The following is a 57,671-nucleotide window of genomic DNA, read 5'->3' on the forward strand; positions in this document are numbered from 1 at the left end:
ACCACCCGAAAGCCCTGCACCGCAGAACCCCCGACCTGGGGCATCTCGTCCAACACACCCAGCGCTCCCGCGCCAGGCACTTTTACTACGTTACCCGGTGATATCCGCCGTGTCAAACCGCTCTGTAGCGATCCACACCACTTCCACCACATTTTCCACACACCACGAACATCCCGGCTCACACCGGAATCCCTCGTGATTTCCGTCAGGCCGGCCGCAGGCGGTGAACCGCCACTTCGTCCGTTTCCCTGCCGGGCCTTCACTCTACTCGGTCGGTTTCGCCTCCCCTCATCGACCCCTAGGGGCCGATCCGGAGGGCACCACCCGGGATCGAGTGCCGCGCTCGGCCTTGGGGCTTTCGCCCTGCTTCGTCCGTTCCGCGCTGGCAGAGAGAAAGTTACGCGGCCGTTCAGCCGGCCGTCAAATCCGGACCACGCGCCCACTGTCACACCGGCCACGACAGCCGGAGAAACGCGCCGGATCCGCCCGCGAGAGGCCACCGGAGACCGGGAACGAGCTGCGGAAAGACTACTGGGGGGACACCCGGATGGGCCGAACGGCCAGAACCCGCGATCGCGGTTGGAGATCACTTAAGTTATACGTAGCGTTACGGCCACACCGCAGTGCAGCGGCCCTCACCCCCTCTCAACTGCGTGCCAGGCGGCCCGAGCCACCGGCGCTCCCGTGTACGTGGTGTCGGACGCCTCGACCGGGCGGTGGCGATCCTCGACGACGACGTCCTGGTGGAGGCGGACTTCGTCACCGCCGCGCTGGCCCAACTCGCCGACGAGGTCGCCATCGTTGTCGGGCACAACGTCACCTGGTGGCCGGCAGAGCACCGGTGGAACCCGTGGCTGGCCAAGCGGGCCTACAGCTACTGGAACCACCAGGCCCTCGTACGCCGGATCCACGGCCACTTCAACGTGATGAACTGCATCTCCGGTTCGAACTCGGTCTACCGCACCGAACTGTTGGACGTGTTGCTGCCCCAGCGGCCGCCGTACATCGTCGACGACACCTACTGGGTGTTGGAGACGCACCGCCGCCGGCTCGGGAAGGTCGTATACGCCCCCGTGCCGTCGCACAGCTCCAGGACCCGACCACCGGCCGGGACTGGTACCGACAGAACCTCCGCTGGTTGTGGGGCACCTTCCAGGGCGTCATCGGGCACCGGGTGGGCCGGCACAACAGCCGGTTCGACCATGCGTACCTGCTGCTGATGCTGCACTGGCTGCTCTGGGTTGTCCAGGTACACGCCTTGGTCAAGGCGATCCGGCAACCCACAGTGGACCGCTGTGTCTGGTCTTCGCCGGGGCGGATCGCCCGCCCCGGCGCCGGTCCGGCCGTCCCGCTCGGCACCGAGGCCTGAGGAGGTGAACATGTCTGCGACTTCGGAACGGTCGACCCCGCAGGGACGGGGTCATCCAGCAGACTGACGGGTACGCCGATCCGGACCGGGCGGGACGACCGCCGGCGGGTCGGATCGGTGGGTGGACCCCACCCGGGGCCCGGTCACCCGGAACACCGGTCGCCGGTAGTGTTTCGCCCCATCGTGACCCGGGGGCGCCCACGCGGACCTGGGACCGCCGAGGAGTACGGAGGCTGGTTATGTCCACCGGGGAGGAGTCGTACGCGTCGCGCGACGACGGGACGTCACGGCCGAGGTTCGAGCTCGCGCTGCGTGGCTACGACAAACGGCAGGTGGACCGGTACGTCGAGCAGATGGACGGCGCGCTGTCGACGCTGACCGCCGACCGGGCCCAGGCTGCGGGGCAGATCCAGGGCCTGACCACGCACATCCAGCGGTTGCAGGCGGAGCTGACCGAACTGCGCCAACGTCCGGCACAGGTGGACCGGGCGTCCTTCCGTGACCTCGGCCCGATGGTGGACCAGATCCTCGCGCTGGCCGAGAAGCAGGCTGCGGTGATCACCGACTCGGCCACCCAGCGGGCGAACCAGCTCCAGGGCGAGGCGGAGAAGACGCTGCTCGACGCCCGGGACCGGACCGCCCAGGCACTGCGGGACCTCGACGAGGAGTTGTCCGCCCGCCGCGACGAGCAGGAGAAGGCGTACGAGGAGCGCCGGTCGGTGGTCGACGCCGAGCTGGCCGAGATCCGGGAGCGCGCCGAGAAGCTCCGGGCCGAGGGAGAGGCCACCCACGAGCGGGCCCAGCAGGAGGCGAAGCGGATCAGCGAGCAGACCGCGAAGCAGATCACCCAGACCCGGGCCGCCGCCGAGGCGTTGACCAAGGCCGCGCGTACCCAGATCCAGCAGGAGATCCAGGCGGCCCGGACGCAGAGCCAGCAGGAGCTGGCCCAGTGGCAGGCCACCGTGGAGCGGGAGGTCGGCGAGCGGCGGGCCGCGGCCGAGCAGGAGCTGGCCGAGCAGCGGGCCGCCGCGGAGCGGGAGCTGACCAACCAGCACAGCGCCGCCGAGCAGCAGATCGCCGCGCTGATCGCCGAGGCGCAGCAGTACGCCACGGAGGTGCGCCAGCGGGCCGACGAGCAGACCAGCGGCCACCAGGAGCAGCTGAGCACGGTGCAGCGGGAGATCGCCGAGCGGCAGAAGGCCCTCGCCGAGGTGCAGGGCGAGTTGGAGACCGCCCGCGCCCAGCTGGCCGAGATCCAGCAGGAGGGTGACGGTACCGAGCGGGAGTTGGTGCGTGCCCGGCAGCGGCTGGAGGAGGTCCGTCGCGACCTGACCGCCGAGACCCGGCGCCTGGACGAGGCCCGGCAGGCCGCCGAGAGTGTGGAGCGGCACGCCAAGGACGTCCGGGCCCGGGTGCAGCGGGAGGCGAAGCGGGTCGCCGACCTGGCCGCCGCCGCCGTGATGGCGGCGGCCGCCGGTGGCGGGGAGACCGCAGAGTATCCGACGTTGGCGGCCCGGCCGGCCGCCGAACCGCGGGTCGACGCGGCCACCGAACCGCCCGGCGGCAAGGTGCCGACCAACGCCTGACGCGCGTCGGACGGCCCTCGGGCAGTATCGCCGGGGGCCGTCGGGTCGCGGGTCCGACCGGCCATCCCACGGGCACCGGTGCGGGACCGTCGCTGTCAGTCGGCGGCGATCTCGTCCAGCACCCGCTGCTGGAAGGCGCGGGCCGCAGCGGCGGCCGGCGGCGGCCCGCCACTGCGGGCGTCGACACAGCGCGCCACCAGTTCCGGGTCCCGGCCGAGGGCGATCGTCCGGCGGCCGGCGGCGACCTTCGACAACCAGTCGCCGTCGCGGATCCGGACCAGCGCGCGACAGGCGCCCAGCACCGCGTCCACCGCTGCGGGGGCGGGGCCGTCCCCGGGCGGGACGGGCCGGTCCAGCCACCAGCGCAGCGCGGTCACCAGCAGGTTCCGTAGGTCGCCCGGGGACAGGTCGGCGAAGACCTCGCCGGCTGGCGGCCCGTACAGCTGTCGTCCCCGCTGGTGCAGGATGCTGCGGTCCAGGCCGTACCAGAAGTGGCCGTCGGCGGCGGGCCGCTCGGCCGGGGCGAAGGTGGCCCGGAACGGCATCCGTGGCCCGGTGTTGAGCTCCACCTCGAAACCCGGTTCGGGGGTGCCCGAGCCGGCCACCGTCCGCGAGTAGGTGACCAGTTCCAGTCCGCGCGCCGGGCAGGGCAGGGTCTCGTGCCGCAGCCGGGCCACCAGGTCCTCCCGGGTCCGCCGGGCCGGCGTGTCCCGGCAGACCAGGGCCACGTCCACGTCGCTGCGGCCCGGTTGGTAGGCGTCCAGCGCCACCGAGCCGGTGGCGTAGGCGCCGACCAGCTCCGGCCCGAGCACGTCCCGGGCGGTGGTGACCAGGTCGGCGAGGTAGCGGCGTACGGCGGCGTCCATGGCTGTCATCCTGCCGCTGCCGGCGGGGCGGGCTCGAGAGCGGGGCGACGCCCGGCGGGTCCGGTCGGCGGCCCCCCTGGCGCGGAAGCCGTCGGTGGGACAGACTTGAGGCCCGACACCGAGGACGGGGGCATGGGCAGCTCCACACAGGACGATGCGGCAGCGGAATTCGTGCGGGAACTGACCCACTGGCGACACCAGCGGGGAATGTCCAAGAAGGAGCTGGCCGAACGCACCGGCTTCGACCCGTCGTACGTCAGCCACATCGAGAACGGGCGGCACCAGCCCACCGAGGAGTTCGCTCGCCGGGTCGAGCTGGTGCTGGACAGCGGCAACCGGATCTGGCAGCAGTACGTCGTCTTCGCCGACAGCCGGGGGCCCGGCGGACGCCGTTCACCGCTCGGTCCGACCGCGGTCCCGCCACCCATCGGCTCGCACCTGGTGATCGAGGACGAACAGGCCGCCCTGTCCCTGGTCGACGGGGTGTACGAGTGCCGGTTCCGGCGGGTCTTGCACAGCGTGGGCACCGAGCCGATCACCCGGCACACCGTGCAGATCGACATCGACCGGTTCCCCGACGATCCGGCCCGGTCCGCCGCCTTCCACAGCCGCCATCCGCTCTCCATCGACGAGGTCGACTTCCGGGCCACCATCGGGGCCGAGCAGCCGGAACCGATGAGGTGGCGGGTCGGTCGCAGCCGGGACGCCTTCCTGAAGATCGTGCTGTTGCTGGACGGCGGGGGCACCCCGGTGCCGCTCTACCCCGGGCAGCGCACCGTCGTGGACTACTCCTACCGGGTGCCGGCGTGGAAGTTCGGCGACTGGCTGCAACGCGACATCCGGCTGCCCACCCGGAACCTGGTGATCCGGCTCGACTTTCCGGCCGACAGCGGGCCCACCGTCTGGGGCAGGGAGACCTCGTTCACCTCGGAGACCACCGTCGAGGTGCACCCGGACCGCCGGGAACAGCAGGGTCGGGTCGGGTACGAGTGGGTGGTGCCCCGGCCCCGGCTGCGCGCCCAGTACCGGGTGGACTGGCGCTATGCCGACCCGCGTGCCGCACTTGTCGACGCTCCGACGGACATCCGGCCGTTGGCCTGCTGAGCGCCCTCGCAGATCCGGGCCGGGTGCCCTCGTCGAGCCGGCCGGAAGTTCCAGCCGGACGGGCCCACAGGTGTCGTTTCCGACAGATCCGGCCGGTTGTCCGGGCGCGGCATAGCGGTGTGGCAGGCCCGACCGTTAGGCTCGTAAGGCTGAGCGGGGCCGATTAAGCAATCGCCCTCGATCAATGCGGGTTGCGAGTATTGGCTGGTAGTGGCATCGGAAGGCAGGCTGGAGTGACCCGAGAAGGTGAGCCTGGGCCGCGATACGCCCACCGCGCGGACAACAAGCGGGTGGCGTACGAGGAGACCGGTGCTCCCGACGGGTTCCCCGTCTTCCTGATGCACGGCACACCCGGTAGCCGCCGGGGCCCGAAGCCCCGGGGAATCGTGCTCTACCGGTTGGGCATCCGGTTGATCGCCTACGACCGCCCCGGCTACGGCGACTCCGACCGGTTCGAGGGTCGGGACGTGGCCGACGCCGCGCGGGACGTGGAGGCCATCGCCGACCAGCTCGAGCTGGACCGGTTCGCGGTCGCCGGACGCTCCGGAGGTGGGCCGCACGCGCTGGCCTGCGCCGCCGACGAACGCCTGCGCCCCCGGGTGAGCCGGGCGGCGGTGCTTGTGAGTTTCGCGCCGTCGGAGGCCATCGGCCTGGACTGGTTCGACGGTATGAACCGCGACAACCAGCGCGGTTTCGGCGACGGCCGACCGGACACCGAGATCGTGGTCGAGGAGATCCGGCAACGGGCCGCGCGGGCCGCCGAGGACCCCCGCTTCCTGCTGCGGGACCTGATGACGCAGATGGGCCCACCGGACCGCCGGGCCATCAACGACGCGGCGCTTCGGGGGATCATCTTCGACACCTACCAGGAGGCGCTGCGGGCCGGGCCGTACGGCTGGATCGACGATGTGCTGGCGCTGCGTCGTGACTGGAAGTTCGATCTCGACGCGATCGACACCACGACCACCCCGGTGCGGCTGTGGCACGGCGCGGACGACACCTTCGCCCCGGCCAGTCACGGCCGCTGGCTCGCCGCCCGGATCCCCGGCGCCGAGATCGAGGTGCAGCCCGACGCCGCCCACTTCGACGCCATGCAGCAGCTCCCACGCATCCTGCGCTGGCTCGCCGACGGGCAGACCCCGGCGGGCGCCGACGTGCTCATCGGCGCCCGGCCCGGTCAGTAGGGGTGCGGGTCGAGAACCCGACGCACGTACCGTCCCGCGCGCAGCACCACCACGCTCGGATGCTCCTGCCCGATCCGGTCGGCGAGCCGGTCGGCCAGCCGCACCCGGCCGATGCTGACCGCTCCCCCGCTCGCCGCCTGCCGGGCCGTCTCCACGTTGCCGAGGGTGCGCAGCGTGTCCGGGTGGTCGGCGCCCAGCACCGCCGTCAACCGGGCCGCCACCGCCTGCAACCGGGCGTACCCCTCCTCGGGCTGGCCGCCGAGGAGGACGAACACGGCGGCGTTGTTGTCCGCGCCCATGCTGAACGGGTGCTCGGCCCCCAGCACCTGCCGCAGCCCGTCCGCCGTGGCCTGGCTGAGCGCGTACGCCTCGTCCTGCTCGCCGACGTCCGCCAGCGCCACCGCCCGGTTGACCCCGCACACCAACGTGTACGGATGCTGCACCCCGAACACCTGGGTGAGCGTCTGCTGCACGTCGTCCAGTTCCGTGCGGGCCCGCGCCCCCTCGCCCTGGAGCATCAGGTTGGCCGTCCGGCTCAACCAGCAGAGCAGGGTGTCCGGGTTGGTCGGCCCGATGGTGGCCCGCAGCCGGGCGTAGGCGTCGTCGAGCAGCCGGCCCGCCTCGGCGATCCGACCGGTGCTGCGCAGCGACGCCGCCAGGTTGGCCTGGTTGGTCAGCAGTTCCCGGAACTGTTCGCCGAAGACCCGGCGGTATCCCTCGATCACGTCCTCCAACACCGCCACCGAACCCGGGTAGTCGCCGGTCTCCCGGAGGTCGCGCGCGTAGTTGCTGGCCGAGAGCAGGGTGCGCGGATGATCGGGGCCGAGGACGACCCGCAGCCGGCGGTAGGTGGACTCGTCGGTGTCGAGCGCCCGGACGAAGTCGCCGGACAGCCGGTAGGAGGTGGCCAGGTTGTTGGCCGCGTTGAGGGTGCGCCGGTGGTCCTCCCCGAAAACCTCCACGCACGCCCCGTGCGTGCGCAGGTCGCGCTCCAACGCCGGCCGGTAGCGGCCGAGGGCCCGCAGGTCCGCCGCGAACCCCCCGGCGGTCATCAGCGTGTACGGGTGGCTCACGCCGATCAGCGCCTCCTGCTCCCGCAGGGTGTCCTCGTCGAGCGCCAGAGCCTGGTCGAACAGGCCGAGGCTGCGCAGCAGGTTGGCCCGGTTGAAGCGCAGGTTGAGCAGCTGGACCCGGAGCGACCGGTGGGCGGAGGTGTCCGAGGAGAACCCCTCGAGCATCGTCGTCCAGGTCTTGTCCGCCTCCCGGGCGTACTGCGCGCCCTGCTCGAAGCCGCCGTTGAGGAAGATGTAGCGGACCCGGTCGATGACCAGCTGCCGTACCGTGTCGTCGTGGCAGGACACCGCCTCGGAGCCGTCCAGGTGCGGCCACAGGTGCCGGTAGCGGGGCTGGAAGGCGGGGTCGTCCACGTCACCGGAGGGTCGTGAGCCGGCCAGGATCCGGTGGACGTCGTGCTTGGCCTCCCGCAGCTCCTGCTCGGACATCCGGGACCGCAGCGCCGCCTGGAGCAGCCGGTGGATCTGCACCCGCTGGGCGTGCAGGTCCACCTTGATCAACGCGAGCCGGTTGATCCGCTGGACCAGCGCCGCCGCGATGTCCCGCTCCGAGACCCGGTCGGCGACCTGCCCGGCGACCAGCTGGTCGTGCGGGGCGATGACCTTCGCCACCTGGTCGCCGTAGAGCAGGTCGAGGGCGATGTCGGGGGCGAGGACCGAGCCGAGCTGGAGCAGGCGGTAGGCCCCGGGGGACTGCTCCCGCAGACCCTCCAGCGAGCGTCCCCACACGTCGCTCTCCGGGCCGGTGCGCGCCAGACCGGCCAGGTAGGTGGCGACCGAGTCGGGGCTCTCGGCCAGCCAGGCGCCGGCCAACGCCACCAGGATCGGCACGTCCTCCACCGCCTCGGCGACCTGCTGCGCCTCGGCGACGGTCATCCCCCGACGGCCGGTCCGACCGATCAGGTGGGTGACGCTCTCACCGCGGTGGAAGGCCTCCACGTCGACCGCCCGGGCCAGGTCGCCCCAGTCCGGGTTGCGGGTGGTCACCAACACGTGGCCCTCGCCCTGGGGGAGGTAGTCCCGGACGTGTTCGTACTGGTCGACGTTGTCGAAGACGATCAGCCAGCGCAGTGGCGGCTCGTCGGCACCCCGACCGCCGCCGTGACTGAGCCAGTCCCGCACCGCGCGGGTGTTGTCCGGCACGTTCTGCAGGTCCGGCAGGCCGAGCCGCCGGCCCAGGTCGGCGAAGCGGACGTCGACGAACTGCACCGGGTCCGCGTCCACCCACCAGACCACGTCGTACGCCCCGTGGAAACGGTAGGCGTACTCGGTGGCCAGCTGGGTCTTGCCGATGCCCGGCCCACCCCGCAACGCCACCGGGACCCGTTCCCGCGCCGCCGCCTTCAGCTCCTCGCGCAGCGCCAGCAGCAGCCGGTCCCGACCGGTGAACCGGACGTTGCGCGCCGGGGCGTAGAAGACCGTCGGCTCGACGCCCGGGTAGCGGGTGGCCGGCACCGGCCGGTCACGCCCGTCGGGGGACCTCCCGACCAGCTCCCACACCTGCTCGGCGGCGGCCGAGGCGCCCCGCTCGTGCACGGTGGCCCAACTACCGGGTGGGGTGTCCACCGACGGGGTGGTGTCGTCCAGGTGCAACGCGAGCGCTGGGGAACCGGCCTGCCGCCCGACTGCGCCGCCCATGGCCCGGCGGGCGGCGAGGTAGGAGCGGGATACCAGGTGCAGCTCGCGCGAGGCCGCGCCGGCCGGCACCGTCGCCGGGGCACCCAGCGGGGCCGCCAGCACCCTCAGGTCGACCGCGTGCAACGCGGACTGCACCCATTCCGCCCAGGCCTGGTCCTCCGGCACGGAGCGCAGCACGATCAGCTCGTCCACGATCAGCGGCCGGCGTTCGAACCGTTGGACGGTCTGCCGCCGCAGTCCGTCGTCCATCCGGGGCAGCCCGGCGACCGTGCCGCCGGTGACGTGCCGGGTCAGCGCCTCGTACGCCGACAGCAGCCCCCGGCTGCCCGGCACGTCCCCGAAGGTCGCCAGGGTCTCCTCGTACGCGTAGTACGCCCGGTAGGGCACCTCGACGGAGAGCCAGTAGTCCTGCCGTTCCAGCTCGGTCATGCCGCTGGGCAGCCCGACGAACCGTTGCATCGCCAACGCCCGGCCGGCGTCGGTCTTGGTCTTCTCCCCCTCGTCGACGCGCATCGGCACCGGCAGCACCCGACGGGCCCGCCGCCCCTCGTAGCCACGGACCCGGTCGGCGACCGTGGCAGCGCCGTCGATGCCCTGGTCGCTGAGGGTGAAGCAGTCGACGACGACGTCCGGCAGGTGGATGGTGCAGATCTCGGCGACGTCGCTGATGCCGGTGCGGCTGTCGATCAGGGTGTAGTCGTAGTGCCGCTTCATGTCCGCGCGCAGCGCGTCGAAGAACTGCGCCCCACCGAGCCGGTTGTAGAAGTTGTCCCAGTTGAGCCCGGTGACGCTCGTCGCGTAGTCGGGGTTGTGCCGGCCGGCGAGCAGCAGGTCCAGGGTCCCGCCGCCGGGAAACTCCCAGCTCACCGAGAAGGCGTACTTGTGGACCCGGGCGTACTGGCGGTGCCAGTCACCGGGGCGGGTGTCACCGCCGGCCTGCCGACGGCGGGCGTTCTCCCACTCGTACTCCAGGATCAGGTCCATCACGCCGCCGGTGGAGGCGACCTGCTCCGGGTCGAGGAACGGGGCGAAGAACCGGTGCAGCCCCGGGGATTCCAGGTCCCAGTCGGCGACGAGCACCCGGTGGCCGTTGGCGGCGAGGATCCAGGCGGTGTTCGCCAGCGCCATGGTGCGACCGGTGCCACCCTTGTACGAGTAGAAGGTGACGACCTGGCCGTCGCGGGGTGGAGTCATCGTTCTGCCTTCCCTCGCCGTACGTCGGACGATCCGGCCGGCCCCAGGCTCGGCTTCGGCTCGTGCGGGCCCTCCGGCGGATCGACCGGACCGTGCCGGAGGAACTGCTTGCGCGCCTCGGTCACCAGCAGCGGCGCGCAGCGCTCGAACTCGTCGATGGTGCGCACCGGCAGTACCCGGGGAAACCGGGCGTCCTGCAAGCTACCGGCGATCTCCTCGGGTGTCGGCTCGCCACGCGCATGGTCGGCGGCGATGACGAGCGGCACCACCCACGGCGGCAGTCCGTCGAGCGCGACGCGGGCGGCGTCCACCCCGACCCGGACGTCCACCAGCACCACCGCCGGGCTGCTGGGGGCCCGGTCCCGGGCCTCGGCCAACTCGACCACCCGGGTGGGCAGCCCCAGCCGCTCGGCGGTCGCGGCCACGTAGTCGGCGACCGCCAGCTGGTGCTGGTCGCCGTAGGGTCGCCAGCGCACCCGGTCGGCGGTGAGGGTGGTGACCACCAGCGCGGTACCCGGCCCGTCCGGGACCGGGTTGCTGGTCAGCGGCGTCGCCCGGGACCGGGCGAGCGGTTCGTGTTCGGCCACCGTGACGATCCGGTCGGCCAACGCCCCGAGGAGGCTGCGGTACTGCACACGGTAGGCGCTCAGTTTGCACAGTGCCCGCAGCCCGTTGTCGGCGTAGTCGGCGCGGTCGTCGGGGTCACGCACCAGCTCCAACGCCTGGACGGTCTCGGGACGGTCCTCCCAGGACGGCAACGGCATCCAGAGCACCGGCAGCACGTGCCGCTGCGCCCGCCCCGCCGACAGCCGGGTCAGCCGGCCACGGAAGGAGTCCCGTTCACCGAGCGCCCAGGCGTTGCGGAAGTAGTTCGGCGAGTAGAGGGGCACGAACACGTGCGCGAGGCTCAGCGCGTCGGTGAGCGTACGGCGCAGGTCCGCCCCGGGGTTGACCTGGCCGTCGAAGAATCCCACCTCGATCTCGGCGGCCCGCCGGGGATGATCCCGGACCGCTTCGGCGAGGTCCTGGAAGAACTGGCCGACCCAGTAGTCGGTGTCCGGCCGGGCGGCGTCCGACAGCGGGACGGAGTGCGCGTAGCTGAGGAAGAAGTAGGTCTCCTGGCCGGTGACCCCGGGCGAGGAGCTGTCAGACCAGGTCATGCCCGTCCTCCTCGAACCGGTCGCGCAGCTGCCGCAGGTCGGTCGGGACCACCGGCTCGACCCAGTGTGTGCGGTATGCCCGGGCGATCCGCTGGGCCAGCCGCCAGACCACCGCGTCGTAGGCGTCCTTGCCGTTGCGACCGAGGCTGAGCAGACCGTAGATGCCCTCCTCGTGGTATTGCGGAGCGATGTCCGAGGGTAACCGGGTGGGGGCGAACATCTGCCGCCGCGACACGACCTCGGGCATGCGTCGGCGCTCCACCACCGACCAGTTGACCGGGATCACCGGGGTCTCCCCCGCCGACGGCTCGGCGTCCGGGCGGGGGTGGGCCTGCCGCCGGGTGAAGGCGTCCCACTCCCGGGCACACCACTCGCTGCCCAGGTAGTGCGGTGAGACGAGCGGAATGAACACCTGGCTGTGGCCGGCGGCGAAGGCGAGGTCGTCGGTCCACAACTGCCCTCCGTCGAGCATCCGGTCCATGAAGCCGGCCGTCCGTCCCGGGCCCAGGCCGAGCAGTTCGACGACGTGGTCGGAGAGGTCGACGAAGAGCTGGAAGACCTTCTGGTTGGTGTCCCGTGGGGGCGCCGCCACCCGGTTGCGGGTGCGGGCGTAGCTGAGGAAGAACACGGGGGCGCTCTCGTCCTCCCAGAACCGTTCCTCCGCCACCTAACGCTCCCGCCCGGCGCAGCCACTCCCGGCCGACCACAGTATCGACAGGGGCCAACCTCGCGCTGTCCCGTTCACGCCGGTCGGTGCTCATCCATCCACCCGCGGGCGAGGTCGACGGCGGAGCGCAGCCGGACGCGGTGGCCTTCGGCGGAGCCGACCGGCCCGGACCGGACCGCCCCGCCGGCCACCACGGCCGCGCCGATCAGCGGGAAGTCGGCGTCGTCCAGGTGCGGGGCCAGGAAGTCCCGGTGCACGCGGCGGCCGTCCGGGTCGCGGACGTAGCAGCGGTACGACCGGTGGGGCGCGGGCCGGCGGCACCGGTACTCGGCGAGGTGGAACGCGGTGCACACCGACCAGTCGACGCCCAGCAGCAGCACCAGGGCGTCACCGGCGTACAGCGCGCCCAGCGGGGACCGGTCACCGAGGTGGCAGTCCAGGTCGTGCCGGGCGGTCAGCGCGGCGGCGGCCGGGCCGAGGGCGGCGAACGAGGTCTGCGGGTGGACGCTACGAAGGGCGCCGGCCCGCCGCCGGACGTGCTCGGCGAACACCCCCATCCCCTGTGCCGGGCTGTGCACCGGGTCGAACGGCGCGATGGCCGCCTCGACAAGGGCGGCCTGACCGGGGGTCAGCCCCGCGGTGGCGGCCCGGAACGCCGGCGAGGTGACGGAGTTGCCGGCCGTCTGTGTCGGCACGACCACGGTGCCGCCGTCGCCGAGGACGTCGCGCAGCGCGGCGAGCAGGGTGGCCGGTCCACCCGGGCCGGGCCGGACCCGGGACAGCGCGCAGTGCACCAGCACGGTCGCGCCCACCGGCACCCCGAGCGCCCGCAGGTCGGCGGCGAGGGCGGACCGGCAGGTCACCGCCAGTCGTCCAGGGTGGCGCGCAGCCGCCGGACGAAGCGTTCACCGTCGACTGTCAGACTGCCGAGGTCGAGCAGCGCGTCCACCGCCCCGTCGGTCCACTCCCGGTAGCGCCGGAAGTGTGTCGCCGCCTCGACGCCGGGCCGCTGCCGCCACACGTCGGCGACCGCCAGGTGGGCGTAGACGCCGTGCAGCGCGCCCTCCACCGGGCGGGGGTCGTCGCGCCAGGGCACCCGCAGCCGCCGGGCGTCGGCGGGATCGAACAGCTCGCAGACGTCGAGCACCGCGTCCAGCTTGAGGTGCTGGACCTCGTGGACGAGCAGCACCGCCAGCGCGGCGTCGTCGGCGACCGGGGTGACGGCCACCGCGCCGAACGCGGACCGGGCGGCGGCGCTGCGGGACCGACCGGACGGGTCGGGCCGCAGCGGCACCACGGCGCGCAGCAGGGCACGGACACCGGCGGCGTAGCCGGCGGCCTCGTCGTCGAGGCGGTCGACCGCCCGCTGCACCTGCCGGGTCCAGCGGTCGGCGACCACCGGGCTGAGCCGGGACGCCACCGGCAGGTCGAAACAGTCCCGGTACGGGTCGGTGTCCTCCAGCAGGACGGTGCCGCCGTCGGTGTGGGCCGCCCGGGTCGGCTGCCACCGGTCCGGGTTGGACCCGACGACCGGCCGGACCCGCACCCGTCGCCGGCCGGCCCGCAGCTCGACCGTGCCGCCGGAGACGACCACGGGCACGGTGTCGGTGCCGGTGTCGACCACTATCGCGCCGAGCGTCGGCAGGTGCACCGCGCCGGCCCGTACCGGCAGCAGGAGGTCGGCGTCGACGCCGGCCCGGACCGCGGCGGCGGCGGCCACGGCGGCGAGGTGGGGCAGCTCGCCGGTGGCTCCGGCCCGACAGCGCTGCGCCCACGACCGGACGAAGGGGTGACTCAGCACGGTCTGGACGGCGTCGGGCGCGCTGACGTCCAGGTCGACCAGGAGACGCCAGCCGGCCGCCGCGACCGGGTCGGTGCCGGCGGTGGGGCTGAGGGCGACCGTCAGGGCCCGGACGATGCCGTGGTGGACCGCGGCGAGCTGCCCCACCGACTCCGCGCTGCCCCGGCCGGAGCCGAGATCGTCCAGGACGGCGGGGTGCAGCGAGTCGGCCGACCGGTCCGCCGCCGGGTCGGCGGGCACCGCCGTGGCCCGGATCAACGCGGCCAGGTCGGCACAGTAGGCCGACGGGTTGTCGAAGCCGGTGCCCGTGCGGTAGCGGTGGGCGAAGAGCCCGCCGCCGCACCGGCGGACCAGTGGGCAGGACCGGCAGGTCGCGCAGAGGCCGGCCAGACCGGACTGGCGGACGGCGATGCCGGGGTGGGCCGCGGCCTCGTCGACCGGGTGGTGGAAGACGTCCAGGCCGGTGGCGGCGGCACCGTGGAAGGCGGACTTGAGCGAGTCGACCTGTTCGAAGGTGCCGTCGGTCTCGACCACGACCAGGTCGGCCGGGGCGAGCCCGACCGCCTCGGTGCCGGTGCTGCCGCCGACGGCGGTGGCGAGCAGGGACTCCAGCAACCGGATCGGCACCGGCCGGCCGTCGGCCAGCCAGCGTCGGTGGATCGTCAACAGCCAGTCCGCGTACGGCGTGGCGATCCCGTCGGGACGGGCGGGCGGGCGGTCCCAGTTGGCGTGCGGCAGCAGGAAGTCGATCCGGGGCGGCTCCTCGGCGAGCAGCGCCTGGTAGACCCGGATCGGGTCGTTGGCCAGGTCGACGGTGCACAACAGCCCCGCATAGACGCTGCGGTACGCGGGCCGGCGCAGCAGGGCCAATGCGCGCCGCACCTGGTCGTGGCTGCTCGCGCCGTTGGCGTACCGGCGGTGCCTGTCGTTCGCCGTCCGGTCGCCGTCCAGGGAGATGCCCACCTTGACGTCGTGGGCCACGAGGACGTCGGCGATCTCGGGGGTGAGCAGCACACCGTTGGACTGCATGCGCAGGTCGAGCCGGGCCACCGGGGCGATGCCCCGACGCAGGGCGGTGGCGGTGGCGGCGATCCGGTCCGCGCCGGCGAGCAGTGGTTCCCCACCGTGCAGGACCACCCGCACCGTGTCGAGCCGGTGGGTGGCGGCGTGCTCGGCGATCCGTCGCGCGGTGGCCTCGACCGTGTCGGGCGCCATCAACCGGGGCTGACGACGCCACGACTGGTCGGGGTGCTCGTAGACGTAGCAGTGGTCACAGGACAGGTCGCACCGGCTGGTCAGTTTGAGGACGTACTGGCTCAGCGGGGCGACGAGCGCGGCGACCGGGTCAGACGTGCGAGCCGAAGGATGCGACATCGACCCGGGTCGGGTGTGTTGCCCTGCGGTCGTCGACCCGGGCGACGGCGTCGGCCCGGTCGACCGGGATCTGGCCCAGTGGCGTGCGCCGGACGTCGCTCATCGGTGCCGGGAAGGGATCGGACAGGCGTTGGGTGCGGTCCACGTCGGGCCCCCATCTGTGTCGGAAGTGGACGGACGTCCGTCCATCCGACGGCCGACCACTGATATCGATGATGGTATCTGCCACGGGGCGTCATGTCACTGCTGCGCTGCGCCATCTTCCTCGACCATCTTGGCCATCCAGGCCGCGTTGGACTGGGCGATGATCCGTTCGGCCTCGGCGACGAACGCGTCGTCGTCGGTCCAGCCGAGCCCGGTCGCCCGGGTCAGCCGCAGCCGGGTCAACTGGTCGGCTGTCCGGGCGTACTCGAGGTGCTGCTGCTCGTAGCGTTGGGCCGCGCCGTAACCGACCAGGGCCGTGGTGACCACCGCGACCACCCCGACCCAGGCGGTCAGGCCCAGGCCGTCACCGAGCACCCCGGCGACGGCGGAGAGCAGGGCGGCCAGGACGGTCAGCGCGGTCGCCGCCCGACCGATCCGGGCGGCGGCCCGGCCGGCCTTGCGCGCCGCCGGCAGGTAGTAGCCGTCCACCTGCCGCTGCACCCGTTCGACGAGGTAGCTCGGCACGTCGGAGACGGCCGGCAGCGGACGGTCGGCCGGCACGATGTCGAGGGTGGGCCCGACCAGGTCGCCGCCGTAGGCCAGGAGCAGGTCGTAGCGGCGCAGCAGGACGGCGTCGGCATCGTCGTCGGCGTATGGGGTGACGCGGGCGAGGTAGCGGTGCAGCTCCGCTTTCGACGCCTCGGAGATCGCGCGGAGCCGGGTCCAGGTGGCCACCGCGTCCCGGGACGCCCAGCGGCCGACCACCGGTACCAGCAGCAGCGACGCGGCGGCGACGAGCGCCAGCGCCCGGCCGACGGTGGGCGCGGGCTCGGCCAGTCGGGCCGACGCGGTGCCGGCGACGGCGGCGGTGGCGGTGAACGCGGCGACCAGCCGTCGCCCCCGGGTGATCCGTCGCTTCGCCCGTTGGGCGGCCTGCGACCAGACGCCCTGTGCCCGCCAGACCTGGGCGGCGGCGAGGGATCCGTCGATGTCCGGCACAGCCGCATGGTAGGCGATCAGCGCTCATCCGACTCGTGCCCGCCAGGCCGAGCACGACGGACATGACGACGTTGTCGTACTGCTGGTCGACCGGGTGTATGCGCATCCGCCGCGCGTTCCGGCGAAAACAATCAACTGGGACGGCCGACCGGAAAAGATCCAGTGGGGATCACCTGTTCAGAGGGGGGTGTCCGACTACCGTTCATCGATGGGAAACAGTGGTTTCGGCATCTCTGACGGATGGTTGCCCGGGTCAACCCATTGATATGGGTGCCCGCTCGTGTGATCGTGCCTCCAGCAGTCGCCAACCCCCGGCGACTCGCGACGGAAGGTCACCCCCACCGGGCCCGCCGGCAGCCCGGAGACCGCCCGTCGCGGCCATGCCTCAGCGCTACATCGGCGCGCGACCCCACCGGGCCTCACCGCGCCGCCCGAGAACAGGAGCACACCCCCTTGAAGCTCTCCCCTCGCCTCGTCGCGCTCTCCGGCGCGGTCGCGGCCGGCCTGATCGCCGCGGGCACCACCGCGGCGGTACAGGCCGCGCCGTCGCATCCCACCCCGAACCCGGCCCAGGCCCGCGCCGCCGCCGTCGGCGCGGCCAACTCGCTGGTCGCCAGCCGCCCCGGCTACCTGCACGCCAGCGCCGGCGACGCGTTCGTGCAACGGCCGGTCATCTCCTCCGAGGGCACCCAGTACGTGCCGTACGAACGCACCTACAAGGGCCTGCCCGTGGTCGGCGGCGACTTCGTGCTGGCCACCACTGCCACCGGCGAGGTCACCTACGCCTCCGTCGCCCAGCAGCAGAGCATCGGCGAGCTGTCCACCACCCCGAAGCTCACCGCCACCGCGGCTGAGCGGACCGCCCGCGCCCAACTGCGGAAGGTCGCCGGCGTCGAGGGCACCACGCTTGTCGTGCACACCCTGGGCGCCCGGCCCGCGCTGGCCTGGGAGACCACCGTCACCGGCACCGGGGCCGACGGCCCCAGCCGGTTGACCGTCGACGTGGACGCCGTCACCGGCGTGGTGCTCGGCACCCAGGAGCACGTCGTCCGGGGCACCGGCACCGGGGCATGGAACGGCCCGGTCACCCTGAACACCACCCAGTCGGGCAGCACCTACTCGCTCAAGGACCCGACCGTCACCAACCAGAGCTGCCAGGACGCCGCGAACAACACCACGTTCTCCGGCCCGGACGACGTCTGGGGCAACGGCACCGGCACCAGCAAGGAGACCGGCTGCGTCGACGCGCTGTTCTCGGCGCAGACCGAGCACAAGATGCTGTCGCAGTGGCTGGGCCGCAACGGCGCGAACGGCAGCGGTGGCGCGTGGCCGATCCGGGTCGGCCTCAACGACCAGAACGCCTACTACGACGGTTCCCAGGTGCAGATCGGCAAGAACACCGCCGGGCAGTGGATCGGCTCGCTCGACGTGGTGGCCCACGAGATCGGCCACGGCATCGACGACACCACCCCGGGCGGCATCTCGCGGGGCAACACCCAGGAGTTCGTCGCCGACACCTTCGGCGCGGCCACCGAGTGGTTCGCCAACGAGCCGTCCACCTACGACGCACCGGACTTCCTGGTCGGCGAGAAGATCAACCTGGTCGGCAGCGGCCCGATCCGCAACATGTACAACCCGTCCGCGCTGGGCGACGCCAACTGCTACTCCAGCAGCATCCCCAGCCAGGAGGTGCACGCGGCGGCCGGCCCCGGCAACCACTGGTTCTACCTGCTGGCCATGGGCAGCAACCCGACCAACGGCCAGCCGACCAGCCCGACCTGCAACAGCAGCACCGTGACCGGTCTGGGCATCCAGAAGGCCATCAAGATCATGTACAACGCGATGCTGCTGAAGACGTCGACCTCGTCGTACCTGAAGTACCGCACCTGGACGCTGCAGGCTGCCAAGACCCTCTACCCGGGCAGCTGCACCGAGTTCAACACGGTCAAGGCCGCCTGGGACGCGGTGAGCGTGCCGGCACAGTCCGCCGACCCGACCTGCACCACCGGCACCCCGACGCCGACCCCGACCGCCACCTCGACCCCGACGCCGACCCCGACCTCGGGCGGCTGCTCGGGCCAGAAGCTGACCAACCCCGGCTTCGAGTCCGGCGCCACCGGCTGGACCGCGTCCTCGGGCGTGATCACCAGCTCGGCCAGCCAGGCCGCGCACGGTGGCTCGTACAAGGCGTGGCTGAACGGGTACGGCTCGACCCACACCGACACCGTCACCCAGTCGGTGAGCATCCCGGCCGGTTGCCGGGCCACGCTCTCCTTCTGGCTGCACATCGACACCGCCGAGTCGGGCAGCACGGCCTACGACAAGCTGACCGTCAAGGCCGGCAGCACCACCCTGGCGACGTACTCCAACGTCAACGCCGCGAGCGGGTACGTGCAGCGCAGCTTCGACGTCTCGGCGTCGGCCGGCAGCACCGTCACCATCTCGTTCAGCGGGGTGGAGGACAGCAGCCTGCAGACGTCCTTCGTGGTGGACGACACCGCGCTCACCCTGAGCTGACCCACCCCTGCCGGCAGCGGCCGGTCGTCGCCACCGCGACGGCCGGCCGTCGGCGTGTCCACTGTCGCTTCCCGGGTGGGCAGGCGCTCGTTTACCGGGTGGACCGGCGCTCCGCCCTGGCCCGGGACCGGGCAGGGTGAACGCCAGCGCCCACCCGTTGACAGCGCGACGTCAGCACGGACAGTGCGACGTCAGCACGGACAGCGCGACGTCAGCACGGGCAGCGCGAGGTCAGCACGGGCAGCTGCCCGACCGCTAAAGGTGCCCGGTGTCGTTGAAGCTGACCAGGGTGGGTGGCCGATCGGACTGCCACCGCACGACGGTGATCCCGCAGTTGGCCTGGTGGAGGCCCAGCCAACGCCACTGCGGGGCGTCGAGCACGTGCCGGACGAACCAGCCGATCACGAAGTTGTGCGTGATCAGCAGTTCGTCGCGGTCCTCCTCCCCGGTCACGCCCAGCCGGCCGACAGCGGCGCGCAGGGCCGCCGCGTCCTCGTCGCGCTCGTCGGCGGGCACCCCGTCCAGCCAGGCATGCCATCGGTCCGGGTAGCTGTCACGTCGCGCGGTGGAAGGCACCGGCGTCCGGTCCGCCACCAGGTCGCAGGCGTGTCTCGGCACCTGAGGGAGGTGACTGGCGACGATGTCCGCGGTCTGTGCGGCGCGGGCCAGCGCGCTGTGGTGGATGGTCGAGAACGGCACCGTGCGCAGCCGGTGACCCAGCCGGTCCGCCTGCTCACGACCGCGCGGCGAGAGTCCGCCGTCCGGGCCGTGATCCGAGGTCGGATCCTGTTCGCCGTGACGGACCAGGTAGAGCTGTGTCCGAGCCATTGACGTGAGACCCTACCGCGTACCGGGCAGACTGTCTCCGGCATCGGCGGGCCGCGCCGGATCCGGCGCGGAGACGGCGGGCCCGGCGTCGGCGGGCCCGGCGTCGGCGGGCCCGGCGTCGGTGGGCCGCTGCGGTTCCGGCTGGAAGACGTCCGGCACGCCGTCGCGGTCCAGGTCGACGCGTTCCGCCTCGTGCACCCGCCGGTAGACCCGGCTCCGGGCGCGCAGGATGACGCTGGCCAGCAGCGCCGACAGCAGCGACCCGGCGAGCACCGCGACCTTGGCGTGGTCGTCGCGGGCACTGCCCAGGCCGAAGGCGAGTTCCCCGATCAGCAGCGAGACGGTGAAGCCGATCCCGCCGAGCAGCGCGAGACCGAGCACGTCGAGCCAGTTGAGGCCCTCGTCGAGGTCGGCCCGGGTGAACCGGGACACCAACCAGGTCGCGGCCAGGATGCCGATCGGCTTGCCGACGACCAGGCCGACGGCGATGCCCACCGCGACCCGGTCGGTCAGCGCGGTGGCCAGTCCGGCGAGGCCGCCGATGGTGACGCCGGCGGACAGGAACGCGAAGACCGGCACGGCGATGCCGGCGGAGATCGGCCGGACCCGGTGCTCGAAGTGCTCGGCCAGGCCGGGGCCGGCGTCCGGGCCGCCGGCCGCCGCGCTGCGGACCACCGGCACGGTGAAGGCGAGCAGCACCCCGGCGACGGTGGCGTGCACCCCCGACTCGTGCACCAGCACCCAGGTGAGGGCGGCGAGCGGCAGCAACAGCCACCACGACCGGATCCGGCGCTGCACGAGGATCGCGAAGGCGGCGAGCGGCAGCAACGCGCCCAGCAGCGGGGCGACGGCCAGGTCCGAGGTGTAGAAGACCGCGATGATCATGATGGCGAGCAGGTCGTCGACCACCGCAAGGGTGAGCAGGAAGGTCCGCAACGCCGACGGCAGGAACCGGCCCACCACGGCGAGCACCGCCAGGGCGAAGGCGATGTCGGTGGCGGTCGGAATCGCCCAGCCCCGGCCCGCGCCGTCGCCCGCCCCGGCGGCGATCAGGTAGTACAGGACGGCCGGCACGACCACCCCGCCGACGGCCGCCGCCACCGGCACCGCGGCACGACGGGGGTCACGCAGGTCACCGGCGACGAACTCGCGTTTGAGCTCCAGCCCGGCGACGAAGAAGAACACGGCCAGCAGGCCGTCGGCGGCCCAGGTCGCCACGCTCAGGTCCAGGTGCCACCACGCCGGGCCGACTGTGGTGTCCCGCAGCGCCTGGTACGCCCCCGACCAGGGGGAATTGGACCAGATCAACGCGATGAGCGCGCCGCCGAGCAGGAGTGCCCCACCCACGGTCTCCCGGCGGAGGATGGCGGAGATCCGGCTGGTCTCGCCCCAGGACCGGCGGGCGAACAGGCTGGGGCGTCGCCGGGTGGCGTTGGTCACGGAAACTCCTCGTCGACAGGGATGGCGTCGTCCATCGCCGACCAGACTTCCCGGCACACCTCCGACCACCCTATCCGGCGCGGCGGCCGACCGCCCGACGAGTCACCCCATACCCGGCCGCCGTCGGTCCCGGCCGGGTGCGTGCCCAGCCGGGACCGTGGGCGGATCAGAGGGTACGGGCCAGCCGGTCGGCGAGCAGCCGGGCGAACCGGGCCGGGTCGGCCAGGTCGCCGCCCTCGGCGAGCAGCGCCGTGCCGTACAACAGCTCGGCGGTCTCGGTCAGCGCGGACGTGTCGTCACCCCGCTGGTGGGCGACGCGCAGGGCGGTGACCAGCGGGTGGGTCGGGTTGAGCTCCAGGATCCGCTTCACCGGGGGGATTTCCTGCCCCATCGCCCGGTACATCTTCTCCAGGGTCGGGGTGATGTCGTGCGCGTCGCCGACGATGCACGCGGGCGAGGTGGTCAGCCGGGAGGAGAGCCGGACCTCCTTCACCGTGTCGGTGAGCGCCCCGCCGAGGAAGGAGAGCAGCTCGGCGTACTCCTTGTTCTGCTGCTCGCGGGCGACCTCGGTGTCCTTGCGCTCCTCCTCGGTCTCCAGGTCGACCTGGCCCTTGGCGATGGAGCGCAGCGGCCTGCCGTCGAACTGGCCGACCCGCTCCACCCACACCTCGTCGACCGGGTCGGTGAGCAGCAGCACCTCGTAGCCCTTGGCCCGGAACGCCTCCAGGTGCGGGGAGTTCTCCAGCATGGTGCGGCTCTCACCGGTGGCGTAGTAGATCTCGCCCTGGCCCTCCTTCATCCGCGCCACGTACTCGCCCAGGCTGGTGGGCTCGGTGTCGTGGTGGGTGGAGGCCACCGAGACCAGCTCCAGGATGGTCTCGGTGTTGTCCTGGTCCTCGAGCAGACCCTCCTTGACCACCCGACCGAACTCGCCCCAGAAGGTGGCGAACTTCTCCGGGTTGCCGGTGCGCATCTCCTTGACCGTGGCGAGCACCTTGCGGACCAGCCGGCGGCGGACGATCTGGATCTGCCGGTCCTGCTGGAGGATCTCCCGGGAGATGTTCAGCGACAGGTCGTGGGCGTCCACCACGCCCTTGACGAAGCGCAGGTAGTTCGGCATCAACGCGGCGCAGTCGTCCATCACGAAGACCCGCTTGACGTAGAGCTGCACCCCGCGTCGACCGTCGGCCTGGTAGAGGTCGTACGGCGCGTGGGCGGGGAGGAACAGCAGCGCCTCGTACTCGAACGTGCCCTCCCCGCGCATGTGGATGGTCTCCAGCGGGTCGGTCCAGTCGTGGCTGACGTGCCGGTAGAAGTCCTGGTACTCCTCCTCGGCGACCTCGTCGCGCGGGCGGGCCCAGAGCGCCTTGCGGGAGTTGAGGGTCTCCACGGTGGGTTCGCCGCCGTCGACGCCCGGCACTGTGGTACGGATCGGCCAGGCGATGAAGTCCGAGTACCGCTTGACGATCTGCCGAATCGTGTTCCGGTCGGCGTAGTCGTGCAGGTTGTCCTCGTCGTCGGCGGGCTTGAGGTACACGGTGACCGAGGTGCCCTGCGGGGCGTCGTCGACCGTCTCCACCACGTACGTGCCCTCGCCGGTGGACTCCCAGCGGGTGCCCTCGGTCTGCCCGGCCCGCCGGGTGAGCAGGGTGACCCGGTCGGCGACCATGAACGTCGAGTAGAACCCGACGCCGAACTGGCCGATCAGCTCACCGCCGGCGTTCTCCTTGGACTCCTTGAGCTTGCGCAGCAGCTCGGCGGTGCCGGAACGGGCGATGGTGCCGATCAGCGAGACGACGTCCTCGCGGGACATGCCGACGCCGTTGTCCCGGACGGTGAGGGTCCGGGCCTCCGGGTCGGTCGCCAGCTCGATGTGCAGGTCAGAGGTGTCGACGTCGAGGTCGGAGTCGACAAGCGACTCCAGCCGGAGCTTGTCCAACGCGTCGGAGGCGTTGGAGATCAGCTCGCGCAGGAAGATGTCCTTGTGCGAGTAGATGGAATGCACCATCAGTTGCAGCAGCTGGCGTGTCTCCGCCTGGAACTCCAGCGTCTCGGTCCGACTGCTCACACCAACCTCCTCGTACGGGTGGGTCCGGTCCGCGCAACAGGATACGAGGTGCCGTGGCGGCCCGGTCACGCCCGGTCGTCCTCCCGACGAACGAGCAGGCAGGCCTGCGGGGTGCGCTCGGTGGCACCGTCGAACTCCTGTGGGGCGCGACACATCCGGGCCCGCTCGGGCAGCCCGGCGGCGTGCAACAACGTCGCCACGTGGTCCGGATGACGACGACGGAACGCCAGGGAGACCGGGTCGCCCCAGGCCTCGGTGTAACGCACCGTCTCGTCGCCGACCTGGAAGGCGACGAGCGCGTGCCCGCCGGGGGCGAGCACCCGGCGGAACTCGGCGAAGACCCGGGGCAGCCACTCGTCCGGCACGTGGATGACGCTGTACCAGGCGACCAGGCCGGCGAGGACGCCGTCGGCCACCGGCAGGTCCAGCATCGAGCCCTCGACGAAGCGCAGGTCCGGGTGGGCGAGCCGGCCCTGCGCCAGCATCCCGGGTGACAGGTCGAGCCCGGTGACGGTCAGGTCGAGGGCGCGCAGGTGGCCGGTGATCCGGCCGGGGCCGCAGCCGACGTCGAGCACCGGGCCGCCCCCGCCGGCCAGGACGGTCTCGGCGAACGCGGCGAGCATGGCCCGGTCGACCGGGCGGGCGGCGAGTTCGGCACGGAACCGGGTGGCGTACCCGGCGGCCATCGTGTCGTAGGAGGCGCGGGTCTCGGCGAGGAAGTCGGCGTCGATCACGGCAGCGGACCCTACCGTCCCGGCGGCTCCCCCGGGGGCTACGCCACCCCGACCGGCCCCGGCCCCGACCCGACCCCGGTCGGCCCGCTCGACGTCGCAGGGGTCAGCGGATGGTCGCCGGGCGGGTGACGTCGTGCACGTGGTGCGCCACGTCGTGCAGGAGGTAGACGGCGAAGCGGCGCACGGTGAACACCGAACCGTTGCTGCGCCGGCCCGGCCGGGCCCACTGTGGGGGCGTGACGGCGTCGAACGCGGCGGCGGTCGCCTCGGCCTGCGCGGCGAGTTCCCCGGCCACCCGGGTCGGTGACTGGTGGACGTAGTCGTCCTCGACGGCCGTGGCGTCCTGGTCCCAGTTGGGGAAGACCGGGTCGTCCTCGTCGAGCATCAGCGCCAGCCGACCCCGGAAGATCCGGCAGGTGTCCCGCACGTGGCAGGCGTACTCGACCGGCGACCAGACGGTCGGCGCGGGCCGCCGGGCCGCCTCGGGCCGGGACAGCACCTCCCGCCAGACCGGAACGGTGGCGCGCAGCCGGTCGCCGGTCGCCTCGGCCTGCTGCGGCACGAAGCCGCACTCGGCGCATCCGTCGTCGATGACGAAGGTCCAGTCCCGGTCCTCCGGCGTGATCGCCGCCCATTCCGCCATGCGGCGATCCTGCCACGGAGGTGCCGGGCCGGCACCGGCCGGTAGGGTGTACGCCGCAGGTGGATCCGGTCAGCCGGGCCGTCAGGGTCAGGGAGGTCGTCGTGTCGCGGGACGCGGAGCGCAGGCTCATCGCCGCCAACAAGAAGGCCCGGCACGACTACACCGTCCTGAAGACCTACGAGGCCGGCCTCGTGCTGGCCGGCACCGAGGTCAAGTCGCTGCGCGAGGGTCGGGTGTCGCTCGTCGACGCGTTCGCCCAGGAACGCGACGGCGAGCTCATGCTCTACGGCCTGCACATCGCCGAGTACGGCTACGGCACCTGGACCAACCACCAGCCCCGGCGTACCCGCAAGCTGCTGCTGCGTCGGGTGGAGATCGCCCGGATCCTGGAGAAGCTGCGCGACGGCGGGGTGACCCTGGTGCCCCTGTCGATGTACTTCAGCAACGGCTGGGCCAAGGTGGAGCTCGGGCTGGCCCGGGGCCGCCGCTCGTACGACAAGCGACAGGTCCTCGCCGAGCGCGACGCCAACCGGGAGATCGCCCGGGAACTGGGCCGCCGGCTCAAGGGTCGCCGCCCGGCCGGCGAGGGCCGCCGCCCGGGCTGAGCCCGACCGGCTGCGGTCGGACGGCTCGCGGGGCGGGCTGCGGGCTCAGCCCGGGGCGTCGTCCGCCTCGGCCGTGTCCGCGGTGCCCGGCGCGCTGGCCAGCACCACGGCCGCGGCGACGGTGGCCAGGGTGGCCGCGACCGCCCAGGGTAGCCAGCCGGCGCGTACCCCGTCGCCGAGCAGCAGCACCCCGGCGACCGACGGGACGACGATCTCGACCGCCCAGAGCACGGCGGTGACCGGCCCGACCTGCCCGTGCCGCAGCGCGTGCGCGTAGAGGATCGTCCCGGCCACGCCGGAGACGACAAGTCCCCAGCTGACCGGCTCCCGCAGCAGGTCCCACACCGCCGCACCCGGCTGGCCCAGCGGGTCCGTCGGTGGGGTGAACGCCCGGGCGCACAGCGCGGTGATACCCCAGGCCACCCCGGCCAGGGTGGCGGCGACGATCGGCCGGGCCACCCGCAGGGCGGCGACCCCGGCGGCGGCGGTCAGCACCGCCGCGACGGCCAGGCCGACCCGTAGCGCCGTCGACGTGGTGACCGGCGGTTCGGGGCCGGCGGCCAGCGAGATGACGGTCAGGGCGGCGACGGTGAGCAGGATCGCCGCGGTGTCGCGGCGGCGTAGGCGCGCGCCGAGCACGATCCGGGCGATGACCACGGTGACGGCGAGGGAGCCGGCGGTCACCGACTGGACCGCGTACACGGGCAGCTGCTGGAGGGCGACCAGGGAGGCGAGCCAGGCCAGCGTGTCGCAGGCCAGACCGGCGAGATAGAGCGGGTGCCCGAGGGCGCGCAGGGTGCTGGCGCCGCGCCGCGCCCCGACGGCCTGCAGGACCGAGCCGACGCCGTAGCCGAACGCCGCGCCGAGGGCGAACGTCAGCGCGACACCGGACGTCACTGCCCGCCCCCGGCCCGGACGGGCCCGGCCGCCACCGCCGATCCGCTCATCGACACCGCCTCCGGCTCACGGGCCGGCCGGTCCCCCGGCCGATGCTCCCGTCGGATTGTCCCCGCCCCGCGTGCGGTCCGCAGCGCGTCGACCGCCGGCCGGTCGCGCCAGTTATACAAGAAGTCTTGTACTTCAAGTCTTGTCCTTTTACTGTGGCGGCATGACGGAGGAATCCACCCTGCACCTCACCGACCCCCGGGCGATGCGTGCGCTGGCCCACCCGACCCGCTTGCGGCTGCTCGGCGAGCTGCGCGTCGGGGGCCCACAGAGCGTCGGCATGCTCAGCGACGCCATCGACGAGGCGGTCGGCTCGGTCAGTTACCACCTCGGCAAACTGGCCCAGCACGGCTTCGTCGAGGAGGCCCCCGAGCACGCCCGCGACCGCCGCGAACGCTGGTGGCGCGCGGCACACACCCGGACGTCCTGGGAGCCGGTCGACGCGCTCGCCGACCCCGAGCGCCGGGCCGCCTCCGACCTGCTGCGCCGCGCGGTCCTCGACCGGTACGTGGAACGGCTCGGCCACTACCTCGACGTCGAGGCGACCCTCGACCCGCAGTGGGTGCGCGGCACCGCCAGCAGCGACTCCTGGCTGCACCTGACCAGCGACGAGCTGATCGAGCTGCGGGCCGACCTGGAGGCGCTGGCCGCCCGCTGGCGCGACCGCAGCGACCCGGCCCGGCCGGGGGCCGAGACCGTGACGTTGATGTTCCACGCCTTCCGGGATCCCCGGTGACGCCGCCGCGCCGCCGCGCCCCACTTGTCGGCCTGCTGGTCGGTCACACCGTCTCGCTCACCGGCAACATGCTCACCCTGATCGCGCTGCCGCTCTATGTGCTCGCCGAGACCGGATCGCCCGCCGCCACCGGCCTCACCGGCGCGGTCGTCACCGTGCCGGTGGTGCTCGGCGGGGCGCTCGGCGGGGTGCTGGTGGACCGGATCGGCTACCGGCGGGCCAGCGTCCTGGCCGATGTGGTGTCCGGGCTGACGGTCGCTGCCGTGCCGCTGCTCGACGCCACCATCGGCCTGCCGTTCTGGGCGCTGCTCGGGCTGGTCTTCGCCAGCGGCCTGCTCGACACCCCCGGACAGACCGCCCGCAACGCCCTGCTGCCGGAGGCGGCAACCGCCGCCGGGGTGCCGCTGGAACGGGCCGTCGGCTGGTACGAGGCCAGCGAGCGGGGCGCCCGGCTGATCGGCGCACCGGTGGCCGGCCTGCTCGTCGCTACCCTCGGCGCGCTCCCCGTGCTGGCCCTGGACGCCGCCACCTTCGCGGTCTCCGCGCTGGTCGTGGCGGTGCTGGTGCCCCGGTCGCTGCGTCCGGCCACGCCCGCCGACCCGGCCGGCGGCGGCTACTGGCGAGAATTCGCCGCCGGGGTGCGGTTCCTGGCCCGGGAGCCGTTGCTGCGCGCGGTGGTGCTGCTGGTGCTGGTGACCAACTTCTTCGACGCCACCAAGAGCAACGTGCTGTTGCCGGTGGTGGCCGCCCGGGAACTCGGCGGGCCCACCGCGTTCGGCCTGCTGGTCGGCGCGATGGGCGGCGGGGCGCTGGTCGGGTCGCTGGTGTTCAGCGCGGTCGGCCACCGGCTGCCCCGCCGGGCCACCTTCGTCACCGCCTTCGCCGTGGTCGGCGCGCCGCCGTTCTGGGCGCTGGCCGCCGCCCCGCCGCTGCCGTGGATCGTCGCGGTCTTCGTCGGGTCCGGCTTCGCCGCCGGCGCGATCAACCCGCTGATCGGCGCGGTGGAGCTGGAACGGGTGCCGGCCCACCTGCGGGCCCGGGTCTTCGGGGTGATCGGGGCCGGCTGCTGGGCCGGCATCCCGCTGGGCGCGCTCACCGCCGGGGTGGCCGCTGACCGGTTCGGCACCACACCCACCCTGCTCACCGTCGGCTGCTGCTACCTGCTGGTGGTGCTCACCCCGCTACTCGGCGGCCCGTGGCGCACGCTGGACCGCCCGGGCGCCCCCGCCCACCCGGCACAGACCCCCACCCCGGCCGCATGACCAGCATCCGGCCAGGCCCCCGTGTTCCCGTTCTCGGTGATCAAGAGGTTTACGTCAGCTTCGATCTTCAGATTGACGCAAACCTCTTGATCACTTGACGCAAACTCCTTGATCACCGGGGGCGGGGCGGGAAGTGGAGGCGAGTGGGCACGACGCGTCTACCCGCGGGCGTGCCGGTCGTGGCACGGGTCGGAACCGCCCCGGGCGTCGAGGGTGAGGGGGGCCAGCCCGGGCGTCGGGTGTGACGCGGTCGCCTCGGGCGTCGGGCCGGCCCGAGGGTCAGTCGTGGCGCAGGTCGGCTTGGGCTGCGCGGAGCCGGTCGACGGCCGGGTCGGTGCCGGGTGGGACGCGCCGGTCGAGCTCGGCCCAGACCTCGGTCAGCGCGTCGGTCACGGCCCGCAGCTCGGCGGCGTGCCGGCGGGCGCCCTGCCGGTGCGACTCCTCCAACCGACGTGCCCAGCCGGCGGTCACCGTGGCGAGGCGTTCATCGTCGGCGCGGGCCTGGGCGGCGCTGCGGGCGGCGGGGGCCGGCACGATCGCGGCGACCGGCCGGGGGTCGCCGTCGCGGGTGACCAGGGTGACCGTGTCGGTCAACTCGGCCATCGCGATCAGCTGGGTCAGCCGGGTACGCAGCTCGCGCAGCGGCACGGATCGGGGTTGACCACTGTGGTGGGACAGCGCGGGGGCAGCCATGTCCCCATGGTCCGACCCGGGTACGACATTTATCGTCATGACGGTCCCGGGTGGGGCGGACGAGCCACCCCACCCGGATTCGTTCAGCTCGCCTGCAACGTCACGTCGTCGACGACGAAGCTGGTCTGCAGTGAGGCGTCCTCGGTGCCGGTGAACTTCAGGGTCACCGTCTGCCCGGCGTACGCGCCGACGTCGAACGAGCGCAGCGTGTAGCCGGTCGCCTTGTTGAGGTTCGAGTACGTCGCCAGCGTGGTGCTGCCGATCTGGACCACCAGCTTGTCGTACGCGACGGTGGTGGTCCGCTCGGTGGTGTCGATGTGCAGGTAGAAGGCGAGGGCGTAGGAGGAGCAGCCGGCCGGCACGGTCACCGACTGGGAGAGCGTGTCGGTGCTGGTGCTGCCGTTGCCGTTGAGCCACGCCTTGTAGGAGCCGGTGCGGGCCGGCTGGCTGGACGAGTTGGTGATGACCCCGGAGGTGGCCGTCCATACGGTGGCGCCGGACTCGAAGCCGCCGTTGCCGACGACCTGCCCGCCGGTGCAGCTACCGGTGCCGGTGACGGTGACGGTGTAGCTGGCCGTGCGGGTGGCCGAGCCGGTGCCGGTCACGGTGAGGGTGAAGCTGCCGAGGCTGGCGCTCGACGACGCGCTGACCGTCATGGTGGCCGAGCCGCCGGAGGTGACCGACGACGGGCTGAACGAGACGGTCACGCCGCTGGGCGCACCGGAGGCCGACAGGGCGACGGTCTGGGCGCTGCCGCTGGTGGTGGCGGTGCTGACCGTGGCGGTGGTGGAGCCGCCCCGGACCACACCGCCGGCGGTCGGACTGACCGCGACGGAGAAGTCGTTGGTCGGGGTGCCGCCGCCGACCGCCAGATCCCAGATGGCGTACGCGACGCCGTCGGCGCTGCGGTTGAGCCCGGTGGCGTTGACGTTGTTGGTGGTGTCGCAGGACGAGTGGTAGCACGGGTCGTACGCGGCGTTGGCGGTGCCGCCCCACTTGCTGGCCTGGGAGCTGGTCTTGCGGGCGCTGGCCCCCATCGCGTAACCCGAGGTCGGGATGCCGGCCTGCTGGAAGGAATAGTCGTCGGAGCGGCCCTGGCCCTCGACGTTCTCCTCCGGCGACAGCCCGAGCGAGTCCCAGTACGCCTTCAGCGGCGCCGAGGTGGTGGAGGTGAGCCGGTTGATGAAGTAGCCGCCGTTGGTGGAGGAGACCATGTCGAAGTTGTAGTACCCCTTGATGTAGCCCTTCTGGGCGGTGGTCAGGGAGTTGACATAGAACTTCGAGCCCTGCAGGCCCTGCTCCTCACCGTTCCACCAGGCGAACCGGACCCGCTTGGTCATGGTCGGGTTCTGCTGGGCGAGCACCAGGGCGTTCTCCAGCAGCACCGACGAGCCGGAGCCGTTGTCGTTGATGCCCGGACCGGCGGCGACCCCGTCGAGGTGCGCACCGAACATGACGACGTCGGTGGTCGGGCCCTGCGGCCACTCGGCGATCACGTTGTTGCCCTGGTAGGTGCAGCTGGTGCAGGTCTGCTCGGTGACCGTGTAGCCGGCGGCCTGGAGCTTGGACTTCACGTAGGCGACCGAGGCGGTGTAGCCCGCCGAGCCGGCGCGCCGGTTGCCGCCGTTGCTGGTGGCGATGCTCTGCAACTGGGCCAGGTGCGCCTGGACGTTGCTGACCTGGACGTCCGGCGCGGCGAGCGCGGCGACGGCCGGCGCGGCGGTGGCCGGCCGGGCGGTCGTGGTGGCCGAGGCCGGTGGCGCGGCCAGGGCGAGCGTCACCGCGGTGACGGCGGCGATCGCCAGGGTTCTGCGCTTCATACGAGCTCCTCATGGGGGTCGGCGGGGCATCCGCCCAGGCGTCACCGTCCCGTCTGTCGGAGGTGACCGGGGGTGGACGGGAGACCCGCGATCCGGGGGTGGGATCGCGGCGGAAACGCCAGGGAAGCAAACACTGACATGTATCAATCTGCTGGTCAATCCGTCGGACGGTGTCACATTCGCGGGCACCGCAGGGCGCGGCGTCGGGAAGCGGTCACGACAGCCTCGGCGCGGGGTGTAGACAACGCATGTATACGCGGTGTGTATAGTGCTCCGCATGTCCATCGGCCAGACCTTTCTCGGCCTGCTGGAGGCGACCCCCCGGCACGGCTACGACATCAAACGGCGCTACGACGAACACTTCGGCCACGCCCGCCCGGTCGCCTACGGCCAGGTCTACGCGACCCTGTCCCGGCTGCTGCGCGGCGGCCTCGTCGAGGTGGAGGCGGTCGAGCCCGGCGAGGGCCCCGACCGCAAGCGGTACGCCATCACCGAGGCCGGCGTCACCGACGTGGCGCGGTGGCTGGCCCGCCCCGAGCCGCCCGAGCCCTACCTGCAGAGCGTCCTCTACACCAAGGTGGTGCTCGCCCTGCTCACCGGCCGTCAGGCGGCCGAACTGCTCGACGTGCAGCGCGCCGAGCACCTGCGGCTGATGCGGGACCTGACCCGCCGCAAGCGCGACGGCGACCTCGCCGAGCAGTTGATCTGCGACCACGCGCTGTTCCACCTGGAGGCCGACCTGCGCTGGCTCGAACTCACCACCGCCCGCCTCGACGAGCTGGCCGCGCAGGTGCGCCGGTGAGCGCGCCGCTGCTGGCCGCCGAGGGCCTGCACCGCCGCTTCGGCGAGACGGTGGCACTGGTCGACGCCGCGCTGCGCATCGACGAGGGCGAGGTGGTCGCGGTGCTCGGGTCGTCCGGCTCCGGCAAGTCCACCCTGCTGCACTGCCTGGCCGGGATCGTCCGCCCCGACCGGGGCCGGGTCGTCTTCGACGGCCAGGACCTGGTGACGATGAGCGACGCCCGGCGCAGCGCCCTGCGCCGGGAGGCCTTCGGGTTCGTCTTCCAGTTCGGCCAGTTGGTGCCCGAGCTGACCTGCCTGGAGAACATCGCCCTGCCGCTGCGGCTGGCCCGGGTCCCCCGGCGTGCGGCCGAACAGCGGGCCGGGCAGTGGCTGGAACGGCTGGAGGTGACCGACGTCGGCGGCAAGCGCCCCGGCGAAGTCTCCGGCGGCCAGGGGCAGCGCGTCGCGGTGGCCCGCGCGCTGGTCACCCGCCCCCGGGTGATCTTCGCAGACGAGCCGACCGGCGCGCTCGACTCACTCAACGGCGAACGGGTGATGCGGCTGCTCACCGAGGCCGCCCGGGACACCGGGGCGGCGGTGGTGCTGGTCACCCACGAGGCACGGGTGGCGGCGTACTCCGACCGGGAGGTCGTGGTGCGCGACGGGCGTACCCGGAATCTGGAGGTGGCGGCGTGAGAGGCCGGGGCGCGGTCGCGGACCTGGTGATGGGCGCCCGGATGGCCGTCACCGGTGGCCGGGAGGGCTGGACCCGGGCGCTGCTCACCGCCGTCGGCGTCGGTATCGGGGTGGCCATGCTGCTGCTCGCCACCGCCGTGCCGGGGGCGCTGGACGCCCGGCAGGCGCGCGGCGACGCCCGCGACGACCTGCGGATGGGCGAACAGGTCGCGGCCGGTCCCGGCACCCTGCTGGTCCACCCGGTGGACACCGAGTTCCGGGGCCGGCCGGTCCGGGGCCGGCTGGTCCGGCCGGAGGGGCCGGCCGCCCCCGTCCCGCCGGGGCTGACCGCCCTGCCCGGCCCCGGCGAGGCGGTCGTCTCCCCCGCCCTGCGCCGGCTGCTCGACTCCCCCGCCGGCCCGTTGTTCGCCCCCCGCCTCGGCGGCGCGCGGGTCACCGGCACCATCGCCGACGCGGGCCTCGCCGGCCCCCACGAGCTGGCCTACTACCAGGGCGACGACCGGCTGACCGACGCGCACGGGGCGACCCGGCTGGACAGGTTCGGCGGCGGGCTGCCCGGCGAGGGTCTCGGCCCGGTGCTGATGCTGCTGGTGGCGGTCATCTTCGTGGTGCTGCTGCTGCCCATCGCGGTGTTCCTCGGCTCCGCCGTGCGCTACGGCGGCGAACGCCGGGACCGCCGGCTGGCGGCGCTGCGCCTGGTCGGCGCGGACACCACCATGGTCCGGCGGATCGCCGCCGGGGAGGCCGCGGCCGGCGCGCTGCTCGGCGTCGCCGTCGGCATCGGGTTCCTGCTCGCCGGCCGCCAACTGGTCCCGCTGGTCACCCTCTACGACATCAGTGTGTACGCCTCGGACATCCGGCCGCCCGTCGTGCTGCTGCTGGCCGTCGTGCTGGCCGTGCCGGCGCTGGCCGTGCTGGTGGCGATGCTGGCGCTGCGGGCGGTGGTGGTCGAGCCGCTCGGGGTGACCCGACGCGGCACCCCGGTCCGCCGCCGGCTCTGGTGGCGGCTGCTGCTGCCCGCCGCCGGCCTGGCCCTGCTCCTGCCCGTGGCCGGTCTGCGCGACTCCGACGGCGGGGTCACCCGGTGGCTGGTGCCGGCCGGGGCGGTGCTGCTGCTGACCGGCACGGTCACCCTGCTGCCCTGGCTGACCGACCTGCTGGTCCGGCGGCTACGCGGCGGCCCGGTGCCCTGGCAGCTCGCGGTACGCCGGGTGCAGCTGGACAGCGCCACCGCCGCACGGCTGGTCAACGGCATCGCCGTGGCCGTCGCGGGCACCATCGGCCTGCAGATGCTCTTCGCCGGGATCGCCGGGGACTTCACCACCGCCAGTGGGCAGGACACCTCCCGGGCGCAAGTGCAGGTGCAGTTCCGCGACCAGCCCGACCTGGCCCGGGTGCTGCGGCAGCTCGGCGGGGCCGAGGGGGTGACCGCCGCAACCGGCACCCTCAGCACCGGGGCCAACGTCGGCTCGCCGGACGGCCCACCGGTGGAGATCCGGATCGGCGACTGCGCCGCGCTGGCCGAGTTCGCCCGCCTCGACCGGTGCGTGGACGGGGACACCTTCCTGGCGTCCAATCCGGGCGACCCGGTGGCTGTCCCCGCCGGCGCGATGCTGACCGTCGAGGACGGGTCGCGGTGGCGGGTGCCCACGACGGCGCGTGCCGCGCAGGCCCGACCCGACCCGGCCGGCTGGATGCAGAACGGGGCGCTGGTCACCCCCGGCGCGGTCGCCGGCCGGACCCTCGGTCCGCTGCGGTCGACCGTCTACCTCCAGCTCGACCCGGCCGCCTCCGACGCGGTCGAACACGTCCGCAACGCCACCGCCGCGATCGACCTGACCACGTCCGTCTCCGTGCTGTCCCCGACCATCGAGTCGCCCAAGTTCGCCGACATCCGGCGCGGCCTGGCCATCGGCACGGTCGTCACCCTGGTGCTGATCGCCACCAGCATGCTGGTCGGCACGCTGGAGCAGCTGCGGGAACGCCGCCGCCTGCTGGCCATGCTGGTGGCGGTGGGCACCCGACGCAGCACCCTCGGCTGGTCCGTGCTCTGGCAGACCGCCCTGCCGGTCGGGGTCGGGCTGGTGTTGGCGGTCGGCTTCGGGCTCGGCCTCGGCGCTGCCCTGCTGCGGATGGTGCAGGCCCCGGTCTCGATCGCCTGGCCGGTGGTCGGCTTCTCCGTCGGGCTCGGCGCGCTGACCGTCCTGGCGGTGACCGGGTTGAGCCTGCCCCTGCTGTGGCGACTCACCCGCGCTGACGGGCTGCGCACCGAGTGACCGGCCGGTCCGGGGCCACCGTCCACCGGCGGTCCCGGACCGGGTCACGGAGGTCAGCCGGCGTACGGGGTGGCGACGTCGAGGATCCAGGTGACGCCGAACCGGTCGGTGAGCATCCCGAAGCCCGGTGCCCACGGCGACGGGCCGTACTTCTCGATCAGATCGGCACCGTCGGCGAGCTTGTCCCACAACGCGCCGACCTCCTCGGCGGTGTCACCACGGACGGAGACGAAGAACCGCTCGCCGGTCAGCGTCATGCCGTTCTCGCGGGTGGTGGCGGCCGGCGCGGGCGCATCGGGGGCCTGGCCGGGCACGTCGTAGGCCATGACGGCGAAGCCGTTGTCGGCCGTGACCTGGCCGAAGACGACCCTGTCGGCGTCCGGCAGGTCCTTCGGCATCCCCAGGTCGCCGTAGCTGACGACGGTGCAGCGGCCACCGAACACGGACCGGTAGAACTCCAACGCCGCGCGGGCGTCACCCCGGAAGTTGAGGTGCGTGGTGGCGGAGATGGCCATGGTCGACTCCTTGCTGATGGTGCTCGACGCCCGGAAGTGGGCTGGTCAGGAGCAAGATTCGCAGCAGTAGGTGCCAGGGTGTGGCACCTACTCCGGGCAGAATCAGACTCATGCCGACCACGTCCGCGCGACTACTCGCCCTGCTGTCGCTGTTGCAGAGCCGTCGGGACTGGCCCGGCGGGGTGCTGGCCGCACGCCTGGGCATCAGCCTGCGTACCGTGCGCCGCGACGTCGACCGGCTCCGGGAACTCGGCTACCCCATCGCCGCCGCCAAGGGCCCCGACGGTGGCTACCGGCTCGCCGCCGGCACCGTGCTGCCGCCACTGCTGTTCGACGACGAACAGGCCGTCGCCCTCACCATCGCGCTCCAGGTCGCGGCGACCGGCACGACCGGCGGGCTCGCCGACGACGCGGCGCGGGCGCTGCACACCGTACGACAGGTGCTGCCCGCCCGGCTGCGGCAGCGGGTCGGGGCGCTCAGCGTCACCGCCGTCGCCCGGCCCACCACCGCAGCCGCCGAACCGGTCGACGGCGGGGTGCTGCTGGCGCTCGGCAGCGCCGTGCACGCCCGCGAGATCCTCCGGTTCGACTACGGGTCCGACAGCACGGACGGGCCGGCCCGGCACGCCGAACCGCACCACGTCGTCACCTGGGACGGCCGGTGGTACCTCGTCGCCTGGGACCTCGACCGGGCCGACTGGCGGACCTTCCGCGTCGACCGGATCACCCTGCGCCCGCCCCACGGGCCCCGCTTCACCCCCCGCCCACTGGCCGGCGGAGACGTCGCCACGTACCTCACCGGGGTCTTCCGGGGGTCGGGCGGCGGGTCGGCGGACTGGCCCTGCCGGGGCACGGTGGTCCTCGACCTGCCGGCGGCGACCGTCGCCCGGTACACCCGCGACGGCCTCGTCGAGGAGATCGCCCCCGACCGGTGCCGGCTCACCCTCGGGTCGTGGTCCTGGGTGAGCCTGGCCGCCGCCGTCGCCCGGTACGACGCCGAGATCACCGTCGTCGGCCCACCGCCGCTCACCGACGCGTTCGCGCTGCTGGCCGACCGGTTCACCCGCACCGCCACCGGTGGTGTCGCCGCCGTGGCACGAGCGGGCTCCGCCGCCCCGGCGCTGTCAGGCCAGCAGCGGGAGCGCGGCGAAGGTGTGGTCCCGCCACAACAGTCGTGAGGTCTCCTCCGGATAGGCGACGACCACCGGCCGTTCGTCGAAGACGCGCGTGCGGCGATCGGCGTCGTACGCCGGCCACCCGGGGTCGCCGGTCGCGGCGAACGCCGTCCACGCCCCGCGCAGCTGCCCGGACAGCTCCTGCGCGGCCGGAGTGGGCGGATCACCGATCAGCATCGCGGGCTGCCCACTGGTCAGGTTGCCGAAGACCAGCGGCACGTCCAGGCCGTGACAGGCACCGAGGCCACCGCCCAGGCCCGGCGCCGGCCAGGTCAGCTCGTAGAGGTGGACCCGGCCGCCACCGGCGAGTTGCGCGTCGGCCAGGTGCAGGCTCGGCATCCGGAACAGCCAGTCCGCGTTGACCAGCTCGTACAGCTGCTCGTCGGTCGCGTCCGGGAACGCCTCCCGGTAGCGGCGGGCACCGGCCGGGCCCGGGGCCAGCATCCGCAGCGCGGTCTCGGCCTGCTCCGGCGTGACCTGGCCGAGCACGCCGTCGAGCAGGCTGAACAGCCGGTGCTCGTCGCGGGTGTGCCCGACGAGCAGGTCGACGTCCCGCGCGGCACCGTCGGCCAGCGCCCGCCACGGGGTCGCCGGCAGCACGTCACCGTCGACGACCGGCGCGAACGGGATCGGCCGGTGGGTGATCCGCCCCCACCGTTCCCGCCACCGGACGATCCCGGCCGAAATCGCCTCACCCACGGCCGGCAGCCGGTCCGGAGCCACCGTCGACAGGTCGGCCAGGGTCGGTCGTACCCCCAGCTCGGCGGCGCAGGCGGCGGTGACGTCGGCGGCCAACTCGGGTGAGAGGAACGTCCCCGGGACGCTCTGCGCGACCGCCCGCCGGAACAGTCCGGCGGCGCGCGGCATGGCCAGCAGCGCGGCGACCGAGCCGCCACCGGCCGACTGCCCGAAGACCGTCACCCGGTCCGGGTCGCCACCGAAGGCACTGATGTTGTCCCGCACCCAGCGCAGGGCCGCGACCTGGTCGAGCAGCCCCCGGTTGGCCGGGGCCCCGTCGAGCTGCCCGAAACCCTCGAAACCGAGGCGGTAGTTGAGCGTCACCACCACGGTTCCGCCGGCGGCGAGGTGGCCGCCGTCGTACTCCGGGAGGCCGGAACAGCCGACGAGGTAACCGCCACCGGGAACCCACACCAGGACCGGCAACCCCGCCGCCGGGTCCGGCTCCGGCGTCCAGACGTTGAGCGTCAGCCAGTCGTCGCCGACGCGCTGCGGGGACGTCCCGAACGCGCCGGGCTGCGGGGGCGGCGGACCGAAGGCGACCGCCGGACGTACGCCCTGCCAGCCGCGTACCGGCTGCGGCGCGGCGAACCGGAGGGCTCCGACCGGCGGCTCGGCGTACGGGATGCCACGGAACACCGCCCGGTCCGCCTCCCGGCAGCCCCGCAGGACACCGGCCACGGTACGGACTTCCGGCGCGGACTCCGACGGCATGCTGGCCCCTCCCCCGCTCCCGGTCGGCCGCAGCATCCCAGCGCCCGCCGACCACCGGCACACCATTTAGGTCCGGACGGGAAGTCGAGGCATCTGGTGCCCTGGTGGCTATGCCGGTGATGGTGCCAAGGGCCAGGGTGACTTGTGCGGGACCCGGTCCGTCATCGCAGGCGGTCCTGGGTGTCTGCCGCGGCGGGTTGCGGTCGCGATGGTGGGCAGAGTGCAGAGAAAGCGTGGATGACGGGGGCGAGCCGGTCGGGTGTGGTGCCATGCAGGACCAGCTCGTCGGCACCGGCGTCGAGGTAGTCCTGAAGCCGGGCGGCGCAGGCATGAGGGCTTCCGGTCGCGGTGGACTCATCAAGCCAGGTTGCGGGTATCAGGCCGGCGGCCTCGGCGAGGTCGAGGGGGTCGAGAACGGCGTCGGCGTACGTGTCGCCGAGCCGGGCGATGTGGGGGTGTCCGCGCAGTCGTCGAAGCGCGTCCAGGTCCCAGCCGTTGATCCGCACCAGCCGTTCGCCGCCGACGGGAGCCTGTAGGTAGGTTGCCGCCCGACCCGCAATGACATCCCTGGCCTCGGGTGTCGGGTCGGCCGCGGTGAGGACGGTGGCGTAGATGCGCACGGCGTTCGGGTTACGGCCGCAGGTTGTCGCGGTCCGGCGGACGCGGGCGGCGGTCCGTGCGACTGCCTGCGGCGTGGTGAACGCCGGCAGGAGCACACCGTCGAAGTGTTCTCCGGCGAGCCGCAAGGACTGCTCACCTATCCCCGCCAGGACGACGCGGGGTGGCGGTGTGGTCGGCAGTTCCCGGAGCTGAAGCCTCGGGAAATCGCCTGCGGGGCCGTGGTAGGTCACCTCTTCGCCGTTCCACAGGCGGCGCAGCATGGTCACGGTGTCGACAACCACCCGTGCCGTGGCGGTGGGCGGCACACCGAGTCCGGACAGCCAGCTGCCGCCGCGTCCGAGCCCGAGCAGGAAGCGGCCTGCGGTCAGCGACTGGAGGGTGGCCGCGAGTGAGGCGAGCTGCAGAGGGTGCCGGGTCTGAAAGGGGACGACTCCGGCGGCGATGCCGGGTCTTGTGGTGCATGCGGCAAGTGCGCCTGCGAGGGCACCGAGATCCTTCGTGCCGAACTTCTCGGAGATCCACAGGTTGCTGAGCCCGAGTGCCTCTCCGGCCTGCGCCTGGGCGATGCCCGTACGCGCGTCAGGCACGCGGCCGGACAGGATGTATGCCCCCAGCGGCAAGGTAGTGGGGGTGGGAGGGGTGCCGCTCACGGCATCCTGCCGTGGTGGTTCGCGCTTGCGGTGTCCCGCTGCACGGCGAGCAGGGCCTTGAGGCAGAGCGCGGTGGTGACCGCGCGGCTTCCCCACACTCTGGCGTGGTTGTCGAGCCAGGGCACTGCCTCCCAGGAGCCGTCAGGGAATTGGCTGCCGATCAGCAGTTGGCAGTCGTCAGGGGACACGGCGGTGCCGGCCGCGGTCAGGGCCAGCATGGCCAGGGCCCGGTTGAGGGGATCGGGTGCGGGTGCCTGTGCGAGGAAGCGTGCGGCCCGGGCGATCTCTTGTTGATGTCCGCCAAGGGCAGCGAGGTGGCGTACGGCGACGTAGGTGCTGTAGCAGGTTCCCACATACCAGGAGGCTCGCCAGAAGCCCATGGGCTGTTGCTGGTCGATCAGCCAGCGGGTTGCCGGGCCGACGAGCGGGCTCAGCGGTAGGGGCCCGATGTGCTGCTCGTACAGGTGGGTGGCGTGTGCGAGGTTCGCGACCACCTCGGGGTCGCGGCCGGTGTCGTTCCGGCCCCGGCCCCAGACCCGGTTGGCCGTATCGCGTTCGCCGGGTGTGTCGAGCAGCCAGGTGTTGACGACGCCGTCGTCCCATGCGTTGCGCGCGGCGAGAGCGGTGGCGGCGCGTACGACGGCGTTGTCGGCCTGGCCTGCGCGGATGAGGATCCGCAGGACCTGGGCGAGGGTGTCGGCGTCGTGCGGTAGGGGTGCGAAGCCGGGGAAGTACCGCCAGGAGACGCCGTCGCGTTGGGAGAACAGCCAGGCGGTGTTCTCGTCGGCGAGTCGCCGGCATTCCTTGTGGCCGGCCTCTGCGGCGTCCAGGAGTGTCTCGGTGATGGTGGCAACGTGGTAGATGGCGCCCACGCAGCGGAACTCGGCGAACGTCCCTGCCTCTTCTCCCGCCGTTGGCAGGGGCTGCTGCTGGCCAAGCTTGACGAACTGCGCGGTGGAGTAGGAGCCCATGATGTGTGCCGCGTCCGGGTAGGACAGTTCGTGCTGCCCTGCTAGGTACTCCAGGGCCCGTTCCACGGCGGCGTGAACGGTTGGGGGTGTCATCGGGTCACCGCCTCCGGTGAGGTCGACCCGGGTGGCTCCGTGCGGGAACGCACGGCCAGTGGAATGGGCCCCGGCATCGGGATGAGCGTGGTGACGATCCGGGCCGGTTCGTCGGACACCGGAACCAGGGTGTGCCGTTGGGCCAGGGTGGCGAGGAACACGGACGCCTCGGTGTGGGAGAACGGGCCCCCGATGCACCCTCGCGGGCCGGCGCCGAAGGGCAGGTAGGCGTGGGGCGGGATCGTCTCGGCACGGGTCGGCAGCCAGCGGTCCGGGTCGAAGTGCTCCGGATCCGGGAAGAGGGCCGGGTCGCGGTGCAGGGCGAAGATGGAGAACAGCACCATCGCATCGGCCGGGAGCCGGTAGCCGCCGAGGTCGACGTCGACGAGGGGGCGGCGCATCAGCATCCAGGTGGTCGGGTAGAGGCGCAGGGTCTCCTTGACGACGCGATGGGTGTACTGCAGTCGGCCCAGGTCCTCGTACCGCACCGGGCGGCCCTGCAGGACGTCGTCGACCTCGTCCTGCACGGCGCGTTGCGCAGCCGGGTGGGCGGCGAGCAGGTAGGCCGCCCAGGACATCGCCGCCGCCGTCGTCTCGCTGCCGGCGATGATCATGCTGGTGACCTCGTCGTAGACCTGGTCGTCCGTCATGGCCGCACCGGTGTCCGCGTCCACGGCCTGCAGCAGCGAGGTCAACAGGTCCGGGTGTTGCCCGAGCTCGAGGCGGTGCTGACGGATCATCCGGTAGACCACGGCTTGGAACCGCGGCAGCGCGCGCTCGAATGCCCGGTTGGTCGGTGTCGGCAACCGGTCCAGGAAGTCGAACGGCGCCAGGGCGCGCTGGCCAAGACCCCGCAGCAGCACGGGGAGGGTCTCCTGGACCTCGGCCGCGGCCTCCGGGTCGAGGTCCGTGGAGAACAGGACCCGGGCGACGATGCCGAGCGCCAGCGGGAAGGTGACCTCGTCCATCCGGACCACTTCCCCGTCGGCCCAGGCGGTCACCAGCCCCTGGACGTGGTCCCCCATGGTCCGGGTGTAGCCGGCGATCTCGGAGGCGTGGACTGCCGGCTGGATGAGTCGGCGCTGCCGGGCGTGGAAGTCGCCCTCCGACGTGAACAGGCCGTTGCGGGCCAGGACCTGTGCCTTTTGGAACATCACCCCCTTGTGGAACTTCTCGGCATCCGTCACCAGCATCTGGCGGATCAGATCGGGGTGGTTCACCACGTACGCCGTCCGCGGGCCCAGTTTGAACGTGGCCACATCGCCGTAGCGGCGGATCTGCTGCACGAACCCCAGCGGATCGCGGCGGATGCGCACGGCGCTGCCGACCAGCGGAACACGCGAACGCATCGACTTCGGCACGCGGTGTGGGACTGCCATCGACACCGACTTCTCTCCGTCCTGCCAGGGAGCTCGGATTCGTCTCACGGCCGCTGGTGCGACGACCGCGCCGGAGCCGGCGCGCCCAGCCGGACAGGGAGCGCGGTGACACTGCGGCTGTACGAGGTGCGTCCCCACGTCACCGGCCCCTCCAAGTGCAGGTCCGGCAGGAGCGCGTAGATCTCCTCGAAGACCACCTCGAGCTCCATCGAGGCCAGGTGCGCCCCGACGCAGCGGTGGATCCCCGTGCCGTAGGCCAGCACGGGGGCAGCGCCACGCCGCCGCGATGAGGGATCGAAGCGCGACGGATCGAACACTCCAGGATCCTGGAACGCCCGGGGGTCGTGGTTGGCGCCGGTGATCAGCCCGTAGATCCGCGATCCCGCAGGGAGAACCTCACCCCCCAGTTCGATGTCGCGTAGGGCGACTCGCGGGATCGGGCTGTACATCGCCGGTGACTCGAACCGCAGCAGTTCCTCGACGTACGCCGCAGCCCCGCCGGGGGATCCGTCGAGGCGGTCGACGTGCTCACGACGGACCAGCGTGCGCCACAGCGCCAAGGCGATGACCCAGGCCATGGTGGGCCCTCCGCCCGCGAGGATGGTGAACACCATGGCGATGATGTCGTCCTGCGAGAGGCCACCCTCGTCATCACTCGTGTCGGCCAGTGCCGTGATCAGATCGCTGCCTCCGCTGCCGCGCCGACGGGCCACCAGGTCCACCACGAAGGCGTCCAGTTCCGCACTGCTGCGATCCGCGTCGGACAGGCGGACGTCGGTGAGCGTCGGATCGAATGGCTGCTCGATGCGCCACACGCACGTGTTCAGCCAGGAGATGTCCGCCGGGGGCAGGTCCAGCAGCAGGCTCATCATGTGCGTGGGAAGAGCGGTCGCCAGTTCGTGCAGGTCCACCTGCTGTCCGGCGGTCAGTCTCGCCGTGAGGTCTCGGACGCTGTCCGCCACGACCACCCGGGTCTGCTCCCGGAGCGCGGCCACCCGGGCGGCAGTGAAGTACCGCAGGTAGACCCGGTTGAGGCGGGTGTGCTCGGGTGGATTCCGGAGCCCGATGGTGTCCGCCAGCCGACGGACGCTCGGGTGCTGTTCCATGGCCCCGGACCGGAGGATGCCGGCCGCCTGCACCCGGATGTGATCCGGCGGCGCCCGGAAGAGACGGGAGACGTCCTCGTAGCGGCTGACCAGGTACTCGCCGTCCGCTCTCCGGTACACGGGGGCGTTCTCCCGCAGCCAGGCAGCCAGGGGCAGCGGATCCGCCATCACCGCCGGGTCGGACAGCACGGCGTACACGTCCGACGAGGCCAGCACCGTCCGCCAGTCCCGACTGGCGCCGGAAGCCGACGCAGCGAAGTGCGATGTGGCTGTCATACGCGAATCACTCCTACCCTTCTCGGATCTCGAATAACGCCACGTACACAAGGACTTGCATGGAGTTCAGTTCATTCGTGCGAGTGTTCCCTCACCTCCCCAAACTGCTCTCCCCGTGGTCGTCTGGCGATAGCGGCGGACATGCGATCGGCTAGTGCCCCGTCTTTGAAAGTTGATCGCGTAATGCGATCGTCTCAGGCGCCGGGCTATTCCCGTAGATAGAGAGACACCACCCGCCTGACAGACCGCTCAGCAATCTGCAGCCATTGGTAAGAGCCCACTATTGGTTAGGGTTGGTGGAACCGCAGGGCCAGTCGAGCACGGAAGCGCCGTCGGCGGTCACGCCATTCAGAACATCGACACATCGGCTCGAATCGGCTTGGGAGGAAAAGTTGCCAGTATTCCCAGCGCTGAAAGCTCAGCTCATAGGCATCCCAGCTTGGCGCATGGCATGGCGACCAGCGGTGCCCCATCGATCGTGTTGCCGTTGCAGAGCGTTAGACACAATCCGAAGCCTGGATTCATGAACTGATAGTAGTTAGCCTTGACACCCACTTCTATGCCATTCCGATCGGAAGCTCCCAGCTGCGCCGTCGCGCCAGCGGCTGGCCACACCAGAAGACTCAGTCCGAGAAGGATGGCTCCGAATCCTGCCGCGAGGGCACGGCGATCACGATGGAGATGATCCATGCGATGATCCATTCGTAGATGTGCATACTACTCATCAGTATCCGGATACGAGAAGGAGATCGCAATAGCCGCTCGGCCATGGCATCGATCACCGCTCCTCCTCCTGATCGCCTAGCGATCTTTCCGAGACGGGTCACCAGGCCGCTGGCTCCGCGAGCACAGATCCTTTGTGACTGATCAAGTGGTCGTCGGCGGGTTCGGTGATCTCGATCGTGGGAATGCCGGTTTGCGGCAGGAGAACGCGGTGTTGCGGCAGGAGAACAGCGACCGCTACTGGGCGACGCGGAGCGGCAAGAAGGCAGTACAAGCGTCGACACAGGTCAACCCTGGACCTGAATCGATGGCGTTCGGCACCTGCGCGACGACCCGGGGCGTCACCAGTCGACAGGTTCGAGCCGCATCCCCCGGCGGGGCTTCCCAACGTTGGGAGAGGGTCACCTAGGCCAGCCCTTGACTACTACCCACCTGTGGGAGGTCGTTTCCCCAGAGTTCGGGAAGGGTCAGCGACCACGCGGAGTCGCTTCTGTCATCGATCGGAACCCAGGCGACCTAATCAGCCTCGTTCACGTCCACTTCACCGGTCGCATCGACGTCACCCTCGACCCTCGACGCTGGCTCAGTTCGCCGTCAGCGAGGTCTGCGGCGTGCCCCTGCTCCACGCACAGCGCCGCCTTGGAGTAGCGGGCGAGCAGCTTCCCTCCGTCGCGCTGCGGGTCGGCCAGGCCCACCGTCACGCACCTGCCGAAATCGGTGCTGATCCAGTGCACCGTCACCCCCCGCTGCTGCCAGAACGCCTGGTCGTCCCCAACCTTGGCGGCCCATTCCTCGAGATTCGCCGCCGAGTACGTGGCATCGACGAAGTCGACCAGCACCGCCGGCGCCAGGGCGCGTACCGCCGCGTCCATACTGGCGGTCGGCACGCGGTAGACCAGCAGGCGCCCGCCCGGCATGTCCACGAACACGCCGGCGTACGCAGCCGGCCACCGACCCGGGGCGACCTCACCCACCCGAGCGCCGGCGTCCATCGGCGCCTCCTGACCTGGCCAGTACGACTGCCCCGGCACGGGCGACGAGGGTGGCGGCTGCGGCGCGGCCTGCGCAGCGACGGTGCCGCAGGCGGCGAGCACGGCGAGCAGCGGCGCGGCGAGCAGCGCAGTCAGACGACGGTGCATGGTCGGACCTCCTACGGGGGTACGGCGAGCTGCGCCATTCGGACACTACGGGTATAACGATCCGGCCGGTGGTGAGATTCACGCCCTCCCCCCGGTTGGATCACCGCACGGACCCGTCAGTTGATGTGGATCGTCGCCCCGGCCCGGCTCAGGAACTGCGTGATGTCGATGATGCGGTCAACCCGGTCAGGGCACGACCCTGGCCGGTGACGTGCCTACTGCCTCGACGCCCGGAGAGCATCAACGCGGACGATGACCCGATACCTGTGACGCTGCCTACGTAGCCGGACGAAGCACCTGGTGCCTGGTGGCTATGCCGGTGGTGGTGGAGTGAGCCAGGCGAGGGGTTCTCCGGTGAGGGCAGCGTCGGCGAGGCGGTGGGCGCTGGCGGTCTTCAGTGCCGCGCGTGAGCTGTCGATCCAGCGTTGGACGTTGTCGATCCCCTGGTGGCGGTACTCGACTGCTTGGACGAGGCATTCCAGCTTGTCAGCGTCGCGGGCGACGATGGCCTCTGGTGTCTCGCCCGCTTCGTACTCGCCGACGGCGGCGTTGATGAGGTCGGCGACGGCCGGTGGGCAGGCGGCGACCTGGTCGGCGGTGACTGTGGTGTTGGGTGCGGCAGTGAGGTAGCGCTTGGCGATGTGCGGGATGTCGGTGATCCGGGTTTCCTGGGTGTCGTGTAGGACGCACAGCATCGACACCCGGGCGGGGTCGGCACCTTCCATGGCGGCGAGCATCATCCCGATGAGCGCGGTCCGGAACGAGTGTTCGGCGATGGATTCGGGGTGCTTGACGCCGGCGAACCACCAGCCGGTGCGGGCGGCGCGTTTGAGTACGCCGGCTTCGAAGATGAAACTCATGGCTCCGGCGGCGTCGTGGTCGTCGTTCATCTGCCCGTCCCTGTGCCGGTGACTCCGTCTGCTCGCAGGCTGTAGACGATAGAGGCTCGTTCCTGCCGGGATCGAGCGAGCCGAAGCCGGTCGGCGACCGATCAACGCCCGATTTCGGGTGATGTGCATGGATAGCGTGGACGGAACACCCGGAGCTTGCAGGCGAGGGGGTGCCCGGCACGCGACGCGTCGGGGTACCGTCCGACGAGGTGGCGGCCAGTTGAGGTTGCCTGGCCTCGTGAGCTTGGAGCGGCGCTATGGCCTCGTCCGTCGATCCGCGCTTCGGTGTAGCTCTGGGTGAGTTTCGGGAGCGGCGTGGTTTGTCGCTTCGCTCCCTGGGGCAGCTTGCTCATCGGAGTAAGAGCCATCTGCACGAGTTGGAGGCGGGGCTCAAGGCTCCGACGGTCGACACGGCACGTCACCTGGACCGGGTTCTCGAAGCGGGGGGCGTGCTTGCTCGGTTGGTGGATGCGCCGATCGACCACGCAGCCGAGGCCGGCGAGCTGCGGGCGCGGGTCGCCGCCAGTGATGTCAGCGCGGATGCGCTCGATCGGATCGAGCAGGGTGTTGACGATCTGGCCAGCTCCTATCCGACGATGGCCCCGGCGGATCTTCTGCCGTTGGTACGGCGACACCTTGCCTATGTGGGGCGGTTGTTGGACGGGCGGGTGACGCTTGCTCAACAGCGGCGGTTGTTGGTTGCCGGTGGCTGGCTGGCGGTGCTGCGGGCGACCGTTCACATCGACCTGCGACAGCGAACGGCTGCGGGTGCGCACTTGCGAGCCGCTCGTGATCTTGCTGAACATGCTGAGCATGGCGAGATCCAGGCATGGTGTCTCGAAACCCGGGCCTGGGACGTGTTGACCCAAGGTGACTACCGGACGGCGCTCGATCTTTCCCGTCAAGCGCAGCGGGTCGCTCCGAAGGGGAGTTCTGCCCGCATTCAGGCGACTGCTCAGGAGGCTCGTGCATGGGCGCGGATTGGGGATGTCGCTGCGACCCGGCGAGCGTTGGACCGGGTGGAGCGGCTGACGGCGAATCTGCCCGTTCCTGAGCGCGCCGAGCACCACTATCGCTACGACCCGGCCAAGGCCGCCGCGTACACGGCCACGACGTTGGCGTGGGCCGGTGACCCCGGTGCCGAGCAGGTAGCGCGGGCGGTGTTGGCCGATCTGGACCCGCACGGCGATGGCGGAGCGCGGCCCCGCCGGTCCGCGTCGGCCCGTCTCGACCTTGGTCTCGCCCTGGTCGCCGCCGGCCAGCCGGACGAGGCGGTTGCTCTGGGGGCGCAAGCGGTGACGTCCGGGCGGGTGGTGCCATCGAACTGGTGGCGGGCTGCGGAACTGCTGGCCAAGGTGGAGCAGTCGGGGGCCCCAGAGGCCGTGACATTCCGTGACGCGTGCATGGAGTACGCACCTGGGCTGCAGTCACCAGCGGACACCACACTCGGTTAGCGGACGTTCACCCTCTGGATCGGCGCCGTGCCTGGCGTGACGCTGGACGTCACTGAAGCCGGGCGCGGAACGAGGTACATCAGCAGGTGGCCCTCCGTGCCGTGGGCGCGGAGGGCTGGTCACATGACGGTGAATATTGGACTCCTACGGCGAGTTGTCAGCCGGCACTTTGCGTCGTCGCCGTCCGCTGTTCCCGGCGTCGGAGAACGCATCCATCCATTGGAGCGGGAGGCCGCCCGACGACGGTTGTTGGACCTGGCGCGAGGCGTACCACAGCTCCCGACGTCGGGCGGGATTGCCTTGTCGTCGAAGCGGCGCGTGTCGTACGACGAGTATCTGTCGGCCACCGCACTGACCTTCGCGCACCGGCATCGGCCTATGTGGTGTTGGCGGCGATGGCGGCGCGTCTGTCGGTGCGGAGCCGACTTGCCCTGCCATGTCCGGCACCGGCTCCCGATCGAGCGCGGCCACTGGTCCGGGAACGGTGAGCAGTGGTGACCAGCCACGGTCCGGTGCTGCCGATCTGGAGTTGCGGCGGATGCGACCGCCCCTGGCCGTGTCCGACCCGGCGGCAGGAACTGCGCGCGGAGTACGCCGACGCGCCGGTGTCACTGGCCCTCCACCTCGGGGCCTACTTCGTCCAGGCGGCCGAGGACATGCCCTGGGCACCGGCCGGCCCCCTGCACCGCCGCTTCATCGGCTGGATCAGGCAGCCGGGAAAAGCACAGCAGCGACGTGCAGCGCCCGTGCCAGCCGAACCCGACCAGTAGGAGCGCCACCGGGCCGAATGACCTCGGACGGCACCCAATCCGACCGGCCTGCCGAGAGTTCACACACGGAATCGACCCCACGTAGGAGCAGCCCCATGCAGCACGAGTCTGTCGTAACCCCCTGGTTCCATCACTACACCCCAGCAGACAGTCCTACTGCCGGGGCCGGAGAGCGAGGGCGCTCGTGATTTCCAGTGTGCTGTCGATCGTGTTCGGGGGGTTGGTGCCGGGCTTCCTGCTCGGGTTGCTCGCGTTCCGGGTCAAGTCCCGGTGGTGCCCCCGCTGCGGCGGGTCCACCCACACCATGTCGGTGCCGGGGCACGACCGGTGACCGGCCCCGGCCGGCAGCGCGCCGGCACCGAGCCGCCGATCGGACGGCGGATGGCCGAGTTACGGGCCCGCCGGGGCATGAGCCAACAGGTCTTCGCCGACCGGATCGGCAAGTCGAAGAGCTGGGTCGACAAGGTCGAACGGGGTGTGCGTACCCTCGATCGGCTCTCCGTCATCGAGACGGTGGCCGGGGCGCTGGGCGTCGCGCCGCAACTCCTGCTCGGCGGTCGGACCCCGCCGGCACCGGTCACCGACGTCGGTGCCGCCGTGGAACGGGTCCGGGCCGCCCTGGCCCGGCACGACGCTCCGGCATCCGCCCCGGTCGGGGCGGCGGTGCGGCAGCTCGACGACCAGGCGGGCTACGCGTGGACGGCGTACCGCAACGGGCAGCACCCCCAGGTGTTGCGGATGCTGCCCGACCTGCTCGTCGACAGCCGCTACGCCTGCCACGTCAGCCTGGTGGACCCGCCCGTGCTCGAACTGCTGGTGCGGGTCTACCGGCTCACCGCCCAGACACTGGTCAAGCTCGGCGACGCGCACCTGGCCTGGCTGGCCGCCGACCGGGCGATGATGGCCGCCACCCGTGGTGATCCGATGCGGATCGGGCTCGCGGCGGTGTCCCTCGCGCAGGTGCTCCGCGCGCTGCGGCGGGGCCGGCTGGCCACGACCGCCGCGCTCACCGCCGTACGCCAACTCGACCCGGCGGTGACGCACGGCCACCCGCCGGCGTCGGCCCTGACCGGGACGCTGCTCATCGAGGCCGCCCTCGCCGCCGCCGGTCACGGCGACGCCGCCACCGCCCACGACCTGACCGAACGCGCCGCCCACCTCGCCGCCGACCACGAACGGCACGACCAGGACGGCGTCGCTTTCGGCCCCACCAGCGTCGACCTCGCCCGTGCCCTGACCGCGACCCGCCTCGGCGACCACCATCGGGCCGTCGCCCTGCACCGCCGGGCCACCGACCAGGAGGGTTGGCGGCGGCTCCCCGCCGAACACCGCGCCGCCCACCTCATCGACATCACCCGGGCCCACCTCGACCTCGGTGACCACGACGCCGCCGGACGGGCCCTGCTCGCCGCCGACCACATTGCCCCGGCCGAGACCCGCACCCGCCCTGCCGCCCGGGCCGCCCTGACCGCCGTGCTCCGCGCCGGCCCCACCCCGGCCGACGTCGCCCGCCTCGCCGCCACCATCGGGTTGACCCGCCCCTGACCTGTGCACCTGGTGGCCGGTCGACCGTTGAGCGACGTCCAGGAAGCGCACCTGGTCATCAGCCGCCAACCGCCGACGAACTCGGACCGGTCAACGGCTACCGCGCCCATCGCCAGCCCTGAGCCCCAGCAGTCGTGCGGCTACCGGACCTCCCGACCCGGTGGATCTCCTTGGGGACAGCACAATGACGACATGAATCTTGCTACGGTCCGTGCAGATGTCGTCGTGATCGACGATCTGTTGCGGGACATCGCCGAGCGCCCGGTCGACCTCAGCGATCCGAACTGGATGGCCGAGATCCGGCAAGCGCAGCCGCCGGTGGACGAAGCCGGGGTGGCGGCCGAGGCGTCTGCCGCGCTCGATGCGCTGTTGGATGCGTACGAGACCGGCGGAGCGCCGGCCCGTGCGGAGGTGCGCGACATCTTTCGGGCTCACCCGTCCTTCCGCTGGGCCGCCCACCTACCGGTGGCGTGGGATTCGGTCGGAGAGTTCCGCCGACGACTCGTCCATGTCTCCGCGATGGATCAAGCCGCCGATCCGCGCGACGAGCTGATGACGATCTGGGCGCTGTGCAACCGAGCCCGCGAGCGTGGCATCGACGTCGAACCGGTGCTCCGCGAGGTGGCGAACCTGTCATCCGACGCGGATCTCTACGGGTTCGGCTCGATGCAGACGCTGATCATGCGAGGGCTGGAGGTACACGACCTCGGCTAGAAATTCAGCAATCCTGAACTTCCGCAAGGTGCCCCGACCAGGATTCGAACCTGGGCTCTCCGGTTTCGTAGACCGGCGCGCTGTCCGCTGCGCCACCGGGGCTCACGACCGACGCCCGGGGGCGTCGGCCGGTCTAACCCTTCACACAGATCACCTGCTTGAGGTGGGCCACCACCTCGACCAGGTCGTCCTGCTGCGCCATCACCTCGGTGATGTCCTTGTACGCGCCGGGGATCTCGTCGACCACCCCGGCGTCCTTGCGGCACTCCACCCCGGCGGTCTGCTGCGCCAGGTCGGCGGTGCTGAACGTCCGCTTCGCCTTCGTCCGCGACATCCGCCGCCCCGCGCCATGCGAGGCCGAGCAGTACGCGTCCTGGTTCCCCCGCCCCCGCACGATGTACGAACCGGTGCCCATCGACCCCGGGATGATCCCCAGGTCCCCCCGACCGGCCCGGATCGCCCCCTTGCGGGTCACCAGCACGTCCACCCCGTCATAGCTCTCCTCCGCCACGTAGTTGTGGTGGCAGGAGATCGGCTCCCCGTAGCTGACCTGCGGGAACGCGTCCCGGACCACGCCGCAGAGCAGGGCCAGCATGACCGCCCGGTTGCGCCGCGCGTACTCCTGCGCCCACCACAGGTCCCGACGGTAGGCGTCCATCTCCGGGGTGCCGGCGAGGAACACCGCCAGGTCCCGGTCGGGCAGGTCGGCGTTGTGCGGCAGGGCGCGGGCCACCCCGATGTGCCGCTCCGCCAACTCCTTGCCGATGTTGCGGGAACCGGAGTGCAGCATCAGCCAGACCTGCCCGGCGTCCGGGCCGTCCTGCTCGACGCAGACCTCGATGAAGTGGTTGCCGCCGCCGAGGGTGCCCAGCTGGTGCCGGGCCCGGCTCTCCAGCTGCGCCACCTTCCGGTCCAGGGTCGAGAACCGGCCCCAGAAGTCGTCCCAGCCGCGCTGCTCCAGGCCCCGGACCCGCCGCGGGTCGACCGGGTCGTCCCGCTTGGCGAAGCCGACAGGCACGACCGCCTCGATCGCGGTACGCAGTGGTGCGAGGTTGTCGGGCAGGTCGGCGGCGGTGAGCGAGGTCCGGACCGCGCTCATCCCGCAGCCGATGTCCACCCCGACGGCGGCCGGCGAGACGGCCTGCCGCATCGCGATCACCGAGCCGACGGTGGCGCCCTTGCCGTAGTGCACGTCGGGCATCACGGCGACGCCCTGCACCCAGGGCAGCGCACCGATGTTGCGCAGCTGCTGGGCGGCCTGCGGCTCGATGCCGTACGGGTCGGTCCAGACCCGTACCGGGGCCTTCGTGCCCGGCAGCGGGGTGAATGCCATCGTGTTCTCCTCGTTCGTGGGAGCAGGGGTGACAGGATTCGCACCTGCGACCGTCGGGTTTGGAATCCGGTGCGCTACCCGTTGAGCTACACCCCTCGGCGGGTGTCGGGGTCGAAAAAGCCGCCCGGTCCCCTGGTGGGGTGGGCGGCTGCGCAGTCGCGCTGGCGCTATCCGCGCCGCCACCCCGATCGCCACCGACAACCCCGGGCTCGTTCGCCGGCTGGCAACAGCACACCGCCGCGCGGCTGGGACCGCGTGGTCTCGGTGCTGAGGTACGGCGACACGGTGTGCTCCCTGGTTGGTCGGTGTGGCGTTGACATCGAACCTAGGCGGACACCCGCAGCGCCGCAAACGGATATCCACGTTCGCTCCGGTGACGTTCCGGTTATCGAGGCCCGCATATCACGGAGAGCATGTCGAGCCAGGCGCTGCCGACGAGGGCGACCGGGTAGCGGGCCTCCCTGACCTGCCCGTCGGCGGTCTCGACGGAGAACCGCACCGGCAGCGGCTCCGCTGCGAACGGCTCCCCGCACTGGAACAGCACCACCACGCCGATCCAGCCGGTGCCACCGGGCCGGATCAGCCTCGTCCGGCCGAGATCGTGGACGAGCACGGTGGGGCTCTCCGCCCGGACCGACCGTACCGGCCCCGGCCACCACCCGGTACGGTCCAGGACCATGGCACTGATGCGTTGCGACTTCGACTCCGAGGCACTGGGGCTCAGCACCTCGATGACGGTGATCCTGCCGCAACGCGACCCGTCCCGGGTGGAGCTGCCCACGGGGACGGCCGACGCGGACCCGCCTGTGCTCTACCTGCTGCACGGCCTCAGCGACGACGACACCGCCTGGGTGCGCCAGACCTCGATCGAGCGCTACGTGTCATCGCTGGGCCTGGCCGTGGTGATGCCGCAGGTCGGGCGCAGCTTCTATTCCGACGAGAAGCACGGCAACCGGTACTGGACCTTCCTCACCGAGGAGCTGCCCCGGGTCTGCCGGTCGTTCTTCCGGCTCTCCGACCGCCGGGAGGACACCTTCGTGGCCGGGCTGTCGATGGGCGGCTACGGCGCGGTGAAGTGGGCGCTACGGCAGCCGGAGCGGTTCGCCGCCGCAGCAAGCCTGTCGGGGGCGCTCAACGTCGCCCACCGCCGGCACCATCCGGACCGGCCGCTCGATCCGGACGTCTGGCACACCATCTGGGGGGACGCCCCGGTGGCCGGCCCCGACGACGACACCGTCGCGCTGGTGGGTCGGGTCGGGCCCGACACTCCCCCGCTCTACGTCGCCTGCGGCACCGAGGACTTCCTGTACGACGACAACGTGCGTTTCGTCGAGGCCGCCCGGGAGCGCGGCGTGCCGGTGACAGTGGAGTTCTCCCCCGGCGACCACGACTGGCCGTACTGGGACGCGACGATCCGGGACGTGCTGGCCTGGCTGCCGCTGCGCACCCGGCCGCCGGCCGGCTGAGCGGCGGACACCTGCCGTGCCGTCAGCGGGGCGGCAGGGACGAGCGGGCCACCGGGAAGTCGAACCAGGTGTCCGGGTAGGGCTCGTCGGCGTACCGGTAGTGCCACCACTCCCGGTCGTAGTTGACGAAACCGCAGTCGGTCATCAGGCGCTTGAGCAGTTGCCTGTTGGTCCGGGCGGTGCCGGTGATCCGGGCGTCGGCGGTGTGCGCCAGCGGGTCGAAACAGTCGAAGCCGGTGCCCATGTCGATTGCCCCGTCGGCGAACCGCCTGTCGGCCGGATCGGTGCAGGCCACCAGCGGCTGTCCCGGGGCGTACGAGGAGCGGGGCGGGGCCGGGCGGGGCTCCAGGGTCAGGTCGAGGGTGCTGCCCCGGCTGTGCGCGGTGGGTGCACCGAGGTAGCCGTCGGCGAAGAGCCTCGACTTGGCCACCCGGGGATAGAACTCGGCCTTCATCTGCTGCCCGGCCGCGCCCTTCGCCCACCGGACGAACTCGTCGGCGGCGCGCTGCGGGCGGTAGCAGTCGTAGACCCGCAGGCTCAACCCCCGGGCGCGGGCGGCGTCCTGCACCCGGCGTAGCGCCTCGGCGGCGGTACGGGTGAGCAGGCACAACGGCTCGTCGTAGCCGTCCACCGGGCGGCCGACGAAGTTGTGCGGGCCGGCGTACCGGATGTCGACGACGATGCTCGGGTCCACCTCGGACAGCAGCACCACGTCGGCCGGGGCACGGGGTCCGGTCGGGGTGGGCGTGGCGGCGTCCGCCAGCGGCGCGGGCTGCGGTGGCCGGTCACAGCCCGCCGCCGCGAGCACCACCGCGACGAGCAGCAACCGGACCAGCACCCACCGGCGGCGGTGCGCGCCGGGCCTCACCGCCGTCGGCGGATGTCGTGGGGTCGGTGGCGAAGGGCGAGCAGCAGCCCGGCGAGTCCGGCCACGACGGCGGCCAGGGAGACCGCGACCAGCGGACGTGACCAGGGGTGACCGGCCGGGTCGAGCCGGCTCGGACCACCGGCGGCGGCCAGCGGGGGCGGGGTGGCGGTGGCAGTGGCGGTCCCGGACGGGCCAGCGGTCAGCTCGCCCGGGTTGACCAGTCGGCCCACCGCCGCGCCCCGGGGCACCCCGAAGCCCCAGTCGAGCAGGGCCGCGCCCTGTTCCCAGCCCCGCTTGTCGACGACCTCCGCACCGAGCAGGGTGACCACCAGCCGCCGTCCGCCACGCTCGGCGGCCCCGACGTAGGTGTGCCGGGCCAGGTCGGTGAAACCGGTCTTCCCGCCCAGCGCCCCCGGGTAGCGGTAGAGCAGCTGGTTGTCGTTCTGGATCGGGAAGGCCTTCTCGCCGAGCGCCGGCTGGGCGGGGATCGTCGCCTCCCGGGTGGTGTCGTAGCGGCGGAAGGTGGCGTCGGCGAAGCAGGCGCGGGCGATCAGTGCCAGGTCGTACGCGCTGGTGAACTGGCCCGGCCCGTCCAGCCCGGACGGGGTCACCGCGTGGGTCTGCAACGCGCCGAGCTGCCGGGCGTGTGCGTTCATCGCCCGCAACCCGCCGGGCAGCCCGTCCGGGCCACCGCCGAGGCGGGCCAGCGCGTTCGCCGCCTCGTTGCCGGACTTGAGCAGCAGGCCCAGCCAGAGGGTCTCGATCCGGTACCGGCCACCCTCGGCGAAACCCACGGCGGAGCTGCCGGGCTCGATGTCGAGGTCGCCGTCGGTGAGGGTGACCACCTGCTGGGGGTCGAGTTTCGGCAGCACGGTGGCGGCGAGCAGTAGCTTCTGCACGCTGGCCGGGGTGGCGTACTCGTGTGGTCCGCAGCCGCCGAGCACGTCGCCGCTGTCCAGGTCGGCGACCACCCAGGAGGCGGCCGGCACGGCGGGCGGTGCGGGCGTCCCGGCGGGGCGTACCAGCGCCTCGGTGGCCAGGGCCGGACCGCCGACCGCACGGGCGGTGGGATCCGCGCGCGGCGGCACCGGCCGGGGTGGCCGGGACGCCGCCGGCACGGCCGCGCACGGCCCGGTGATCACCGCACCGGGAGCGGCCACCGCACCGGGAGCGGCCACGGCACCGGGAGCGGCCACCGCACCGGCGGGCGCGCCGACCGGCGACAGCAGGAGGGCAGCGATGACAGCGGCGGTACGTCCCCGAACTCTCACGCTGACGAACGTAGTGATCCCGGGCCGGCCGCTCGGGCGATCCGGCGAATCACGCCCGGCCGCCCCCTGCGGGCCGGTAGGGTGCCGCCCCTGGCCCGGTCCACGCCGACCCACCACGCCGATGGTCGGTACGTGACCGCGTAGACGGTCGATACGTGACCGCCGGCCCACGTGACAGTGGCGGAAGGTGTCGACGACGGTCCACGCGGGTAGCGGAGAGGTAGGCACCGGTGAAGGAGGAGACCATGACCGACCCCCGTTACGCCCCGCTCGGCCTCGCGGCCAGTGGTGGCCTCGTCGACCTCGATGAGATCGACACCCGTCCCGTGGTGGGGGCGGACGACGCCCGCGCCGACGCCGCCCGGGCCGGCGCGGACGTGGACCTGTCCGAGGCGGACCGGGACGGTGACGGCGTGCCGGTCGGTGCGGCCGACGCGGACGCCGACCGGGCCCGGGCCGCAGACGAGGAGAGCTGACCGTCCGGGCGGGGCGCTCGACCGCCCCGCCCGGACCGGCTCGGCGGCCTGCCGGATGTGATCCCGGCCGGCAGGCCGATGCTCCGCCGGCTCAGTGGCCCCGGATGGCGCGGTGGATCTGCACCGGGAGGGCCGGGGCGCCGTCGACCGGCGCCGGGTCCTCGGCGGTGGGTGCGATACCACCGGCGGCGATCCGGTCCAGGGTGGCCAGCCCGGCCGCGTCGATGCTGCCGAACACGGTGTAGTTGGGCCGCAGCGCCGAATCCGACTGGACCAGGAAGAACTGACTGCCGTTGGTGTCCGGCCCGGCGTTGGCCATGGCCAGGGTGCCCCGGGCGTAGAGCCGGCGGACCCCGGTGGGGTCGGTCGGCGCGGGCGGCAGGTCGGTGGGTAGTTCGTCGCGGTAGCGGTAGCCCGGCCCGCCCTCACCGGACCCGGACGGGTCGCCGCACTGGAGCACCTTCAACGTCGGGTAGGCGGTCAGCCGGTGGCAGGGCGTCCAGTCGTAGAACCGGTGCCGGGCCAGGTGCAGGAAGCTCTGCACGGTGCACGGGGCCTGCTCCCGGTCCAGGGTCAGCCCGATCGGCCCCTGGTTGGTGCGCAGGGTGACCCGGACCGTGCCGTGGTCCGGCGTCCGTCGCGGGTCCGGCGGTAGCGGGACCGGCCGGGCCGCCGGCTCGTCGGGCGTGGAGGTGTACGCGCACGGCCCCTTCGTGGTCCGGGCGGCGCTCGGCCCGTCGGCCGGCGCGGCGACGGCCGCGGTGCCACCGACGACGACCAGCGCGGCCGAGGCCAGCGCCGCCCCGACGAGGCGGGCCAGCCGGCCGTGGGCACGCGACCCGGCGGCGAACGGTCGGGGTTCACTCGACACTGTGGTCCTCCTGGACTCGTGGTACCGGAGAGACGGGTGGTACCGGAACGACCGGAGTCTATGGAGGGCGGACCCGGTTGTCGACGCCGGCCGATCCCGGGCGAGGCGGCACCGGCGCGGGGCGACGGTCAGTCCCAGGCGACGCGTCGCCGGACCCGACGGCGGGCGCGACGTCGGCGGCCGACGGCGAGCAGGACGGCCAGCAACCCGACCAGTCCCGCAGCCCCGCCTACCACCGCCCCACCGAGCCGGTCCGGTGCGCCCACCGCCCGCCCGGCGGGAGTCGACGCGGCGGCCACCGGGGCGGACGCCGACGGTGCCGCGCTGGGGGTGGTCACCTCACCGGGGTCGACCAGCCGGCCCACCGAGGCGTCCCGGGGCAGTCCGAAGCCCCAGTCGAGCAGCCGCGCCCCCTGCTCCCAGCCGCGCACCGGGCGGGCCTCCGCACCGAGCAGGGTCACCACCAGCCGCCGGCCGTCGCGTTCGGCGGCACCGACGTAGGTGTGCCGGGCCAGCTCGGTGAAACCGGTCTTGCCGCCCAGCGCCCCGGGGTAACGGTAGATCAACTGGTTCTCGTTCTGGATCTGGAAGCCGGGCTTGCGCAGCGTCGGTTGGGCCGGGATCTGGGTCCGCTCGGTCAGCGCGTACCGGCGGAAGGTGGGGTCGGCGAAACAGACCCGGGCGATCAACGCCAGGTCGTACGCGCTGGTGAACTGGCCCGGCCCGTCCAGCCCGGACGGGGTCACCGCGTGGGTCTGCCACGCGCCGAGCCGACGGGCCTCGGCGTTCATCTCGCGTACCCCGGCCGATGCGTTACCCGCGCCGAGGCGGGCCAGCAGGTTGGCCGCGTCGTTGCCGGACTGGAGCAGCAGGCCGAGCCAGACGGTCTCGACCGGGTAGCGACCCCCGTCGAGCAGGCCGACCGCGGAGCTGCCCGGCTCGATGTCCAGATCCGGGCGGGTCACCGTGACCACCTGCTTCGGGTTCAGCTTCGGCAGCATGGTGGCGGCCAGCAGCAGCTTCTGCACGCTGGCCGGGGTGCCGTACTCGTGCGGGCCGCAGCCGCCGAGGACCGCCCCGGTGTCCAGGTCGGCGACCAGCCAGGAGGTCGCGGTGACCGGCGGCGGCGCGGGTGCGCCGGTCGGCACGGTCAGTCCGGGGGTGGCCAGCGCCTCCCCACCCACCACCTGCTGCGCGGGCACCGCCGGGGGCGGCACGGGGCGGGGTGGTCGGGTCACCTTCGGTGCCGGCAGCTTCGGGCACGGCACGACGGCTGCGCGGGCCGTCCCGGCGCGGGTGGGGACGCCCGCGCGGGCCGGGACGGGCGTCGCCCCCGCAGTGAGGAGTACGGCCGCGACAGCGGCGGCCAGGACCCGGGGTCTCATGGTGAGGCACCCTACCGATGCGGTACGCCGGATCCGCAGCCGCCGCGTCACCGGTCAGCACCGACGCGATCGACCCGTCGAGCACCCATCCATGCACCCTGAGTCCCCAGGTCGTGACGCAGGGATGATGAAATCGGTCTTTCCGCATCGACCACGGGACCGCTCCCAACCCCTCCGACCTGCTAATTTATCGGATTCACACGCAGCGTCACCAGTGGCTCACCGAACTTCTTGAACGATCTCCGCGCGGTCCCCGTATCCATCGCCGCAAGGACGGATCGGGGCGGTCGCCAGTGCCACGAACCTCCTTGACCCCAGCCACC

Annotated in this window: 49 protein-coding genes and 1 tRNA gene; 19 read left to right on the top strand and 31 right to left on the bottom strand. The window is 72.5% G+C overall.

Features of this window, described 5'->3' with window-relative positions; translation table 11 throughout:
* Positions 1 to 716 precede the first annotated feature (716 nt).
* Both OHQ87_RS10340 and OHQ87_RS10345 read left to right on the top strand, forming a co-directional pair.
* A complete protein-coding gene (locus OHQ87_RS10340; protein WP_328347268.1) occupies positions 717 to 1,220 on the top strand; it encodes a hypothetical protein in 504 nt (167 codons plus the stop codon).
* A 388-nt stretch (positions 1,221 to 1,608) separates the two neighbouring features.
* The gene (locus OHQ87_RS10345; protein WP_328347270.1) at positions 1,609 to 2,955 is read left to right on the top strand and encodes a DivIVA domain-containing protein; all 1,347 of its coding nucleotides are present in this window, start codon (positions 1,609 to 1,611) and stop codon (positions 2,953 to 2,955) included.
* Between the two features lie 95 nt (positions 2,956 to 3,050).
* Here OHQ87_RS10345 and OHQ87_RS10350 read toward each other — a convergent pair whose 3' ends face one another.
* Positions 3,051 to 3,821 (bottom strand): nucleotidyltransferase domain-containing protein, encoded by a 771-nt coding sequence (locus tag OHQ87_RS10350; protein ID WP_328347272.1) that lies wholly within the window; start codon positions 3,819 to 3,821, stop codon positions 3,051 to 3,053.
* Positions 3,822 to 3,953: 132 nt separating this feature from the next.
* Between OHQ87_RS10350 and OHQ87_RS10355 the strand changes: the two genes are divergently transcribed.
* Positions 3,954 to 4,925, top strand: a complete 972-nt coding sequence (locus OHQ87_RS10355) for a helix-turn-helix domain-containing protein (protein ID WP_328347274.1) — start codon at positions 3,954 to 3,956, stop codon at positions 4,923 to 4,925.
* Positions 4,926 to 5,158: 233 nt separating this feature from the next.
* Complete coding sequence (locus OHQ87_RS10360) at positions 5,159 to 6,109, top strand: alpha/beta fold hydrolase (protein WP_328347276.1); 951 nt, start codon at positions 5,159 to 5,161, stop codon at positions 6,107 to 6,109.
* On the opposite strand, the gene fxsT is transcribed toward OHQ87_RS10360, so the two are convergent.
* The 6 genes from fxsT to OHQ87_RS10390 all read right to left on the bottom strand — a co-directional run bounded on the left by fxsT (position 6,103) and on the right by OHQ87_RS10390 (position 16,159).
* Entirely contained in the window at positions 6,103 to 10,014 is a 3,912-nt protein-coding gene (gene fxsT / locus OHQ87_RS10365) for an FxSxx-COOH system tetratricopeptide repeat protein (RefSeq protein ID WP_328347278.1), read from the bottom strand. The two genes, OHQ87_RS10360 and fxsT, sit on opposite strands and share 7 nt — an antisense overlap.
* A complete protein-coding gene (locus OHQ87_RS10370) occupies positions 10,011 to 11,174 on the bottom strand; it encodes a TIR-like protein FxsC (RefSeq protein ID WP_328347280.1) in 1,164 nt (387 codons plus the stop codon). The genes fxsT and OHQ87_RS10370 overlap by 4 nt, the downstream gene beginning before the upstream one ends.
* Positions 11,161 to 11,841 (bottom strand): TIR-like protein FxsC, encoded by a 681-nt coding sequence (locus OHQ87_RS10375; protein WP_328347282.1) that lies wholly within the window; start codon positions 11,839 to 11,841, stop codon positions 11,161 to 11,163. The genes OHQ87_RS10370 and OHQ87_RS10375 overlap by 14 nt, the downstream gene beginning before the upstream one ends.
* Positions 11,842 to 11,915: 74 nt before the next feature.
* Entirely contained in the window at positions 11,916 to 12,704 is a 789-nt protein-coding gene (locus tag OHQ87_RS10380; protein ID WP_328347284.1) for an aminoglycoside N(3)-acetyltransferase, read from the bottom strand.
* On the bottom strand, positions 12,701 to 15,016 hold the full coding sequence (locus OHQ87_RS10385) for an FxsB family cyclophane-forming radical SAM/SPASM peptide maturase (RefSeq protein WP_328347287.1): 2,316 nt from the start codon (positions 15,014 to 15,016) through the stop codon (positions 12,701 to 12,703). Before OHQ87_RS10385 ends, OHQ87_RS10380 begins: the two co-directional genes overlap by 4 nt.
* 240 nt (positions 15,017 to 15,256) lie before the next feature.
* Positions 15,257 to 16,159: a DUF4231 domain-containing protein gene (locus tag OHQ87_RS10390; protein WP_328347289.1), complete on the bottom strand. Its 903-nt coding sequence runs from the start codon at positions 16,157 to 16,159 to the stop codon at positions 15,257 to 15,259.
* Between the two features lie 453 nt (positions 16,160 to 16,612).
* On the opposite strand from OHQ87_RS10390, the gene OHQ87_RS10395 reads away from it, so the two are divergent.
* Positions 16,613 to 18,676 carry a M4 family metallopeptidase gene (locus OHQ87_RS10395; protein WP_328347290.1) on the top strand — a complete coding sequence of 688 codons (2,064 nt, stop codon included), beginning with the start codon at positions 16,613 to 16,615 and terminating at the stop codon, positions 18,674 to 18,676.
* A gap of 255 nt (positions 18,677 to 18,931) precedes the next feature.
* On the opposite strand, the gene OHQ87_RS10400 is transcribed toward OHQ87_RS10395, so the two are convergent.
* From OHQ87_RS10400 to OHQ87_RS10420, 5 genes are all read right to left on the bottom strand, one after another.
* Positions 18,932 to 19,504 carry a histidine phosphatase family protein gene (locus OHQ87_RS10400; protein ID WP_328347291.1) on the bottom strand — a complete coding sequence of 191 codons (573 nt, stop codon included), beginning with the start codon at positions 19,502 to 19,504 and terminating at the stop codon, positions 18,932 to 18,934.
* A gap of 12 nt (positions 19,505 to 19,516) precedes the next feature.
* Entirely contained in the window at positions 19,517 to 20,944 is a 1,428-nt protein-coding gene (gene nhaA / locus OHQ87_RS10405; RefSeq protein WP_442930738.1) for a Na+/H+ antiporter NhaA, read from the bottom strand.
* Positions 20,945 to 21,110: 166 nt separating this feature from the next.
* Positions 21,111 to 23,012 carry a molecular chaperone HtpG gene (gene htpG / locus OHQ87_RS10410; protein ID WP_328347293.1) on the bottom strand — a complete coding sequence of 634 codons (1,902 nt, stop codon included), beginning with the start codon at positions 23,010 to 23,012 and terminating at the stop codon, positions 21,111 to 21,113.
* Between the two features lie 65 nt (positions 23,013 to 23,077).
* Positions 23,078 to 23,746, bottom strand: coding sequence for a class I SAM-dependent DNA methyltransferase (locus tag OHQ87_RS10415; protein WP_328347295.1), 669 nt, complete (start codon positions 23,744 to 23,746; stop codon positions 23,078 to 23,080).
* A gap of 103 nt (positions 23,747 to 23,849) precedes the next feature.
* A complete protein-coding gene (locus OHQ87_RS10420) occupies positions 23,850 to 24,389 on the bottom strand; it encodes a DinB family protein (protein WP_328347297.1) in 540 nt (179 codons plus the stop codon).
* Between the two features lie 101 nt (positions 24,390 to 24,490).
* Between OHQ87_RS10420 and smpB the strand changes: the two genes are divergently transcribed.
* Positions 24,491 to 24,994 (top strand): SsrA-binding protein SmpB, encoded by a 504-nt coding sequence (gene smpB / locus OHQ87_RS10425; RefSeq protein WP_328347299.1) that lies wholly within the window; start codon positions 24,491 to 24,493, stop codon positions 24,992 to 24,994.
* 45 nt (positions 24,995 to 25,039) lie between these two features.
* Here smpB and OHQ87_RS10430 read toward each other — a convergent pair whose 3' ends face one another.
* On the bottom strand, positions 25,040 to 25,891 hold the full coding sequence (locus tag OHQ87_RS10430) for a hypothetical protein (protein WP_328347301.1): 852 nt from the start codon (positions 25,889 to 25,891) through the stop codon (positions 25,040 to 25,042).
* A 211-nt stretch (positions 25,892 to 26,102) separates the two neighbouring features.
* Here OHQ87_RS10430 and OHQ87_RS10435 point away from each other — a divergent pair, with 211 nt between their 5' ends.
* Both OHQ87_RS10435 and OHQ87_RS10440 read left to right on the top strand, forming a co-directional pair.
* Positions 26,103 to 26,675, top strand: a complete 573-nt coding sequence (locus OHQ87_RS10435) for a helix-turn-helix domain-containing protein (protein ID WP_328347303.1) — start codon at positions 26,103 to 26,105, stop codon at positions 26,673 to 26,675.
* Positions 26,672 to 27,937 carry an MFS transporter gene (locus OHQ87_RS10440; protein ID WP_328347305.1) on the top strand — a complete coding sequence of 422 codons (1,266 nt, stop codon included), beginning with the start codon at positions 26,672 to 26,674 and terminating at the stop codon, positions 27,935 to 27,937. The genes OHQ87_RS10435 and OHQ87_RS10440 overlap by 4 nt, the downstream gene beginning before the upstream one ends.
* 279 nt (positions 27,938 to 28,216) lie before the next feature.
* Here the strand turns inward: OHQ87_RS10440 and OHQ87_RS10445 are convergent, their stop codons facing one another.
* Positions 28,217 to 28,630 (bottom strand): type II toxin-antitoxin system Phd/YefM family antitoxin, encoded by a 414-nt coding sequence (locus tag OHQ87_RS10445; RefSeq protein ID WP_328347307.1) that lies wholly within the window; start codon positions 28,628 to 28,630, stop codon positions 28,217 to 28,219.
* A gap of 83 nt (positions 28,631 to 28,713) precedes the next feature.
* On the bottom strand, positions 28,714 to 30,450 hold the full coding sequence (locus tag OHQ87_RS10450) for a M28 family peptidase (protein ID WP_328347309.1): 1,737 nt from the start codon (positions 30,448 to 30,450) through the stop codon (positions 28,714 to 28,716).
* 277 nt (positions 30,451 to 30,727) lie between these two features.
* Between OHQ87_RS10450 and OHQ87_RS10455 the strand changes: the two genes are divergently transcribed.
* The 3 genes from OHQ87_RS10455 to OHQ87_RS10465 are packed head-to-tail and all read left to right on the top strand — an operon-like array spanning position 30,728 to position 34,205.
* Entirely contained in the window at positions 30,728 to 31,252 is a 525-nt protein-coding gene (locus OHQ87_RS10455) for a PadR family transcriptional regulator (RefSeq protein WP_328347311.1), read from the top strand.
* On the top strand, positions 31,249 to 31,929 hold the full coding sequence (locus OHQ87_RS10460) for an ABC transporter ATP-binding protein (protein WP_328347313.1): 681 nt from the start codon (positions 31,249 to 31,251) through the stop codon (positions 31,927 to 31,929). Before OHQ87_RS10455 ends, OHQ87_RS10460 begins: the two co-directional genes overlap by 4 nt.
* Positions 31,926 to 34,205, top strand: a complete 2,280-nt coding sequence (locus OHQ87_RS10465; RefSeq protein ID WP_328347315.1) for an ABC transporter permease — start codon at positions 31,926 to 31,928, stop codon at positions 34,203 to 34,205. The genes OHQ87_RS10460 and OHQ87_RS10465 overlap by 4 nt, the downstream gene beginning before the upstream one ends.
* A gap of 53 nt (positions 34,206 to 34,258) precedes the next feature.
* Here OHQ87_RS10465 and OHQ87_RS10470 read toward each other — a convergent pair whose 3' ends face one another.
* Positions 34,259 to 34,720: a VOC family protein gene (locus OHQ87_RS10470; RefSeq protein WP_328347317.1), complete on the bottom strand. Its 462-nt coding sequence runs from the start codon at positions 34,718 to 34,720 to the stop codon at positions 34,259 to 34,261.
* A 110-nt stretch (positions 34,721 to 34,830) separates the two neighbouring features.
* Here OHQ87_RS10470 and OHQ87_RS10475 point away from each other — a divergent pair, with 110 nt between their 5' ends.
* The gene (locus OHQ87_RS10475) at positions 34,831 to 35,898 is read left to right on the top strand and encodes a helix-turn-helix transcriptional regulator (protein WP_328347319.1); all 1,068 of its coding nucleotides are present in this window, start codon (positions 34,831 to 34,833) and stop codon (positions 35,896 to 35,898) included.
* Here the strand turns inward: OHQ87_RS10475 and OHQ87_RS10480 are convergent.
* The 8 genes from OHQ87_RS10480 to OHQ87_RS10515 form a co-directional block, all read right to left on the bottom strand.
* On the bottom strand, positions 35,845 to 37,347 hold the full coding sequence (locus tag OHQ87_RS10480; protein ID WP_328347321.1) for a carboxylesterase/lipase family protein: 1,503 nt from the start codon (positions 37,345 to 37,347) through the stop codon (positions 35,845 to 35,847). The two genes, OHQ87_RS10475 and OHQ87_RS10480, sit on opposite strands and share 54 nt — an antisense overlap.
* Before the next feature lie 161 nt (positions 37,348 to 37,508).
* Positions 37,509 to 38,714, bottom strand: a complete 1,206-nt coding sequence (locus OHQ87_RS10485; RefSeq protein WP_328347323.1) for a TIGR03857 family LLM class F420-dependent oxidoreductase — start codon at positions 38,712 to 38,714, stop codon at positions 37,509 to 37,511.
* A complete protein-coding gene (locus OHQ87_RS10490) occupies positions 38,615 to 39,682 on the bottom strand; it encodes a hypothetical protein (RefSeq protein WP_328347325.1) in 1,068 nt (355 codons plus the stop codon). Before OHQ87_RS10490 ends, OHQ87_RS10485 begins: the two co-directional genes overlap by 100 nt.
* Entirely contained in the window at positions 39,679 to 41,061 is a 1,383-nt protein-coding gene (locus tag OHQ87_RS10495) for a cytochrome P450 (RefSeq protein WP_328347327.1), read from the bottom strand. The genes OHQ87_RS10490 and OHQ87_RS10495 overlap by 4 nt, the downstream gene beginning before the upstream one ends.
* Before the next feature lie 44 nt (positions 41,062 to 41,105).
* Positions 41,106 to 42,443, bottom strand: coding sequence for a cytochrome P450 (locus OHQ87_RS10500; protein ID WP_328347329.1), 1,338 nt, complete (start codon positions 42,441 to 42,443; stop codon positions 41,106 to 41,108).
* A gap of 623 nt (positions 42,444 to 43,066) precedes the next feature.
* The gene (locus OHQ87_RS10505; RefSeq protein WP_328347331.1) at positions 43,067 to 43,225 is read right to left on the bottom strand and encodes a hypothetical protein; all 159 of its coding nucleotides are present in this window, start codon (positions 43,223 to 43,225) and stop codon (positions 43,067 to 43,069) included.
* Between the two features lie 471 nt (positions 43,226 to 43,696).
* Positions 43,697 to 44,305 carry a hypothetical protein gene (locus tag OHQ87_RS10510; RefSeq protein ID WP_328347333.1) on the bottom strand — a complete coding sequence of 203 codons (609 nt, stop codon included), beginning with the start codon at positions 44,303 to 44,305 and terminating at the stop codon, positions 43,697 to 43,699.
* 311 nt (positions 44,306 to 44,616) lie between these two features.
* Positions 44,617 to 45,195: an HD domain-containing protein gene (locus OHQ87_RS10515; RefSeq protein ID WP_328347335.1), complete on the bottom strand. Its 579-nt coding sequence runs from the start codon at positions 45,193 to 45,195 to the stop codon at positions 44,617 to 44,619.
* 257 nt (positions 45,196 to 45,452) lie between these two features.
* Here OHQ87_RS10515 and OHQ87_RS10520 point away from each other — a divergent pair, with 257 nt between their 5' ends.
* From OHQ87_RS10520 to OHQ87_RS10540, 5 genes are all read left to right on the top strand, one after another.
* On the top strand, positions 45,453 to 46,649 hold the full coding sequence (locus tag OHQ87_RS10520; RefSeq protein ID WP_328347337.1) for a helix-turn-helix transcriptional regulator: 1,197 nt from the start codon (positions 45,453 to 45,455) through the stop codon (positions 46,647 to 46,649).
* Between the two features lie 494 nt (positions 46,650 to 47,143).
* Positions 47,144 to 47,419, top strand: a complete 276-nt coding sequence (locus OHQ87_RS10525) for a hypothetical protein (RefSeq protein ID WP_328347339.1) — start codon at positions 47,144 to 47,146, stop codon at positions 47,417 to 47,419.
* Between the two features lie 184 nt (positions 47,420 to 47,603).
* Positions 47,604 to 47,750: a hypothetical protein gene (locus OHQ87_RS10530; RefSeq protein WP_328347341.1), complete on the top strand. Its 147-nt coding sequence runs from the start codon at positions 47,604 to 47,606 to the stop codon at positions 47,748 to 47,750.
* Entirely contained in the window at positions 47,747 to 48,964 is a 1,218-nt protein-coding gene (locus tag OHQ87_RS10535; protein ID WP_328347343.1) for a helix-turn-helix domain-containing protein, read from the top strand. Before OHQ87_RS10530 ends, OHQ87_RS10535 begins: the two co-directional genes overlap by 4 nt.
* Positions 48,965 to 49,156: 192 nt before the next feature.
* Positions 49,157 to 49,678, top strand: a complete 522-nt coding sequence (locus OHQ87_RS10540) for a hypothetical protein (RefSeq protein ID WP_328347345.1) — start codon at positions 49,157 to 49,159, stop codon at positions 49,676 to 49,678.
* Positions 49,679 to 49,707: 29 nt separating this feature from the next.
* On the opposite strand, the gene OHQ87_RS10545 is transcribed toward OHQ87_RS10540, so the two are convergent.
* From OHQ87_RS10545 to OHQ87_RS10555, 3 genes are all read right to left on the bottom strand, one after another.
* Positions 49,708 to 49,780, bottom strand: a tRNA-Arg gene (locus tag OHQ87_RS10545).
* 31 nt (positions 49,781 to 49,811) lie between these two features.
* Positions 49,812 to 51,011, bottom strand: coding sequence for an RtcB family protein (locus OHQ87_RS10550; RefSeq protein ID WP_328347347.1), 1,200 nt, complete (start codon positions 51,009 to 51,011; stop codon positions 49,812 to 49,814).
* A gap of 385 nt (positions 51,012 to 51,396) precedes the next feature.
* Positions 51,397 to 51,690, bottom strand: coding sequence for a hypothetical protein (locus tag OHQ87_RS10555; RefSeq protein ID WP_328347349.1), 294 nt, complete (start codon positions 51,688 to 51,690; stop codon positions 51,397 to 51,399).
* Here OHQ87_RS10555 and OHQ87_RS10560 point away from each other — a divergent pair.
* On the top strand, positions 51,689 to 52,477 hold the full coding sequence (locus OHQ87_RS10560; protein ID WP_328347351.1) for an alpha/beta hydrolase: 789 nt from the start codon (positions 51,689 to 51,691) through the stop codon (positions 52,475 to 52,477). The two genes, OHQ87_RS10555 and OHQ87_RS10560, sit on opposite strands and share 2 nt — an antisense overlap.
* 22 nt (positions 52,478 to 52,499) lie before the next feature.
* On the opposite strand, the gene OHQ87_RS10565 is transcribed toward OHQ87_RS10560, so the two are convergent.
* Positions 52,500 to 53,345 (bottom strand): M15 family metallopeptidase, encoded by an 846-nt coding sequence (locus OHQ87_RS10565; RefSeq protein ID WP_328347353.1) that lies wholly within the window; start codon positions 53,343 to 53,345, stop codon positions 52,500 to 52,502.
* On the bottom strand, positions 53,342 to 54,616 hold the full coding sequence (locus OHQ87_RS10570) for a D-alanyl-D-alanine carboxypeptidase family protein (RefSeq protein WP_328347355.1): 1,275 nt from the start codon (positions 54,614 to 54,616) through the stop codon (positions 53,342 to 53,344). The genes OHQ87_RS10565 and OHQ87_RS10570 overlap by 4 nt, the downstream gene beginning before the upstream one ends.
* A 245-nt stretch (positions 54,617 to 54,861) precedes the next feature.
* Between OHQ87_RS10570 and OHQ87_RS10575 the strand changes: the two genes are divergently transcribed.
* Positions 54,862 to 55,092: a hypothetical protein gene (locus OHQ87_RS10575; RefSeq protein WP_328347357.1), complete on the top strand. Its 231-nt coding sequence runs from the start codon at positions 54,862 to 54,864 to the stop codon at positions 55,090 to 55,092.
* A 91-nt stretch (positions 55,093 to 55,183) separates the two neighbouring features.
* Here the strand turns inward: OHQ87_RS10575 and OHQ87_RS10580 are convergent, their stop codons facing one another.
* On the bottom strand, positions 55,184 to 55,963 hold the full coding sequence (locus tag OHQ87_RS10580) for a peptidylprolyl isomerase (RefSeq protein ID WP_442930742.1): 780 nt from the start codon (positions 55,961 to 55,963) through the stop codon (positions 55,184 to 55,186).
* A gap of 128 nt (positions 55,964 to 56,091) precedes the next feature.
* A complete protein-coding gene (locus OHQ87_RS10585; RefSeq protein ID WP_328347359.1) occupies positions 56,092 to 57,348 on the bottom strand; it encodes a D-alanyl-D-alanine carboxypeptidase family protein in 1,257 nt (418 codons plus the stop codon).
* Positions 57,349 to 57,671: the final 323 nt, after the last annotated feature.

The sequence above is a fragment of the Micromonospora sp. NBC_00421 genome (assembly GCF_036017915.1).
GTDB lineage: Bacteria > Actinomycetota > Actinomycetes > Mycobacteriales > Micromonosporaceae > Micromonospora.

Coding starts and splice junctions, on each gene's coding strand:
- OHQ87_RS10345 (WP_328347270.1), top strand. CDS start 1,609: ATGTCCACCGGGGAGGAGTCGTACGCGTCGCGCGACGACGGGACGTCA.
- OHQ87_RS10350 (WP_328347272.1), bottom strand. CDS start 3,821: ATGGACGCCGCCGTACGCCGCTACCTCGCCGACCTGGTCACCACCGCC.
- OHQ87_RS10355 (WP_328347274.1), top strand. CDS start 3,954: ATGGGCAGCTCCACACAGGACGATGCGGCAGCGGAATTCGTGCGGGAA.
- fxsT (WP_328347278.1), bottom strand. CDS start 10,014: ATGACTCCACCCCGCGACGGCCAGGTCGTCACCTTCTACTCGTACAAG.
- OHQ87_RS10370 (WP_328347280.1), bottom strand. CDS start 11,174: ATGACCTGGTCTGACAGCTCCTCGCCCGGGGTCACCGGCCAGGAGACC.
- OHQ87_RS10385 (WP_328347287.1), bottom strand. CDS start 15,016: ATGTCGCATCCTTCGGCTCGCACGTCTGACCCGGTCGCCGCGCTCGTC.
- OHQ87_RS10400 (WP_328347291.1), bottom strand. CDS start 19,504: ATGGCTCGGACACAGCTCTACCTGGTCCGTCACGGCGAACAGGATCCG.
- OHQ87_RS10420 (WP_328347297.1), bottom strand. CDS start 24,389: ATGGCGGAATGGGCGGCGATCACGCCGGAGGACCGGGACTGGACCTTC.
- OHQ87_RS10435 (WP_328347303.1), top strand. CDS start 26,103: ATGACGGAGGAATCCACCCTGCACCTCACCGACCCCCGGGCGATGCGT.
- OHQ87_RS10445 (WP_328347307.1), bottom strand. CDS start 28,630: ATGGCTGCCCCCGCGCTGTCCCACCACAGTGGTCAACCCCGATCCGTG.
- OHQ87_RS10450 (WP_328347309.1), bottom strand. CDS start 30,450: ATGAAGCGCAGAACCCTGGCGATCGCCGCCGTCACCGCGGTGACGCTC.
- OHQ87_RS10455 (WP_328347311.1), top strand. CDS start 30,728: ATGTCCATCGGCCAGACCTTTCTCGGCCTGCTGGAGGCGACCCCCCGG.
- OHQ87_RS10470 (WP_328347317.1), bottom strand. CDS start 34,720: ATGGCCATCTCCGCCACCACGCACCTCAACTTCCGGGGTGACGCCCGC.
- OHQ87_RS10475 (WP_328347319.1), top strand. CDS start 34,831: ATGCCGACCACGTCCGCGCGACTACTCGCCCTGCTGTCGCTGTTGCAG.
- OHQ87_RS10480 (WP_328347321.1), bottom strand. CDS start 37,347: ATGCCGTCGGAGTCCGCGCCGGAAGTCCGTACCGTGGCCGGTGTCCTG.
- OHQ87_RS10490 (WP_328347325.1), bottom strand. CDS start 39,682: ATGACACCCCCAACCGTTCACGCCGCCGTGGAACGGGCCCTGGAGTAC.
- OHQ87_RS10495 (WP_328347327.1), bottom strand. CDS start 41,061: ATGGCAGTCCCACACCGCGTGCCGAAGTCGATGCGTTCGCGTGTTCCG.
- OHQ87_RS10500 (WP_328347329.1), bottom strand. CDS start 42,443: ATGACAGCCACATCGCACTTCGCTGCGTCGGCTTCCGGCGCCAGTCGG.
- OHQ87_RS10510 (WP_328347333.1), bottom strand. CDS start 44,305: ATGCACCGTCGTCTGACTGCGCTGCTCGCCGCGCCGCTGCTCGCCGTG.
- OHQ87_RS10515 (WP_328347335.1), bottom strand. CDS start 45,195: ATGAACGACGACCACGACGCCGCCGGAGCCATGAGTTTCATCTTCGAA.
- OHQ87_RS10520 (WP_328347337.1), top strand. CDS start 45,453: ATGGCCTCGTCCGTCGATCCGCGCTTCGGTGTAGCTCTGGGTGAGTTT.
- OHQ87_RS10540 (WP_328347345.1), top strand. CDS start 49,157: ATGAATCTTGCTACGGTCCGTGCAGATGTCGTCGTGATCGACGATCTG.
- OHQ87_RS10550 (WP_328347347.1), bottom strand. CDS start 51,011: ATGGCATTCACCCCGCTGCCGGGCACGAAGGCCCCGGTACGGGTCTGG.
- OHQ87_RS10560 (WP_328347351.1), top strand. CDS start 51,689: ATGGCACTGATGCGTTGCGACTTCGACTCCGAGGCACTGGGGCTCAGC.
- OHQ87_RS10555 (WP_328347349.1), bottom strand. CDS start 51,690: ATGGTCCTGGACCGTACCGGGTGGTGGCCGGGGCCGGTACGGTCGGTC.
- OHQ87_RS10575 (WP_328347357.1), top strand. CDS start 54,862: ATGACCGACCCCCGTTACGCCCCGCTCGGCCTCGCGGCCAGTGGTGGC.
- OHQ87_RS10585 (WP_328347359.1), bottom strand. CDS start 57,348: ATGAGACCCCGGGTCCTGGCCGCCGCTGTCGCGGCCGTACTCCTCACT.